We start from the raw sequence: 57,671 nt of genomic DNA, 5'->3' as shown, positions 1-57,671 counted from the left end.
AAATGTATTCGCAAAGTCAGTAACCGCATGATTATGGCCAAAAACCATTAAGGTATTTACACTATTCTCACAAGATTTTATAGTTCTTACTAGGTCTCTGCCATCAAAATCGTATAATTCATACATGTATTTTACACCTTTTTCAATCAAATTTAAATTTGAGATAAAGATTTTTGAGGTTTGCGTAGTACGGACAGAATCGCTTGAAAGTATTAAGTCTACACTCCCTGAATCTATTTTTAAATGCTTTGAAACAAGGTTAGCATCGTTAATACCACGTTGGTTTAACGGCCTTTCATGATCTATGACATTAAATTCCCATGAGGATTTTGCATGTCTGATAAGGATTATTCTTTTCATAACTTCGATAAAATGCAATTTTCATCGTTTAAATGTTGTTTTACTCGATGAAATTCACTTTATTTGTACAATTAATTAGTAATTAAAATTTAATATATAAATATAACTAAAGCTATTATCAATTCTCAACATTAACAAATTAACATAAGTAAATAATGTGAATCGCTGAAAAAACCTATAAAACCGATTAACTGTTTTTATTGTACGGTTTATCGTTTTTTTAAGGTGTTTAACATTTTTTTTTGAAAACTCAGTGTTCTGAATGTTCTTTTGTTATGTAGAATATTAAAAAATGACCCCAAATCTAATATCTCTTTTAAGTCTTAGTGTGTATTATAGCACTCCTCCCTCACTACTTTAAGAAAATTAGATTAACTAGAAATTAGTAAAATAATTTTATATACATACCTAAATACTATTCAAACTGATGTTAACCAATTATTGGCTTATGAAAACAAGTACTTTAAAAGTAAACTTGTTAAAAATATTAACTTGTTTATTATTTTTTACAAGCTTTAGTAATTTCGCACAAGATCCATTAGATTGTATCCAGTTTAATGACTGTCCTCAATCTGATATAACAATATGTGCAGATACTTACAATCCTGAAAACTCTTCTGAATGGGGAGCTATTTTGCAAACATGGACTGTTCCAACTGCGGGGCAAACATGTATCGACAATGGCTCGAATGGAAATGCATTCTTTATGGATTTTACCTTGAATGAAACTCTTTTGGGTAAAGACTGTTGGGACTTTGAGTATATTCAACGGGTTGGTACCAATGGAGGGTACGTTAAATTATTTTCTAGTAATGGAGGGCCTAATTCATATATTATTACCCCGTATTTATACTTAGACACAAGTGATACCGCTGATATTGTAGTAACCTATACAGATGGCACATATAAGCTAAATGTATATTATATTGATGATGATGGGAATCAATCTGGTATTCAAGATTCAGTTCAGATTAACAGTCTCGGAGTTGGTGATCACCCTTTATCGTTTGATTTAAACATTCCTGAAGATGGATCCTACAGAGTTAAGTATGAATTTGTATACACTGGGTCTAAACCATCAGGGACTAATTTAGCTGATAAAATTGGAATTGATGGAGTTATAGTTGATGGAGATTGTACCGCAGGTATTGAATTTACTGTATCTGGTCCGGAACCACCTCAATTCCTAACTGTAGGTGATCATACTTTAGACTATACTGCTACTTACACAGGACCTGATGGAACAGTTTATACTGAAACATGCAGTTTAACTATACATGTTATAGATAATGCTCCTGTTATAACATGTCCAGATCCTATTACGGCAACAGCAGACCCTAACTTATGTGCCGCTGCTGTTACAATTCCTACACCTACAGCTACAGATACTAACTGTTCTGGAACTGACTTAACTGCTAATTTAACTTTCACAGCCACACGAAGTGATGGTTTATCTATTTCTGATGCTTATCCATTTGGCGTAACTACCATTACGCATACCGCAACAGATGACAACGGGAATACAGACACTTGTCAACAAACCGTGACTGTTACCGATAACCAAGGTCCAGTATTCGACTGTACGTCTTTAATAGATATCATCAGAAACTCGGATTCTGCAACCGTTTGTTCTAATAGTGAGGCTGTAACTGCTCCGGTTGCAACTGATAACTGTGATGGCAGCATTACTGCCGATGGAACTAGAAGCGACAACGCTGCTATGAATGACCCTTGGCCGGTTGGTACCACTACCATTACTTGGACATTTACAGATACCAACAACAACGAAACAATATGTACTCAAGATGTCGTGGTGACCGATAACCAAGCTCCGGTATTCGACTGTACGTCTTTAAGTGATATCATCAGAAATTCTGATTCTGAAACCGTATGTTCTAATAGTGATTCAGTAACAGCACCTGTTGCAACTGATAACTGTGACGGTAGCATTACTGCCGATGGAACTAGAAGCGACAACGCTGCTATGAATGACCCTTGGCCGGTTGGTACCACTACCATTACTTGGACATTTACAGATACCAACAACAACGAAACAATATGTACTCAAGATGTCGTGGTGACCGATAACCAAGCTCCGGTATTCGACTGTACGTCTTTAAGTGATATCATCAGAAATTCTGATTCTGAAACCGTATGTTCTAATAGTGATTCAGTAACAGCACCTGTTGCAACTGATAACTGTGACGGTAGCATTACTGCCGATGGAACTAGAAGCGACAACGCTGCTATGAATGACCCTTGGCCGGTTGGTACCACTACCATTACTTGGACATTTACAGATACCAACAACAACGAAACAATATGTACTCAAGATGTCATGGTGACCGATAACCAAGCTCCGGTATTCGACTGTACGTCTTTAAGTGATATCATCAGAAATTCTGATTCTGAAACCGTATGTTCTAATAGTGATTCAGTAACAGCACCTGTTGCAACCGATAACTGTGACGGTAGCATTACTGCCGATGGAACTAGAAGCGACAACGCTGCTATGAATGACCCTTGGCCGGTTGGTACCACTACCATTACTTGGACATTTACAGATACCAACAACAACGAAACAATATGTACTCAAGATGTCATGGTGACCGATAACCAAGCTCCGGTATTCGACTGTACGTCTTTAAGTGATATCATCAGAAATTCTGATTCTGAAACCGTATGTTCTAATAGTGATTCAGTAACAGCACCTGTTGCAACCGATAACTGTGACGGTAGCATTACTGCCGATGGAACTAGAAGCGACAACGCTGCTATGAATGACCCTTGGCCGGTTGGTACCACTACCATTACTTGGACATTTACAGATACCAACAACAACGAAACAATATGTACTCAAGATGTCATGGTGACCGATAACCAAGCTCCGGTATTCGACTGTACGTCTTTAAGTGATATCATCAGAAATTCTGATTCTGAAACCGTATGTTCTAATAGTGATTCAGTAACAGCACCTGTTGCAACCGATAACTGTGACGGTAGCATTACTGCCGATGGAACTAGAAGCGACAACGCTGCTATGAATGACCCTTGGCCGGTTGGTACCACTACCATTACTTGGACATTTACAGATACCAACAACAACGAAACAATATGTACTCAAGATGTCGTGGTGACCGATAACCAAGCTCCGGTATTCGACTGTACGTCTTTAAGTGATATCATCAGAAATCTGATTCTGAAACCGTATGTTCTAATAGTGATTCAGTAACAGCACCTGTTGCAACCGATAACTGTGACGGTAGCATTACTGCCGATGGAACTAGAAGCGACAACGCTGCTATGAATGACCCTTGGCCGGTTGGTACCACTACCATTACTTGGACATTTACAGATACCAACAACAACGAAACAATATGTACTCAAGATGTCGTGGTGACCGATAACCAAGCTCCGGTATTCGACTGTACGTCTTTAAGTGATATCATCAGAAATTCTGATTCTGAAACCGTATGTTCTAATAGTGATTCAGTAACAGCACCTGTTGCAACCGATAACTGTGACGGTAGCATTACTGCCGATGGAACTAGAAGCGACAACGCTGCTATGAATGACCCTTGGCCGGTTGGTACCACTACCATTACTTGGACATTTACAGATACCAACAACAACGAAACAATATGTACTCAAGATGTCGTGGTGACCGATAACCAAGCTCCGGTATTCGACTGTACGTCTTTAAGTGATATCATCAGAAATTCTGATTCTGAAACCGTATGTTCTAATAGTGATTCAGTAACAGCACCTGTTGCAACCGATAACTGTGACGGTAGCATTACTGCCGATGGAACTAGAAGCGACAACGCTGCTATGAATGACCCTTGGCCGGTTGGTACCACTACCATTACTTGGACATTTACAGATACCAACAACAACGAAACAATATGTACTCAAGATGTCATGGTGACCGATAACCAAGCTCCGGTATTCGACTGTACGTCTTTAAGTGATATCATCAGAAATTCTGATTCTGAAACCGTATGTTCTAATAGTGATTCAGTAACAGCACCTGTTGCAACCGATAACTGTGACGGTAGCATTACTGCCGATGGAACTAGAAGCGACAACGCTGCTATGAATGACCCTTGGCCGGTTGGTACCACTACCATTACTTGGACATTTACAGATACCAACAACAACGAAACAATATGTACTCAAGATGTCATGGTGACCGATAACCAAGCTCCGGTATTCGACTGTACGTCTTTAAGTGATATCATCAGAAATGATTCTGAAACCGTATGTTCTAATAGTGACAGTAACAGATAACCATAACTGTGACTAGCCGGATGGAACTTCGACTGAATACTTGGTACCACTTTACTTGGACATTTACAGATACCAACAACAACGAAACAATATGTACTCAAGATGTCATGGTGACCGATAACCAAGCTCCGGTATTCGACTGTACGTCTTTATGATATCATCAGAAATTCTGATTCTGAAACCGTATGTTCTAATAGTGATTCAGTAACAGCACCTGTTGCAACCGATAACTGTGACGGTAGCATTACTGCCGATGGAACTAGAAGCGACAACGCTGCTATGAATGACCCTTGGCCGGTTGGTACCACTACCATTACTTGGACATTTACAGATACCAACAACAACGAAACAATATGTACTCAAGATGTCGTGGTGACCGATAACCAAGCTCCGGTATTCGACTGTACGTCTTTAAGTGATATCATCAGAAATTCTGATTCTGAAACCGTATGTTCTAATAGTGATTCAGTAACAGCACCTGTTGCAACTGATAACTGTGACGGTAGCATTACTGCCGATGGAACTAGAAGCGACAACGCTGCTATGAATGACCCTTGGCCGGTTGGTACCACTACCATTACTTGGACATTTACAGATACCAACAACAACGAAACAATATGTACTCAAGATGTCGTGGTGACCGATAACCAAGCTCCGGTATTCGACTGTACGTCTTTAAGTGATATCATCAGAAATTCTGATTCTGAAACCGTATGTTCTAATAGTGATTCAGTAACAGCACCTGTTGCAACCGATAACTGTGACGGTAGCATTACTGCCGATGGAACTAGAAGCGACAACGCTGCTATGAATGACCCTTGGCCGGTTGGTACCACTACCATTACTTGACATTTACAGATACCAACAACAACGAAACAATATGTACTCAAGATGTCGTGGTGACCGATAACCAAGCTCCGGTATTCGACTGTACGTCTTTAAGTGATATCATCAGAAATTCTGATTCTGAAACCGTATGTTCTAATAGTGATTCAGTAACAGCACCTGTTGCAACCGATAACTGTGACGGTAGCATTACTGCCGATGGAACTAGAAGCGACAACGCTGCTATGAATGACCCTTGGCCGGTTGGTACCACTACCATTACTTGGACATTTACAGATACCAACAACAACGAAACAATATGTACTCAAGATGTCGTGGTGACCGATAACCAAGCTCCGGTATTCGACTGTACGTCTTTAAGTGATATCATCAGAAATTCTGATTCTGAAACCGTATGTTCTAATAGTGATTCAGTAACAGCACCTGTTGCAACCGATAACTGTGACGGTAGCATTACTGCCGATGGAACTAGAAGCGACAACGCTGCTATGAATGACCCTTGGCCGGTTGGTACCACTACCATTACTTGGACATTTACAGATACCAACAACAACGAAACAATATGTACTCAAGATGTCATGGTGACCGATAACCAAGCTCCGGTATTCGACTGTACGTCTTTAAGTGATATCATCAGAAATTCTGATTCTGAAACCGTATGTTCTAATAGTGATTCAGTAACAGCACCTGTTGCAACCGATAACTGTGACGGTAGCATTACTGCCGATGGAACTAGAAGCGACAACGCTGCTATGAATGACCCTTGGCCGGTTGGTACCACTACCATTACTTGGACATTTACAGATACCAACAACAACGAAACAATATGTACTCAAGATGTCGTGGTGACCGATAACCAAGCTCCGGTATTCGACTGTACGTCTTTAAGTGATATCATCAGAAATTCTGATTCTGAAACCGTATGTTCTAATAGTGATTCAGTAACAGCACCTGTTGCAACTGATAACTGTGATGGCAGCATTACTGCCGATGGAACTAGAAGCGACAACGCTGCTATGAATGACCCTTGGCCGGTTGGTACCACTACCATTACTTGGACATTTACAGATACCAACAACAACGAAACAATATGTACTCAAGATGTCGTGGTGACCGATAACCAAGCTCCAAAACTTAACTGTCCGGGAGACTTAACAGCTGCATGTGATATTTCAGAACAACCAGCTTATTCTAATTTTACCGAATTTGTAAATGCAGGTGGAAATGCTAATGATAACTGTAGTGTAAACGAATCTAGTTTCACTCTATTAAATGAAATAAGTGACAATTTAAGTTGCCCTGAAACTATAACAAGAACATATCAAATTTCAGATATGACAGGTAACACAACAACATGTACACAATTAATTATTATCAATGATGAAACTCCTCCTATAATAGACAACTCTAATATTGCTGATATCAATATTGAGTGTGCAGTTGATGATCCACAAAAATTAACCGATTGGTTAAATAATAATGCTGGAGCAACGGCAAGCGATAATTGCGGTGATGTGACATGGACAAATAATTATGGACAAGATACAAGTGTTAAATGTAAAGAAGGAAAAGGTATTACAATAACTTTTACTGCTACCGACGCTTGTGGTAACTCATCAGAAACAACTGCAATTTATCACATTCAAGATAATATTGCTCCAAACTTAACAACAACAGCATCTGATTATATTGCAGAATGTGATGGTTCTGGTAATACACAAGAATTAGATTATTGGTTAGCTTCTAATGGAGGTGCCACAGCTACAGATGACTGTTCATCAATTAGCTGGTCTAATAACTTCACTTCTTTAAGTGATGATTGTGGAAATACTGGTTCGGCTACGGTAATCTTTACTGCTACTGATGCTTGTGGAAATGAATCAACTACAACCGCAACCTTCACAATCGAAGATACAACAGCTCCAACATTCGCTGAAGCTCTTCCTTCTGATACTATTGTACAATGTGATGCTGTACCAACAGCTGAAACGCTTACTGCCGATGATAACTGTGGTACTGCTACGGTAACTTTTAGTGAAGTAAGAACTGATGGAGATTGCCCTTCTAGCTACTCCTTAGCTCGTACCTGGACGGCTACTGATGAATGTGGATTAGAAACTCTACATACACAAACTATTACAGTTCAAGATACAACACCTCCAACATTCGTAGAAGCGCTTCCTGCTGATACTATTGTACAATGTGATGCTGTACCAACAGCTGAAACGCTTACTGCAACTGATAACTGTGGTACTGCTAGCGTGACTTTCAGTGAAGTAAGAACTGATGGAGATTGCCCTTCTAGCTACTCGTTAGCTCGCACTTGGACAGCTACTGATGAATGTGGATTAGAAACTGTACATACACAAACTATTACAGTTCAAGATACAACACCTCCAACATTCGTAGAAGCGCTTCCTGCTGATACTATTGTAGAATGTGATGCCGTACCAACAGCTGAAACACTTACTGCCGATGATAACTGTGGTACTGCTACGGTAACTTTCAGTGAAGTAAGAACTGATGGAGATTGCCCTTCTAGCTACTCGTTAGCTCGCACTTGGACAGCTACTGATGAATGTGGATTAGAAACTGTACATACACAAACTATTACAGTTCAAGATACAACACCTCCAACATTCGTAGAAGCGCTTCCTGCTGATACTATTGTAGAATGTGATGCCGTACCAACAGCTGAAACACTTACTGCCGATGATAACTGTGGTACTGCTACGGTAACTTTCAGTGAAGTAAGAACTGATGGAGATTGTCCTTCTAGCTACTCGTTAGCTCGCACTTGGACAGCTACTGATGAATGTGGATTAGAAACTGTACATACACAAACTATTACAGTTCAAGATACAACACCTCCAACATTCGTAGAAGCGCTTCCTGCTGATGCTATTGTAGAATGTGATGCTGTACCAACAGCTGAAACACTTACTGCAACTGATAACTGTGGTACTGCTACGGTAACTTTCAGTGAACTAAGAACTGATGGAGATTGTCCTTCTAGCTACTCGTTAGCTCGTACATGGACGGCTACTGATGAATGTGGATTAGAAACTGTGCATACGCAAACTATTACGGTTCAAGACACTACGACTCCAACATTCGTAGAAACACTTCCTGCTGATACTATTGTAGAATGTGATGCTGTACCAACAGCTGAAACACTTACTGCTACTGATAACTGTGGTGCTGCTACTGTAACTTTCAGTGAAGTAAGAACTGATGGAGATTGTCCTTCTAGCTACTCGTTAACTCGTTCCTGGACGGCTACTGATGAATGTGGATTAGAAACTGTACATACGCAAATTATTACGGTTCAAGATACAACAGCTCCGGCATTAACTGTACCTGCAGATGTAACCATCGAATGTACAGAAGATGGAACAAGTGCTAATACTGGTGTAGCTGCAGCTACTGATACATGTGGGGATGTAACCATCACAGAAAGTGATACTGAAGTTGCTACTTGTGGTAACACAAAAGTGATTACCAGAACATGGACAGCGACCGATGATTGTGGAAATGCTTCAACAGCTACACAAACTATTACTATAGTTGATACTGTTGCTCCAACAATTACAGCACCGGATAGTGTAACTATTGAATGTTCTGAAGATGTAACAAGCGTGAGTACTGGTATAGCTACTGCTACCGATACTTGTGGTAATGTAACCATCACGGAAAGTGATTCTGAAGTTGCTGCTTGTGGTAACACCAAAGTAATTACCAGAACATGGACAGCGACCGATGATTGTGGAAATGCTTCTACAGCCACACAAACTATTACGGTTATTGATACTACGGCACCAACCTTTGTTGAAACCCTACCTACAGATATAACTGTAGAATGTGATGCCGTTCCTACTATTAACGATGTCGTTTTAACAGCTACAGATAACTGTGGAAATGCAACGGTAACAGTAGAAGATGTAAGAACAGACGGTTCGTGTCCTTCTAGTTATTCAATTGCCCGTACTTGGACGGCTACTGATGATTGTGGAAACTCCGTTTCTCATACACAAAACATCACGGTTCAGGATACCAAAGCACCTGAGAATATTACTGAATATGAAGAAACCATAGCTGTTACTTCACTAGATATTCCTGATGCTCCTGAATTAGAATTTACAGACTGCTCTGAATACACTGTTGAATTTACAGAAGAGAGTACTTTCGTTGAAAACCAGTTTGTAGATTATCAGATTACAAGAACCTGGACAGCAGTTGATGCTTGTGGTAACGAATCTGTATACACACAAACCGTATTAATCGCTATTCAAACCGTAACAACAAGAACAACAGCAAGTCCTATCTGTTATGACGACGGTGCTGTAGACTTAAGAGATATCATTGAAGGGCTTATTCCAAGTGATGTAAACCTTCAAGGTGTTTGGGAATTTATTCAAGGAAATGACGTTGCCACCCTAATCGGTTCTATTTTCGACCCAACGAAATTACAACTAGGTGAAGATTTCAATCCTGGTGAAGTATTAGAATTCTTAGTTAAGTATAAGACCACGAGAGACGGTTCTATCTTTGAAACCGAACTTACACTTCAAGTTGATTCAGATTGTGTGGTATTACCATGTGGTGAGAATGATATTGAGATTTCAAAAGCGGTAACACCTAATGGAGACTCTTATAATGAATCATTTGATATTAAAGGAATCGAACTCTGTGGATTCGTCGCAGATGTTAAGATCTTCAACCGATGGGGAGCTTTAATCTACGAGTCTAGCAATTATACCCTAGGTGAAAATATGGGAGACTGGAGAGGTCGTTCGAATAAATCATCTTTCGGATCTTCTGATACAGTACCAAACGGAACTTACTATTATATAATAACATTAAAAGATAGTGGATTGGCACCATTTACAGGACCAGTTTATTTAGGAACTAAATAAAAATCTTAACCTATGAAACTTTTTAAACATTACATAATCGCTATTGCATTATTAAGTTGTACGGTTGGACTCGCGCAACAATTACCGCAGTTCACTCAGTACATGTATAATACAATATCTGTTAACCCAGCTTATGCTGGTAGTAGAGAAGCCTTGAGCATTGTAGGATTACACAGAAGCCAGTGGGTTGGTTTTAAAGGAGGCCCTATAACACAAACCCTTTCTATTCATAGTCCGTTAAGAAACGACAGAATAGGTTTAGGTTTGTCATTTATAGAAGACGATTTAGGTCCTGAAAATTTCACCTACTTATACGGTGACTTCTCCTATGCCATTCCAACCGGAGAAACAGGAAAACTGGCTTTCGGTCTTAAAGGAGGATTTACCCAATATAGTCTGGATTCTGAATTTTTAAACGACCCAAGTGTGGTTGAAGACACCTACTTTAGAGGGTTTGCTAATCGCTGGTCTCCGAATATCGGTCTTGGTGTTTACTGGAGTACGAATAAATGGTACTTAGGTTTATCAACACCAAGAATTCTAAACACCGATAGAAACAAAGAGGAAGGTTACGAAGCCTTAGAGCGTTTGAGTTACTATTTTACCGGTGGTTATGTATTCGACCTTAGTAAAACAATAAAATTCAAACCTGCATACTTAATAAAAGCAACAAACGGTGCCCCATTATCGTACGATCTTACAGCGAACTTTTTATTCAATGAAAAGTTTTGGTTAGGTGGTTCATATAGAATCAACGAACAAACAGCTGCTATTGGAGGTATCGTAGATTTTCAAATTTCACGACAACTACGTATAGGATATGCTTACGAAAAAGCCATTTCGGATATTGCTGACTATACAACAGGAACACATGAAATCCTGCTTATTTACGAATTCAAATTCTTAAGTACTAAACTAAAATCACCTAGATACTTCTAATACCCTAAGATATGAAGATTAAAAATTACATTTTAGTATTCGCTGCACTACTGCTAACCTTCACTGTGTTCGCTCAGCAAGGGAAACAAAATAAGGCAGACACACTATTCAATAAATTTTCTTTTGTAAAAGCGGCAGAAGTTTATAAGGAGCTTATTGCTAAAGATTACAATAAAGATTATGCAACAAGAAAACTGGCCGACTGTTACGCCTTGTTAAGAGATCCAAAAAATGCCTCTAAATACTATAAAAAGGTGGTAGAACAAGATAATGTTCCTGTAGAGTATTATTATAGCTACGCGCAATCTTTAAGAGGTATTAAAGATTATGACGAATCTGAAAAATGGTTAGAACGCTACAAGGATTCTGGTGGCGTTGTAAACAGCAATGATTTCTCTAAAGATTCAAATTTCATAACAAATGTATTCAACGCTAAGCAACAGTATTTCTTAGATAAATTCAATTTTAACTCAGAGTATAGTGATTTTGGAGCTTACGAGCACGATGGTAAAATATACTTCTGCTCTACCCGAGATGCCGGCGTTGCTATTAAACGTTTATACGGATGGAATGAACAACCTTTCTTAGATGTTTATGTAACCGAATTAGACTCTGAAGAAGAAGTAGACCATACTAAAAAATTGAAAGGAGATATCAATACTGTGTTTCATGATGGTCCTGTGACCATTACAAAGGACGGTAAGTATATGTATTTCTCTCGAAACAATTTTAAAGATAACGTAGAAAATAAAGACAACAAAGGTCTTACTAATATGAAGATCTATAGGGCTACTTTTAGGGATAGCATCTGGACAGATGTTGAAGACTTAGCCATTAACAGTGATAATTATTCAACCCAACACGCCGCTCTAAACAGTGATGATACTAAGCTTTACTTCGCTTCAGACCGACCAGGAGGCATGGGTGGATCTGATATTTACGTCGTAGATATTTCTGCCGATGGTGTTTTAGGAGAGCCTAAAAACTTAGGAGACGTTGTAAACACCAATGGTGCTGAAGGTTTTCCTTTTATAAATAATGAAGGTACCTTATTCTTCTCATCAGACGGTCATGTTGGTCTGGGAATGTTAGACATTTTTGCTTCAGTAAATGATGAAAATGACAATATCATTGATGTTATAAATTTAGGAACTCCGGTTAACTCTAGTAAAGATGACTTCTCATTTACCATGAGTGCGAGTGGAACTGCTGGTTATTTTGCATCAAACAGATCTGGAGGTAAAGGTGATGATGATATTTATGCTTACAACAGAATACCACCATTAAAAGTTGAAGGTGTTGTTTCAGATGCCATTAACAGCAATCCAATTCCGAATTCAACCATCAAATTATACGATGAAAAGGGTGGACAAATCGCTTATATGGAAACCGATGAAAACGGCTACTACTCCATTAATATAGATAGAAACCAGGATTACAAAATTGTTGGAAGTCATGATAAATACATAGAGGATTACAGAACGTTTACCTCTAAAAATTTGAAAACAGAATTAACAACAATAACTGCGAACTTATTATTAAACCCCGTAGAAGACGTTGTAAAACTTGCTGAGTTAAATACCATTTACTTTGACTTTGATAAGTATAACATCAGACCTGATGCTGCTGAAGAGTTAGATAAGATTGTCGATTTAATGGTTAACCAATACCCTGATATGGTAATTAGAATTGAATCGCATACCGATTCCAGAGGTTCTTTATCTTACAATGATAAATTATCGATAGACAGAGCAAATTCTACTTATGAGTATTTAATCTCACATGGTATTGCTCCTGAACGAATTACAGCTCATGAAGGATTTGGTGAACGCAGATTGACGAACGGATGTGACGGTAGTGAAGATTGTGAAGAACAAGCACACCAGTTAAACAGACGTACACAATTTATCGTTATTAAAATGGAATAACGACAAAGAAAAATCAAGCTAAATTCAATATTTTAAAAACCCATTAAGACTTGTTCTTAGTGGGTTTTTAGCTTTAAATAGAAATACCTTCATCTCACTCTTCATCTAAAATATTAATAAATAATAAAGATGTTATCTGACACTATATTCTAAACAGATTTCTTGCTTTCACAACTTCTTTTATGCTACTTCTTTCTGTTCATAATCCAATAGGTCTAGATGAACTATTATATCCTTATTCAGGAAAGTCCTAAGTCATTAACTATAACTATAGCCCCCAAATATTAATTACCTTAAAACAAAAAAAGCCTCCCCAACCAAGGGAGGCTCATACCTAAAGCTAAATTCAATAACAATTAAGTTATCAAGGTATAACCTATTAAATACATAACAGGCTATGCGGTAATTGCTATCAAACTGAGACTAGCAAATAATTATTTTTTAATGAAGATATTGGTATAATACCATTTACCTTCAGTGTTTACTTCGGCAGAAATGTCGAAGTTTGTAAAATCACCTTCAATGGTAGCGCGGTGCCCTTCGCTTTTTAGCCATGCATTAACTACCGATTCTGCAGAACTGTAACCATAAGCCACATTTTCAGAAACTTTAGATGCCCCTGCATTAGCCTTTAAGTATTCACTACGCTTGAAAAAATTAGCATGCGATACTTCATTATTATCTACCATATAATCGGTGTGTGTGTAAGCCACAGATTTTACAATGTTCATGTCCAATAAAGGATCAAGCCCTTTTGATAACCTGTGATCATTTATAAGATCTAAGATTTCGACTTCAATCGATTTGTCTTCTAAAATTATTAAACTAAATTCTTCTCCTTGTACTTCATCTTCAAGACTATCGGTGGTACAAGAAAAGCTTAGAAAAGCTAGGAGAGCCAAAAAAGGCAGTTTGGTTGATAACTTCATGGTTAGGTAAATTTAGATTTGGTTCTGTAAATTTAGAAGCCTAACTTGAAGTAACTGTTAAAGAAATGTTAAAATCGATTAACGACGTGTTTTTTATCGTTAAATAATGTATTTCATCGATTAAAAATATCGACTATAATAAAAAAAGTGTATTTCAGCGGTGAAATTATGGAGATAATCGATCAATCTGCCAATTGTAATCTGTTTGTAATGTATATCTAATGCGATCGTGTAATCTATTAGCTCTACCCTGCCAAAATTCCATTTCAACAGGCTTAACAATATAACCTCCCCAATACCCTGGTCTGGTTATTTCTTTGCCTTCGTATTCCTGTTCTAAATTGTGGAGTTTTTGCTCTAAGACCTGTCTACTCTCAATCACTTCACTCTGATCTGAAACCATAGCACCTAATTGACTGCCACGTGGCCTAGATTCAAAATAGCCATCGCTTAAATTTTCAGCTATTTTTTCAGCCTTACCTTTAATGATTACCTGACGCTCGGCAGCATGCCAAAAAAAAGACAAACAAACATTTGGGTTATTTGCAATAGCCTTGCCTTTCTCACTGTTATAATTAGTATAAAAAATAAAGCCTTCGTATGTATAACGCTTAAGCAGTACTACCCTGCTTTTCGGATATCCATCTAACCCGATGGTTGAAACGGTCATGGCATTGGTTTCATCTTCAACAAAAAAACTATCCACTTCATAAAACCATTTTTGAAACAATTCCAAAGGGTTTTCGGGAGCATCCTGCAATAATAACTCTCCTTTTTCATAAGATTTTCTATAGCTACTTAAGTCCTTTTCCATACTAATTTAAAATTATTCAAAATTAAATATTTCTTTTCATTCCTTAATAGAATAATCTTTCTAAATTAGGCCCTCCCTAACGAATTAATATGACATTTGAGAATTCCGCCTATTACGATAGCACGCAGTTCTTTAAATTACAAAAGCCATTTGGCACCTTTTATTTTGGTGAAAAATATATCTTATCTGAAATGAAAGAAGGCATTCATTTTGATTGGCCTATGGTAAAAGATTTAATGAATGATATCGAGGCTTATTATGGAACAGAGGCTAAACTGGCTTACATTTCCAATCGCATACATTCCTATTCCAGAGATCCTCATAACTGGAATAAATTATCGGAACTAAACGTTATTTTTGCTAGTGCCATCGTTATTTATAACCATATGGCTTATTTAAACGCCACCTTAGAAAAGCGTTTTTCTAAGGATAGTATAAAACGCTGTGAATCCTTAAACGAAGCTATTGAATGGGTGTTAGATTTAAGGGAGTTTAATTAAAATCGAACACCTTACCATCTTGAGATAACCTAACGTGTTTAAAGACTTCCCGTGCTTCTTCTTTAAACGGTTTTAAGCTATCGTAGCGCGTTGAATAATGCCCTAGCAACAAAACCCCTGCATTCGCTTTTTTAGCAATTGTAGCGGCTTCTTTTGCGGTTGAATGCTTTGTTGGTGGTGCCAAATGAGCGTGCTTTTCTAAAAACGTAGATTCATGATATAAAACATCGACATCTTTAATGATAGGCACAATATCTTCTTTGTACATAGTATCACTACAAAAGGCATAGCTTTTAGGTTTTTTACCAGGTTTTGTCACTTTTTCATTAGCTATTAACACCCCATCTTCATTTACAACATCAAAACCTTGTTGTAGTTTTCTATAGTAAGCCATATCTATATTAGCCTCCTCAACCAGATTAATATCTAATTTGCGATTACCTTCCTTTTCTTTAAAAAGGTATCCGTTGGTATATACACGATGATTTAAAGGAATGGTATGCACTTCAACTACTTCGTCTTCAAAAATTAATTCTGAATTGTTAGATGTTAACTCATGGAAAATAAGCTTATAATTAGTCCAGGAGTCCGAAAGTTTCATTTGAAGCGTAATAACTTCTTTTATGCCTTTTGGCCCATAAATATGTAAATCGGTTTCACGGGTTAATAAGCGAAATGTAGAAATAAGCCCAACTAAACCAAAAAAATGATCGCCGTGCAAATGCGAAATAAAAATATGCTTAATCCTGTTAAACTTAATTTTATGTTTGCGCAATTGTACCTGAGTCCCTTCGCCACAGTCTATTAAAAACATGTGGTTGTTAATTTCTAAAACTTGTGATGTGGTATTGGTTAAAGCTCTTGGCGTAGCACTGTAACATCCTAAAATTGTGAGCTTCATGTATTAAGGGGTTTTATAATTAATAGCATCGACTACCGAAAATTTACTTTTAAAGGTAAACGCATACGGCGTTTCTCCATGTGAATTTAAGTAATCTAAGCGAATTTTCGCATCTTTTAAAGTAGGTTTATAATCAATTGGCACATACCAAAATGCCATATGTTTCATTTGTACTTTAGAAAACCACTCTTTTTTTCTCTTAAAAACCTCAATATGATCGGAATGATAAATGTAATTGAAAAGTGACTGAAGATCTTCCCAAACAGAAATATTAACCAAAAGATTGTTTTCCTTAAAAACAGACAAAGCTTCATCTTTGTCTTCATCTTTAAAACGCCAAACAAAGCCGTCGCTTTTATCAGCTATAGCATTTATTCGGTCAACATTATTTATAAAATCCTGCATAATAGGATCGCTAAGTGGTGCTAAACCTTTCGCGATATTAACCTGTGCAAGATGGTAGGTCTTCATTTTTTAAAACCCTAAATCCCGTTCCATTTCTTCCATTTCAATAATATCGTAAGCCTCCTGCGTTGTAGGTACTACGACAATTTCATCTGGAGTTTCATCTAAATCAATCTTATCCGTAACAATAACAAACGAGTGCTTAGATCCACGATGCGTATTTGAAATTTCTAAAAATTCAACAATATCCTGTACACCAAGTGTTTTTAATGTCGATAGAATAACAATGATGTTACTGTTCTTAAACTTAGGATATAAGGCCTGCAGTTTTTTTACTAACTCTGGAAGGGTTGCTTTTTCCTGAGTAATAATCGATATGTTTCCGTCCTGATCTATAATCATTGTTTATTGTTTTATTTTAGACGCCAATAAATATATAACAGCCATTCTTACGGCAACACCATTTTGAACCTGATCTAAAATGATGGCTTGTTTAGAATCGGCCACATCGCTCGTTATCTCTACACCACGATTAATTGGCCCCGGGTGCATGATTGTAATTTCTTTATCTAAAGAATCTAATAACTCTTTATTTACTCCGAACTGTTGGGTGTACTCACGCGTTGACGGGAAATAACTAATATCCATACGCTCGTTTTGTACACGAAGCATATTAGCCACATCACACCAGTTTAAAGCTTTACGAAGATTAGTTTCTACTTTTACACCTAACTCATGAATATAACGCGGGATTAAAGTCTTTGGTCCGCAAACCATAACTTCTGCACCTTGTAATTGTAAAGCAAAAATATTAGAAAGCGCCACCCTACTGTGTAAAATATCTCCAACAATAACCACCTTTTTACCAGCAACATCACCTAAACGCTCTCGAATAGAATACGAATCTAATAAGGCCTGTGTTGGATGTTCGTGAGCACCATCACCAGCATTTACAATACTGGCGTTAACGTGTTTTGATAAAAATACACCAGCTCCAGGGTTTGGATGACGCATCACTACCATATCTACTTTCATAGATAAAATGTTGTTTACGGTATCGATAAGCGTTTCTCCTTTTTTTACTGAAGATTGTCCTGATGAAAAGTTTAATACGTCGGCAGATAACCTTTTTTCTGCCAATTCAAAAGACAACTTAGTTCGGGTTGAATTTTCAAAAAATAAATTGGCAATGGTAATATCTCGAAGTGAAGGCACCTTTTTAATGGGCCTGTTTATCACTTCTTTAAAATGATCGGCGGTTTCAAAAATAAGTTGAATATCTTGCTCATTAAGATATTTAATTCCTAACAAGTGATTTACACTTAATTCGCTCATTTTCTATGTTTAAAGTTAAGTGTTTAAACCTACCTGTAACAGTAGTTTAAACGGGTAAAATTATCGTTCTATAAGGTAAACTGAATCTTCATTATCTTTCTCCTTCCAGTTTACATGTACTTTCTCATTATTAATCACATCTACCTGTCTTCCTCTGTAGTTTGGTTGAATTGGTAAATGCCTGCTAAAACGTCTATCAATTAGCGTTAAAAGTTCAATTTCGTTTGGCCGACCAAACGATTGTATCGCGGTTAATGCGGCTCTTATACTCCTACCGGTATATAATACATCGTCTATAAACACGATGTTTTTATCTTCTACTAAAAAATTGATTTTGGTTTTATTGGCCTCTAATGGCTTTTCTCCTCGGCGGAAATCATCTCTAAAAAACGTAATGTCTAAATACCCTAACTGGATATTTTCAACCTTGTAATCTTCTCTTAAGATTTTAGCGATTCTATCGGCTAAATACACGCCACGTGGCTGTAAACCAATAAGTACAGTGTCTGAGAAGTCGTTATGTTTTTCAATAAGTTGACAAGCCAATCGGTGAAGAATGATGTTTACCTCTTTTTCGTTAAGTAAAACTTTCTGACTCATATACTATCCAAACGTATTTGGAGAGCAAAGTTAACTAAAAAAAACGTGTGAACCATACAGAAATGATGCTCCATTAAAAATAAAATCTTTCAAATGACATAAATCAGGTTTTACACATTGAGATATAAACACATAAAAAAAAAGACCTTCAAAAAATTGAAGGTCTTTTAGATTTATAATGGATTCCTAACTAAAGGAAGTAAAAATTATTTTTTACCGTCCATTTTATCTTTAAGAGCTTGTAAAGCATCGTTAGCATCACCTAAAGTTGGTTTTGCTTCTGCTGCTTGTGCTTCAGCTTTTCTAGCTGCTGCTTTTACGTTAGCGATTTCTTCTGCTTTAAAGATAGCAGTGTGAGATGCAACTACACGTTTAAACTCTTTGTTGAACTCAATAATTTTGAATTGAGCAGTTTCACCCTTTTTAAGTTTACTTCCGTCTTCTTTTTCTAAGTGACGAGAAGGGATGAATGCAACGATATCTTCGTTAAATTCTACTGTAGCTCCTTTGTCTACGATTTCAGCGATAGAGCCTTCATGAACAGTTTCTAAAGCAAATTCAGTTTCGTATTTATCCCAAGGGTTTGCAGTTGTTTGTTTGTGACCTAAAGATAATTTACGTCCTTCAACATCTAACTCTAATACTACAACTTCTAACTCATCTCCAGCTGAACAGAATTCACTAGGGTGCTTAATTTTCTTAGTCCAAGATAAATCAGAGATGTAAATTAATCCGTCGATACCTTCTTCTAATTCTACGAATACACCAAAGTTAGTGAAGTTACGTACAATACCTTTGTGTTTAGAACCTACAGGGTATTTAGTAGTAATGTCTGTCCATGGATCTGCAGTTAATTGCTTGATACCTAAAGACATTTTACGCTCTTCTCTATCTAAAGTTAAGATAACTGCTTCAACTTCGTCTCCTACAGATACGAAATCTTGAGCTGAACGTAAGTGCGTAGACCAAGACATTTCAGATACGTGAATTAATCCTTCAACACCATCAGCTACTTCAATAAATGCACCGTAATCTGCAATTACAACAACTTTACCTTTTACTTTATCTCCTACAGCAACTGTATCAGCTAAAGCTTCCCATGGGTGTTTGCTTAATTGTTTTAATCCTAATTGGATTCTTGATTTATCTTCATCAAAATCAAGGATTACCACGTTAAGTTTTTGATCTAATTCAACAATCTCATTTGGATGGTTGATACGAGACCAAGAAAGATCTGTAATGTGGATTAAACCATCTACACCACCTAAGTCGATGAATACACCGTAAGAAGTAATGTTTTTAACAACACCTTCTAATACTTGACCTTTTTCTAACTGACCGATGATTTCTTTCTTCTGAACTTCGATATCAGCTTCGATAAGCGCTTTGTGAGATACTACTACGTTCTTAAATTCGTGGTTGATTTTAACAACTTTGAATTCCATAGTTTTGTTTACGTACTGATCGTAATCTCTAATTGGCTTAACATCTATTTGAGAACCTGGTAAGAACGCTTCGATACCGAATACGTCTACAATCATACCACCTTTAGTTCTACACTTAACAAAACCGTTAACGATTTCTCCAGTTTCGTTTGCTTTAATTACACGATCCCATGCTTTGATTACACGAGCTTTTCTGTGAGATAATACTAATTGACCAGTTGCGTCTTCACGAACGTCGATTAATACTTCTACTTTATCTCCAACAGCTAAGTTAGGGTTGTAACGGAACTCGTTTAAAGAAATTACACCTTCAGATTTAGCGTTGATATCGATAATAGCATCTCTATCAGTAATGTGTACTACAGTACCTTCAACAACTTCATCATCTAAAGTGTCAACGAAATTCTCAGCTACTAATTTTTCAAATTCTTGTAATTGTTGAGCGTCTACTTCGTCAATACCTTCTTGGTAGTTGTGCCAGTTAAACTCTTTTAAGAATTTTTCAGGGTTTGCTTTAGCTTCAGATACTACTGGAGCTTCAACAGCTTTAGCTTCTGTTGCTTCAACTTCAGCTTGTTTTGCTTTTTCAGCCATGTGCTGATTAAAAATTTGTATTTTGTATGCTTAGGAAATATTACGCGGCAACCACACAAAAGTGTTATTAAATATTTGATATACAATCCTTTTACCTTTCCTGAACCGCTAAAAGGAGTGCAAAAATACATATTATTATGCTAATTACCTAAAAATGAGGAAATAAATTTAGTAGTGACTTCCATCCTACTTTCGGGTCTAACTATATAGGACTTAAAATCTTAACTTTTTAATAAAAGATAATAGTCTATAAATCGTTATATTGAAGGAAAAATATTAAACACTTATAATTATGACAGCAAAAGAAAAATACCAACCGGTGTTAGATTTAGGCGAAACTCTAAATGTTAAAGACGGTAAAGTTGAAGAGAAAGAAAACAAATTAAACGTATGGGGAACTACTAAAACCCAATACGAAAAAAATTTACTTTGGGATAAAATAAAAGAGATTGGAGGGAATAATCCCGAAGATATTATGGCTGACATTAAAGTAGAAGACACCAGCATTTATGCAAGACATACTGTGAAAAGCGGAGAAACTTTAGGTAAAATAGCAAAACACTACTATAAGGATGCTTCTAAATACCAAGCCATCTTTAAGGCGAATACCGATAAACTTAAAAACCCGGATTTAATTTATCCTGATCAGGAATTAGTGATTCCAAATTTATAAGAGATTAAAGTAAACAAAAGAGCGGTAAATACCGCTCTTTTTGTTTACTTATTTAATGTTTTGTTTACCAATTCAAGAATAACACTGAATTGCTCTTCTAAGGTTAAATTAGAATTATCGACTTCAATCGCGTCATCAGCTTTTACCAATGGTGAATCTTCCCGATGTGTATCAATATAATCGCGTTCCTGAACATTTTTTAAAACCTCATCATACACAACCTCATCGCCTCTATCAACAAGCTCTTTGTAACGACGTTGCGCTCTGGTTTCGGCAGAGGCTGTCATGAATAGTTTTAGTTCGGCGTTAGAAAACACGACGGTACCAATATCACGACCATCCATAACTACACCTTTATCTTTCCCCATTTGTTGCTGTTGTTCCACTAATTTGTGTCTGACTTCAGAAACAGCCGCCACAGTACTAACAAATCTCGATACTTCAAGGGTTCTGATTTTCTTTTCTACATTAACCCCATTTAAATATACTTCAGCAAAACCCAAAGCATCATTAAACTTAAAACTGATGTTAACATTTTCAAGATGCTCTATTAAACTTGCTTTATCAAAACCATTTTCATTAATAAATCCGTGACTCATGGCGTAATACGCTACTGCACGATACATTGCTCCAGTATCTACATACACATAGCCCAAATGCTTTGCTAACTGCTTCGCCACCGTACTTTTTCCTGTTGAAGAAAACCCATCTATTGCAATGGTAATTTTATTATTCATGTTATTGTAAGTCTATTTGTAAACCGAAAAAATTAGAGTTCGCCGCACTGGTATATTTGGCATGCGTATAACTAAAACGAAGTTTATTTAATTTGATGGAGAATCCAGCAGATAAACCTGAAAAATTACGCTGATCGACCAAACGTAACTCCTCTGCTCTTCTAAAATTATAGCCTAATCGAATATTGAATCCACCTTCCGGAAACACCTCTGCTCCAATAATGGTATGCCTAATGACTTGACCTAAAAATCCAATTTTCTCTTCAGTCTGATTTCCACTTAAATCACTTGTAACACGAGACGGATTTGGTCTAGCTATGGGCCACTCTTGTAAATTCTCTAAAGTGACATGCCAACGAATCGGTACATTCTCTAAAGTTTGCGACATTCCAAAATCAACTTCTAATGGTAATTTCTCCTGAAGTCCGGCATAGGTTGTAATTTGGGTTCCCAGATTTCTAACCGCTAATGCCGCGTGAAAGTCATTAACCTCATCGATATATATCAATCCTAAATCTACCGCAGCACCAAATGAATTGTACTGTTCTAATTTAGATGTTATCAATTTTAAATTTCCACCGAAATAAAAATCAGAATACCCTAATTGTAATGCATATCCCAAGGACAAAGCCGTTTCGCTACCCGTAAAGGTTCCAGTAGAATTTCCATCTTCGTCGTAACCATCAAAAGAGCCGTAGTTAATATAGGTTATACCCCCATGAAAGGTTTGTGTACGCCTGTCTACCGTATACGCATAAGATGCCGTTCCATAACTAATACCGCCTAAATAACTCGTATAGTTTAACGCCAGCTGATTATCCATTTCCATATTAATGGTTGCCGGGTTAAAAAGCCCTTGAGTTACATCATAATCAACGTTGGTTAACACCTTTCCTCCTAGAGCTGCCTGACGCGGTGATGAGACTAAGTTCAAAAACTGATACGTTGCTTCGCCTCCTAACTGCGCATAGGAGATAGCTGAAGTAAAAACAGAAAAAGCGACAATAATTTTCTTTAGCATATATAGGGCGCAAAGTAAACAAATCTATCTTAAAACGATAACATGCACTTTTTATTTTAATAAAAAAACACAGATAAATTGAATGTTAATCAATGATGACTATAAAAATGTTTTAGAAATTAATACTTTAGAACTCATTATCACAAATGGTTATTCTTTAAATGGAATTAAAATTGAAAACATGAAATTTCTATTAAGCATCTTAAGTCTATTTTTATTTCTTAACATACATTCTCAGAATACTAATCTAAATAAAGGAAAATCTTCAAAGCAATATTTTGAATCCATCCCTATTGAAATAGTTAAAAATAAGATTATTTTACCTGTAGACATTCAAGGAAAAACCTATCGCTTTTTTCTTGATACCGGAGCTCCAAATGTTATTTCAAACGAGCTAAAGGAAATTTTAAACATCTCAAAACCTAAAACTATATCAATAACAGATGCCAACGGAAAGCAAAACCAATTAGAACTAATACTACTTAATAAACTAAAAATAGGTACTGTAGAATTTACCAAAACACCAACCTTAATTTACGACATAAATAGTGATCCCGTTTTTAAATGCTTTAAAGTAGATGGGTTTATTGGCAGTAATCTTTTAAGAAATTCGATTATTCAGATCAATATGAAAAGTCAGCAGATCATTATTACTGACGATGCTAAAAATCTGAAATTAAACAAAAACAAAGCTTCAGATATTCAATTTATAGACAACCAAAGTAGCCCATACATCTGGATTAATCTGGAAGGAAAACACAAAGCCAGAGAGCGGATTTTAGTAGATACAGGCATGAGCGAATTTTACAATATCGCTTTAGAAAACTTTAAACTGTTAAACACGAAAGAAATATTTAAAATTAAAGGTAAAAGCACAGGTGCTTCTGGAATAGGCCTTTTTGGAACGCAGCCAATTAATGAACAATACAAAGTTTTAACACCTGGATTAAAACTAAACCATGTGATTTTTGAAAATGTTCCTGCGCAGACCTCTAATGACAATAACTCAAAAATAGGAACGAAATTGTTACAAAACGGAATAACCACTATAGATTATAAAAACAAAAAATTCTATTTTGAATCTGACACCAACACTATTAACGTTAACCGCCCAGAATTAGGATTTTCACTTTCCGTTAAAGATGAAAACATTATTGTTGGATTTATTTGGAACGAAAGCTTGAAAAGTAAATTACATTACGGAGATCAACTCTTAGAAATAAATAACATCCCTGTAAATTTATGCGACGTTATTACCTCTCAAATAATTTCTGATGACCTTAAGCATATAAAAATGAAAATACAACCTGTTAAAGGCGAGGTCTTCGAAATAACGGTTAACAAAGAATAGACATAAAAAAAAGAGGTTGAAACCCAACCTCTTTTTAATTTACAACTTTTAGCTTATAGCTTTTTAGCATTTGTTACCTTTTGATTCGTGATGGCTATTTTAATAACCTCACTCATATCTGTAACGTAATGGAAGGTTAAGCCTTTTAAGTATTCCTGCTTAATCTCCTCAATATCACGTTTATTTTCTTCACAAAGAATAATCTCTTTTATTCTGGCGCGTTTCGCCGCTAAAATTTTCTCTTTGATACCTCCTACCGGAAGCACTTTACCCCGAAGCGTAATCTCCCCTGTCATTGCCAGACTCTTCTTAACTTTCTTCTGAGTAAATAAGGACACAAGAGAAGTTAACATCGTAATACCTGCACTTGGCCCATCTTTAGGCGTTGCGCCTTCCGGCACGTGAATATGCACATTGTATTTGTCGAATACTTCATTGTCAATACCGAATTCATCAGCATTGGCTTTAATGTATTCCATAGCAATAGTAGCAGATTCCTTCATCACCTTACCTAAGTTACCGGTAATATTAAGCATCCCTTTCCCCTTAGAAAGAATAGACTCTATAAATAAGATATCACCACCAACACTTGTCCATGCTAACCCAGTAACAACACCTGCGACATTGTTATTTTCATATTTATCACGCTCCAGTTTTGGTCTTCCAAGGACTTCGATAATATCTCCGTTTGTTACCTTGATATTGTACTCTTCTTCCATCGCGATATTCTTAGCTGCATGACGTACCATTTTTGCTATTTGCTTTTCTAAGCCCCGAACACCTGATTCTCTGGTATAACCTTCTACTATTTTTTCTAGTTGTGGTTTTCCAATTTTTAAATGCGAATCGTTTAGTCCGTGTTCCTTTAATTGCTTTGGCAATAAATGACGCTTAGCTATTTCTACCTTTTCCTCAATAGTATATCCGGTAACGTTAATTATCTCCATACGATCACGTAACGCTGGCTGAATGCTCCCTAAGCTATTAGATGTTGCTATGAACATCACTTTAGAAAGGTCGTAACCCATCTCTAAGAAGTTATCATAGAATTCACTGTTTTGCTCAGGATCTAAAACCTCAAGCATTGCTGAAGACGGATCTCCGTTATGAGAATTCGTTAACTTATCAATTTCATCAAGAACAAATACTGGATTCGATGTTCCTGCTTTCTTCAAACTTTGAATGATACGCCCTGGCATGGCACCAATATAGGTTTTTCTATGTCCACGAATCTCTGCTTCATCACGTAAACCACCTAATGAAATGCGTACATACTCTCTACCTAAAGCCTCTGCTATAGATTTACCCAAAGAGGTTTTACCTACTCCCGGAGGTCCGTAAAGACATAAAATAGGAGACTTCATATCGTTACGTAATTTTAGCACCGCTAAATATTCAATAATACGGCGTTTAACATCTTCCAATCCGAAATGTTCACGATCTAAAATCTTTTTAGCACGCTTTAAATCGAATTTATCTTGACTGTATTCATTCCAAGGTAAATCTAAAAACAGTTCTAAATAATTACGTTGAATAGAGTACTCTGCCACCTGAGGATTCATGCGTTGCATCTTCGATAATTCCTTCTCGAAATGTTTCGCTACTTTTTCATCCCATTCTTTAGTAAGAGCACGCTCACGCATCTCTTCAATCTCTTCCTCATGATTTACACCACCCAATTCTTCCTGAATGGTTTTCATTTGCTGATGCAAGAAATACTCACGTTGCTGCTGACTCATATCCATTTGCACCTTAGACTGAATATCATTTTTAAGTTCCAGTTTTTGAAACTCAACATTCATGTATTTTAAGGTTGCAAGGGCACGTTTTTTAAGGTCATCAATTTCTAATAGCGACTGCTTTTCAGCAACCGTTAAATTCATATTAGATGACACGAAATTGATTAAAAACGAATTACTTTCGATGTTTTTAATAGCAAAAGACGCTTCGCTTGGAATATTCGGACTCTCCTTAATGATGTTTAATGCTAATTCCTTAATAGAATCAATGATTGCAGAAAACTCTTTATTCTTAACTGCTGGCTTTGCTTCAGGTAAATCTCTTACCGTAGCATTCATATAAGGTTCTTCGGTAAGAACCTCTGCTACTTTAAAACGCTTTTTACCCTGAATAATAACAGTTACGTTACCATCGGGCATTTTTAAAACACGTAAAATTTTGGCAACCGTACCTACCTCATTAATTTCTTTGGCCGTTGGGTTTTCTACCGACTCATCTTTTTGAGCAACTACACCAATAATCTTGGAGCCTTTGTTTGCGTCGTTAATTAATTTAATAGACTTATCGCGACCAGCCGTAATAGGAATGACTACTCCAGGAAACAATACGGTATTTCTTAACGAAAGTATAGGCAAAGTTTCGGGCAGCTCTTCGTTGTTTATTTCTTCTTCGTCTTCAGGTGTCATTAAAGGAATTAATTCTGCGTTTTCGTCAAAATCCTGTAATGACAAACTGTCAAGGGTTAAAAAATTTGATTTCTTCATATGTATATTTAAGCCAATCTGTCAGTTAACAGACTAGTCTTTCAGATTTAATAATTAACCTATAATATCAATTGTTTTAGATTCAGTCGTTTAAACAATTAAAATTATACATCTTTCTTATATAAAGTCAATTCCTGTGCCATAATAGTAAACACGACAAAACAATAGAGTAAAAGAAGTTTACCCAGAAAAAAGCCCATCCTAAATTTAGAATGGCCCTTACTTATATTTTATATTTTACCTGCCTTTTTCAACACATATAACAAAGCAATGGGTATCGCCAATAATACAACCATTAACAAATGTTCTTGAAACAAACTTGGAGCTAAAAACAACGTTATAATATATCCTCCAACAGCTCCTCCAAAATGCGCGTCATGACCAATATTGCCAATTCTGTTTTTCATACCGTAAATAGAATATAGTAAATATCCAACACCAAAAACATATGCAGGAATTGGAATTGGTACAAAGAATAAATACAAACTCATATTCGGTTCCAATAAAATAGCAGAATACAAAATACCTGTAACTGCGCCACTGGCTCCTACTGCACTGTAATGATATTCATTTTTATGAAAGTATAATGACAATACATTACCAAACAATAAACTTCCAATATAAATAAACAGGAAACCAACTGTGCCTAAACTCCACAACACGGTATTTGCAAAAAAATACAAGGTTAACATATTAAACAGTAAGTGCTGTGTGTCGACATGTAGAAAAGCAGAACTGAATAATCTAATTTTTTCCCCGCGTTGTACACTACCAACCTGAAACTTATACCTATCGAAAAATCCGTAATCACTAAATCCTTTATAGGATATTAGCACATTCGCTGCAATTATTACAATAGTTATTAAATTTAAATTCCCCATAAAGCTTAAAAGTTTATTTTCAAATTAGCATATATTTGTCCCTACAAATCTAAAATTAATTCATGCAATTCTTAGCATATATTCTTGTTTATCCTCTTTTATGGATTATTTCCATACTTCCCTTTCCAATCCTGTATCTTATTTCAGACGGACTGTATTTGATTATGTACCATATTGTAGCCTACCGAAAGAAAGTCGTTAAAAGCAATATTAAGCTGGTTTTTCCTGAAAAGACAGACGAGGAAGTTTTAATCATCACAAAAAAGTTCTACAAGCATTTATGCGATATGTTTTTAGAGATGGCTAAAACACTCACCATCTCTGAAAAAGAATTAAACAAGCGATTTAAAATAAAAAATCCGGAAGAATTTAAACGTCTGGAAAGTTTAAATAAAAGTATCATCCTAATGTTTGGGCATTATGCCAGCTGGGAATGGTCTGTCGTGCTTCAGAATTACATTAACTTTAATGGTCTTGCTGTTTACAAGAAATTATCTAACAAATATTTCGATAATTTAGTAAGACGTATGCGTTCAAAATTCAATACTACGCTTATTAGCACTAAAGAAACCATCAACACGATAAATGAAAACGAAAGCCAAAATATTAAAAGCATTATGGCTTTTTTAAGTGATCAATCACCACGGTTAACTAAAGAAGTCTATTGGGGGCATTTTATGGGTGTAGAGGTTCCTTGTTTTACTGGAGCAGAACGTTTAGCTAAAAAATTAGACTTAACGACGGCTTTCCTGAAAGTAACTAAGGTAAAACGCGGACATTACGAAGCTGAAATTATGACTTTAGCCGAAGACAGCACAATTTATAAAGACTACGAATTAACCGATATGTTTTTACGTGAAGTAGAAAAACAAATTCACGAAGCTCCCGAATATTACTTCTGGACACATAAACGCTGGAAATACAAAGACCAAAAGCCTGAATAAAAAACAAAAGGCAACATTTTTAATGTTGCCTTTTGTTTTTTACAAATTCTTTACTATTTAAGCTCTTTTCCTTGTGTTGTAAATGAAATACCTTGCTGTCCTGAAGTTGAAATCATAACACTTTCAAAAAACGGTGAGTTTGATGTATTCTTAATTCGCCAGTCAAATAAGAAATTTGCTCCTGTTCCTCCTTCTTCATCACGTTCATCTATAACAATTTCTACTGCTTCCATTGGGGCCACAAAAATGGTTTTATCAAAATATGTACGTATCGCATTTCCATGGGTATCGAAATAGGTGGCTTTATCGATATAAACCGTATCAGAAACATTTATATTTCTAATACTTACTGTAGCTGTTAAACTATGAATACGGTGTTCTGTTTCGCTATAAATTTGAGAATACACCGATAAATATGTTTTCCCCTGAACTAAAGAATCAGGTAAAGTTGAATGGACCATTCTTTTTTTCCAATTCACTTCGTCAACAGAACTGTATTCCTTCTCCTTATCGCACGACTGCAAAAAAAGCATTGCCAATAATACGGTAAATAAAAATTTTGTAGTCATGACTAAAATAGTTTTTAAACGTTAATACCCGCAATCGAACCAATCTCTTCTATAAACTTATCTGCCAAATCATCGGCTAAGGTTTGAGATTTAGCTTCAGTATAGATTCTAACAATAGGTTCTGTGTTACTTTTTCTTAAATGTACCCAATTTTCAGGAAAATCAATTTTCACACCGTCAATTGTAGTCAACTGTTCATTTTGATAACGTTCTTCAATAGCTTTTAAAATAGCATCGACATCAAGACTTGGTGTTAATTCAATTTTCTTTTTACTCATATAATAGTCTGGGTACGTTTTTCTAAGTTCACTAACCTTCATATCCTTTTCTGCTAACAAGCTTAAAAATAAAGCCACACCAACCAAGGCATCACGTCCGTAATGTGCTTCGGGATATATAATTCCGCCGTTACCTTCACCACCAATAACTACCTTGTTTTGCTTCATTAGCTTCACCACATTCACTTCACCAACGGCACTAGCTTCATAAGTGCCTCCGTACTTTTCGGTAACATCACGTAACGCACGTGTTGAACTCATATTACTCACGGTATTTCCCGGTGTTTTACTCAATACATAATCGGCACAAGCCACAAGGGTATATTCTTCACCGAACATCTCTCCATTTTCATCCACAAACGCCAAGCGATCAACATCCGGATCAACCACTATACCAAAATCAGCACGCTCTTCCACCACACGTTTAGATAATTCTGATAAATGTTCCTTTAAAGGTTCCGGATTGTGAGGAAAATGTCCGTTAGGCTCACAATATAACTTAACAACTTCTACACCTAATCGCTCAAGCAATAAAGGTATCGCCCAGCCTCCCGTAGAATTCACACCATCTACCACCACTTTAAAACGCGCTTCTTCAATAGGATTTACAGTTACTAGAGGTAAATCTAAAACCTCAATAATATGTAAATCGATATACGCTTTATTCTTTGTTATTTTTCCTAGACTATCAACATCGGCAAAATCGATTGTACCACTTTCAGCAATATCTAAAATTTTAGCACCTTCAACACCGTCTAAAAACTCTCCATCGGAATTCAATAACTTTAAAGCGTTCCATTGTTTAGGGTTGTGACTTGCTGTTAGAATGATACCTCCATCAGCATGCTCCATAGGAACAGCTACTTCTACCGTAGGAGTCGTTGACAAACCTATATCTACGACATGAATACCCACACCAACTAGAGTGTTCATTACCAAATCCTGAATCATTTTACCCGAAATACGAGCATCTCTACCCACAACAACTTTATAATCTTTTTTATCTCTTTGTTGCTTTATCCATGCACCATAAGCGGCTGCAAATTTAACCGCATCAATAGGCGTTAAATTCTCTCCTACTTGTCCTCCTATGGTTCCTCTAATTCCCGAAATAGATTTTATTAATGTCATTAATTTTTTTAATTAAATTTAGTTTGAAACAAATATACAATTACAAAATTGTAATTCTTAAAACCTAATTCGTAAATTTCACAAATGAATTACTTAGCCCATATTTATCTTTCCGGAGAAAACGAATTAGTTACTATTGGTAATTTTATTGCTGATGGCATAAAAGGAAAAGCCTACAAAAATTACAACACCGATATTCAAATCGGCATTCTACTGCATCGAAATATTGATACGTTTACAGATGCACATCAAGTCGTACGACAAAGTACCAAGCGACTTCACGAAAAATACGGGCATTACTCTGGGGTTATAGTTGATATTTTGTACGATCACTTTTTAGCTAAAAACTGGCATATGTACCATGATAGCCCCTTAAAAGTGTATTCGGAAGAATTTTACGACTCCTTAGAAAACCATTACGACTTACTTCCTATGCGGATTCAAAAAATGATGCCTTATATGATGACCGACAACTGGTTGTTAAGTTATTCCTCAATTGACGGCATTGCAAGAGTTCTAGACGGCATGAACCGCCGCACCAAACATCGTTCTAGTATGAATGAAGCGGTTAATGAACTAGAAGAGTTTTACAATGAATTTGAAAATGAGTTTTCTGAGTTTTTTGATGAACTTATACATTTCTCCAAACAGAAATTAAAAGAACATACTTTTATACTGAACAAAAACGCTTCGTAAACAACGTAAGGGTCGTATTTTATCGAAAACTTACTACAACTATCGGTTTTAATCTATTTTATTTTCACAAGTCGTTATATATTAATATTTTAGAGCTTAGTCAGGTTCTTACTATTTTCAATTCTTCATACATCATTTGCTTATGAAACTAAAACGCAGTTTAAAAATATTTTTCGGAGTAGTCGTGTTTTTTACACTTCCCAGTATACTGTTTTTTAGTTTCCTTTACTTTAAATATAATGAAGAGCTTCCGCAAGGTATTCAAGGCGAGGAAGCAGACTTACTCGCTAAAAATATGTTAGCTTCATTAAATGACGAAGCCTATAAAGCCACCAAACATATTGAATGGACCTTTAAGAAACGACACCATTACGAATGGAACAAAACCAATAGCTCCTGCAAGGTATACTGGAAAGAATACCGTGTTGACCTCGATTTAAACAACCCTAGTAACCACCAAGCCTTTGTTCATAGTTTTAACGTGCATGGAGAATTGGCAGATGAACTTATAGAAAAAGCTATAAAATATTTCAATAACGATTCGTTTTGGTTGGTGGCACCATATAAAGTTTTTGATAAAGGAACCGAACGCCGATTAGTTAACTTACCAGATAATAAAAAAGGCCTACTAATAACCTTTACTACAGGAGGGTCTACCCCCGGAGATTCCTACTTATGGCTTTTTGATGAATCTGGGAAACCTAAAAGCTTTAAAATGTGGACATCAATATTACCCATTGACGGGCTAGAAGCTTCATGGAGCGATTGGGTTACCACCTCGACCGAAGCACAACTACCTACATTTCATAAACTGCTATTTTTAGGAATTGAGATAGAAGACATAAAAACAAGCTTCTAACACTTTACATTTCTTAAAAATTTGTTAAATAATTAACATTAGTTAACTTTTTTTTACCCCTTAGATTTGAGGGGTATTAATTTAATTTTTCATAAACTCCAATCATCTACCCCATAAAAACCCGCGCTTAACAATAAATTAACACAAATTAAACACAAACACCCCTTAAAAATCCGAAAACAAACAACAACAACATTACATTTTTAAGACCATCAAACAAAATAACAGTTTGCATAATCGCTTAAACTCTATTACTTTAGAACCACAATTAAACTAATTACCATTGTAATTCCTCAATATTAAACCGTAGTGTTTTTTAGAGATGATTACACAAAATTTTTGTTCTGAATATATTTCAGACATTACGAAACTTTACCAACTAGTAAAATACACCACCAAAGCTGCATTTAATAATGCAGCTTTTTTTATTGATGATTAATTAAAATCAGAAGTCTTCCTCTTAATAATTTAACAACTAAAATTGTAACTTTGCGCTTTTGCGATTATATGAGTCATTTCGAAGAATTTATAGAAGTAAAAGGAGCACGAGTACATAATTTAAAAAACATTGATGTATCTATTCCCAGAGAAAAACTTGTGGTGATCACCGGTTTATCAGGTAGTGGAAAATCATCTTTGGCTTTCGATACCATTTATGCGGAAGGACAACGACGTTACATCGAAACCTTTTCGGCCTACGCCAGACAATTCCTTGGTGGACTCGAGCGGCCTGACGTTGATAAAATTGACGGACTGTCTCCTGTAATCGCTATTGAACAAAAAACCACCAGTAAATCTCCGCGATCTACAGTTGGAACCATTACCGAAATCTACGACTTTTTGCGCCTACTCTACGCTCGCGCCAGTGATGCTTACAGTTACAATACCGGAGACAAAATGGTAAGCTATAGCGACGAACAAATAAAAGAGTTAATCATAAAAGATTTTAAAGGTAAACGCATTAATGTTTTAGCTCCTGTTATTCGTTCACGTAAAGGACATTATCGTGAATTATTTGAACAAATTGCCAAGCAGGGTTTTGTAAAAGTAAGAACAGACGGCGAAATTCAAGACCTTAAAAAAGGGATGAAACTAGATCGTTACAAAACTCACGATATTGAAATAGTTATCGATCGCTTGGTTATTGACGAGTCTGCAGATAACGATAAACGCCTTACTGAAACCATTAATACAGCCATGTATCATGGTGATGATGTTTTAATGATTTTAGACCAGGATACTCAAGAGGTGCGCTATTTTAGTAGAAAACTAATGTGCCCATCGTCGGGCATTTCATATCCTAATCCGGAACCTAACAACTTTTCATTTAATTCTCCAAAAGGCGCTTGTCCGGCTTGTAATGGTATAGGCACCATGCGAAAAGTAAACGAAAAGAAAATTATTCCCGATGATACTTTATCTATAAAGAACGGCGCTTTAGCTCCACATGGTCCGGAAAAAAACAGCTGGATTTTCAAACAATTAAACACCATTGCGCAACGCTATAACTTTAGCCTATCTGATCCTTATAAAGACATCCCTGAGGAAGCAAAACACATGATTCTTTATGGCGGTAATGAAAAATTCTCTATTACAAGTAAAAGCTTAGGAGTTACAAGAGATTATAAAATAGATTTTGAAGGCGTTGCCAATTTTATAGAAAATCAATATAAAACAGCTGAAACCACATCTCTTAAACGCTGGGCAAAAGAGTATATGGATAAAGTAATATGCCCTGAATGCCAAGGCTCACGACTTAAAAAAGAATCTTTATACTTTAAAATAAACGAAAAAAATATAGCAGAACTTGCTAATACTGATATATCTGAATTAGCTGATTGGTTTAACGATTTAAACAAACATCTTTCAGAGAAACAATTAAAAATAGCCGAAGAGGTTCTTAAGGAAATCAAATCCAGACTTCAGTTTTTATTAGATGTCGGCTTAAATTATTTATCTCTTAACCGAAGCTCAAAATCGCTTTCCGGCGGAGAAGCCCAACGTATTCGATTAGCAACACAAATAGGATCACAACTTGTCGGGGTTCTTTATATTTTAGACGAACCGAGTATCGGTCTGCATCAACGCGATAATGAAAAATTGATTAACTCCTTGGTTTCACTACGTGACATTGGAAATTCAGTTATTGTTGTTGAGCATGATAAAGACATGATTGAACGCGCTGATTACGTTATAGATATCGGTCCAAAAGCCGGAAAACATGGCGGTAAAATAATCAGCATTGGCACACCACAGGAGCTTTTAACGCACGACACACTTACGGCAGAATATTTAAATGGCTCAAAAGAAATTGAAGTTCCCAAAAAGCGTCGTGAAGGCAACGGTAAATTTTTAGAACTTAAAGGGTGTACAGGTAACAACCTTAAAAACGTATCTGTTAAATTCCCTTTAGGAAAAATGATTGGTGTTACAGGTGTTTCTGGTAGTGGAAAATCTACTTTAATAAACGAAACCCTATACCCTATTTTAAATGCCCATTACTTTAATGGCGTTAAAAAACCGATGCCTTATAAAAGCATTAAAGGTTTAGAGCACATCGATAAGGTAATTGATATTAATCAGTCGCCTATTGGTAGAACACCTCGAAGCAATCCAGCTACATACACGGGTGTTTTTAGTGAAATTAGAAGTTTATTCGCTAAAATTCCTGAAGCTATGATTCGTGGTTACAAACCGGGACGTTTCAGCTTCAACGTAAAAGGCGGACGCTGTGAAACTTGTCAAGGTGGCGGATTGAAAGTTATTGAAATGAATTTCCTGCCCGATGTCTATGTAGAATGTGAAACCTGCCAAGGCAAACGCTTCAATCGTGAAACTCTCGAAATTCGATATAAAGGCAAGTCTATTAGTGATGTTTTAAATATGACTATTAATGAAGCTGTTGATTTCTTTGAGCATATTCCAAAAATCTTTAACAAACTTAAAACTATTAAAGATGTAGGTCTAGGCTATATTACATTAGGCCAACAAAGCACAACGCTATCTGGCGGTGAGGCACAGCGTATTAAACTGGCTACAGAGCTTAGTAAACGTGATACAGGGAACACCTTCTATATTTTAGATGAACCTACAACAGGGTTACACTTTGAAGACATCCGAGTTCTTATGATCGTACTTAACAAGCTAGCCAATAAAGGCAATACAGTACTTATTATAGAACACAATCTCGATGTTATTAAAGCTGTCGACCATATTATTGATATTGGTTACGAAGGTGGAAAAGGTGGTGGAAAAGTTGTTGTTGAAGGTACACCTGAAGAGGTTGCCATGCATAAAAAGAGTTATACTGCTAAATTTTTAAAGAAAGAATTGGGCCTATAAATAATAAGCGTATCGCCGTTTGCTTTTCATAAAATAGAAAACTAAATTTGAGCAGTTCACCAAGCAAAGTATACAACATGCTTAATGAACTATAAAAAATTTAATGCACTACTATGAGAAAAGAACAACACCCTAAAGGGTGGAATGCGATTAAAACAAATGATTCATGGGCAATATTTAAAATCATGGGCGAATTCGTTAATGGTTTTGAAAAAATGAGCAAAATAGGTCCTTGTGTATCTATTTTTGGTTCGGCCAGAACAAAATCAGATCAAAAATATTATCAACTTGCCGAAAACATAGCCAGACGTATTGTTGAAGCCGGATACGGTGTAATTACAGGTGGTGGACCAGGTATCATGGAAGCCGGTAACAAAGGAGCACATATAGGTGGCGGAACCTCTGTTGGCCTGAACATAGAATTACCTTTTGAACAACACGATAATCCTTATATAGATTCCGATAAAAGTTTAGATTTCGATTATTTCTTTGTGAGAAAGGTTATGTTTGTTAAATACTCTCAAGGGTTTGTTGTTATGCCAGGTGGCTTTGGAACTTTAGATGAATTATTTGAAGCAATGACACTGATACAAACGCATAAAATAGAAAAATTCCCAATCATACTTGTCGGAACAGAATTCTGGGAAGGACTTATAGAATGGGTTAAATCAACTCTTCTTAGTCACGGTAATATTAGCCCTGAAGACTTAAATCTAATTCATTTAGTCGATTCTGAAGATGAGGTTATAAACATACTTGATAGCTTCTACAAAGAATCAGGATTAAGTCCTAATTTTTAAAGCCCGTTTAAGTATTTTTTTCGTTTATAAATTATCTAACAATATTCGGTTTAATCGCTATATTGTGATAATAAACATACATTTGCAACCCTTAATCTTTAATAAAAATTGAATTTACGTCATTTTAGTTTTACCATTAGCCTTCTTGTTGGCCTTGCTTGTTTTAGCCAAAACAAAATTGACGTGCATGCCATTTTTAATATTGAAAATAAGCAGATTAAAATCTCTCAAAATATTCAATATCAAAACACTTCAAACGACACTCTTCATTCTATTTATTTAAGTAACTGGGGGAATTCGTATGCTACAAAAACAACACCTTTAGCAAGACGAATTGCCGATGAATACCGCAACGATTTTCACTTAGCTAAAAACGACGAACGTGGTTTCTCTATTTTAACTTCTGTAAAGAGTAATGATACAGATTTGGCATATCATGATTTAAAAAGCCAGATAGATATCGTTAAAGTAATATTGAATTCAGCATTATATCCGGGAGAATCATACAATATACATCTGGAATATATTGTACAGCTACCCAGCGATAAATTTACCGGGTATGGCATTACTAAAACAGGCGATTTAAATTTAAAATATTGGTATATCACACCTGCAATATATAATGGTGAATGGCAATACTTTAGCAACAAAGATTTAAACGATTTGTTCATCCCAAAATCTGATATTTCGTTAATTTTAGAAATCCCTAAAACGCATACATTAACTTCAGATTTAAATTTAGATAATGAATCACAAACAAATGATTATAAAATATTTAACCTAAAAGGAAAAAATAGAACAGTTAACAAATTATTTATTAGTAAAACACCTAATTTCAATACCGTTGAAACAAATGACTTTTCTATAGTTTCAGATATTAATGATGAAGATTTAGAAATTATAGATAAGGTTCTCATTACTGAAAAAATAATAAAGTATATCACAAAAAAGTTTGGTGATTATCCTCATGAAAAACTCTTTGCTACCCAAACCGATTACGACGACAACCCCGTTTACGGATTAAATTTTCTACCGAGCTTTATAAAAACTTACCCTAGTCATTTTAAATACGAACTTAAACTATTAAAAGTAGCGCTTCGTAATTATTTAGAAAACACCTTACTCCTAAACCCAAGAAAAGACCAATGGCTAATTGATGGTATTGAGATTTTCTATTTGATGAATTATGTTGAGGAACATTACCCAAATATGAAATTCCTCGGGTCTTTAGCTAATTTTTGGGGTGTTCGATCGTTTCATGCGGCAGACATGCGTTTTAATGACAAATACAATCTGGCCTTTATGCTTATGGCAAGAACCAATAGAGATCAACCTTTGGTTATGGCTAAGGATTCACTTCTAAAATTCAATGCTAATATCGCCAATAAATACAAAGCTGGTATTGGGTTAAAATACTTAGACGATTTTGTTAATAGCCATATTGTTGAAAGCTCCATTGAATCTTTTGTTAACAATAACAAATTAAAACCAATCCAAGCTTCAGATTTTGAACCTTACTTAAAATCTAAAACCGATAAAAATATCAATTGGTTCTTCAACGATTATTTAAAAACCCGTAGCAAATTAGACTTTAAAATAAAAGATGTACACAAAACCGAAGACTCCATAACGGTTACTATTAAAAACAAAAGACACAACACCATGCCGGTGTCGCTTTATACTTTAAACAATGATAGTGTTATTTCCAAAACATGGATTGAAAACATTAGTGAGAATAAAACCCTTACTCTTCCAAGAAATGACGCCAATAAGCTTGTTTTAAACTACAACAGTATTATTCCAGAAATTAATGAGCGTGACAACTGGAAGTCCTTAAAAGGGTTCTTTTTTAACAACAAACCGTTACAGTTCAGGCTATTTAAAGATATAGAAGACCCATATTACAATCAGGTATTTTTCATGCCGCTTTTGGAATTTAATAATATTTACGACGGTTTCACTTTAGGTGTCAAAACCTACAATAAAACCTTATTAAAAAAACGATTAAGTTACAAATTTTCACCTCAGTATGCATTTAAATCCAGATCATTTACCGGATCTGGTGTTATAGCCATGACGCATTATCTTGAAAACAAAAACCTTTATGCGATCAACTATGGTTTAGTTGGAGGCTATAGCTCTTATGCTCCTAATTTATTTGTTAGACAAATTACACCTTCTTTAACTTTTCAATTCAGACAGGACGATAATTTCCGATCTAATAAAAGACAAATGCTATCGTTTAGGTATCTTGATATTCATCGCGATAAGGATATTAATAACATCTACACTACCGACGAACCTAGTTATAATGTATTTAATGCACGATTCATTCATTCCAACGATAACTTAATTAATTATACAAAGTGGTATACTGATCTGCAAATTGGAAAAACGTTTAGCAAATTAGCCTTTAATTTCGAGTACAGACACTTATTTCACAACAACAGGCAGCTTAACGTTCGTTCATATACCGGGGCCTTTTTAAGCAACAGAAACGATATTGATTCAGATTATTTTAGCTTTGCGCTAGATCGCCCAACGGATTATTTATTTGAATTACCTTATTTAGGAAGATCTGAAAGCTCTGGAATTTTCAGTCAACAGTATATTGAAGCTGAAGGGGGGTTTAAATCTAAACTAGACACACCCTTTGCTAACCAATGGATTTCTACCGTTAACGCAAGTACAACCCTTTGGCGATACATTTTAGCGTATGGAGATATTGGTTTTGTTAAGAATAAATTCGATCACGCCAAATTTGTCTACGATTCAGGTATACGCATCAATTTGGTTACCGATTATTTTGAAGTTTACTTCCCTATTTATTCTAATTTAGGGTGGGAAATCTCTCAGCCTCAATATGAAGAACGAATAAGGATAAAATTCACTTTAGACCCACAAGTTTTATTAGGTTTATTTAGAAGGCGTTGGTTTTAACTCGTTAAACAATTCTTACTCAAACAGCATTTTTTATAAAAATTTTTCAATCAAAACTTCCTAAAACTCATTTTTTTAGAAAATTGTTAGTTTCTTTGAATCAAATATAATTGCATAACACGTAAAGATTAACTACTTTTGCACAAAGTTTAAAAGAGGTATTTAACATGCAATCAATTCCAGATTTGAAAAACAACATCTCATTCGAAGATTTTAAAACAGAAGTCTTAAACGATTATAAAACAGCAGTGAGAAGTCGGGAATGTAGCTTACTAGGTCGACGTGAAGTATTAACCGGAAAAGCAAAATTCGGAATCTTTGGAGACGGTAAAGAAGTACCTCAGTTAGCCATGGCTAAAGCGTTTCAAAAAGGAGATTGGCGTTCAGGTTACTATCGCGACCAAACTTTTATGATGGCTATTGGCGAACTAACTCCAGAACAGTTTTTTGCTGGCTTATACGCTAATACCAATATTCAGGAAGAACCTATGTCAGCAGGTCGTCAAATGGGTGGCCACTTCGTGACTCATAGTTTAAATAACGACGGTACCTGGAAAAACTTAACCAAACAATACAATTCAAGTGCAGACATCTCTCCTACTGCGGGTCAAATGCCACGTTTGTTAGGATTAGCTCAAGCCTCTAAAATATTTAGAAATGTTGAAGGTATTAACACTTCTAACTTTTCAGTAGACGGAAATGAAGTAGCCTGGGGAACTATTGGTAATGCCAGTACTAGTGAAGGGTTGTTTTTTGAAACCATAAACGCTGCCGGTGTATTACAGGTGCCTATGGTTATTAGTGTTTGGGATGATGAATATGGTATCTCTGTTCATGCAAAACATCAAACTACAAAAGAAAATATATCAGAAATTCTAAAAGGATTTCAACGTGATGAAACCAATAAAGGATACGAAATCTTACGCGTAAAAGGGTGGGATTATGCGAATCTTATCGAGACTTATCAGGAAGCAAGTGCTATTGCCCGCGAGGAGCACGTTCCTGTATTAATTCACGTTACAGAGTTAACACAGCCTCAGGGACATTCAACCTCTGGTTCTCACGAACGTTACAAATCACCTGAACGTTTAAACTGGGAAACACAACACGACTGCAATACCAGAATGCGTCAGTGGATTATTGACAGCGGCATTGCAACAAACGAAGATTTAACCGAAATTGATCGTGTTATTAAAAGAGAAGTTAAGGAAGCTAAACGCAAAGCCTGGACGACGTTCTTAAAACCCATTTCAGACGAGCAACGTGAATTAGTCACAGTTTTAAAGCAATTGGCTGAAACTAGTGTAAATGGTGTTTTCATTAATAAATTAAAAGATAGTTTAGAAGCTATTGACGAGCCTACCAGAAAAGATATCCTATCTCATGGTAGACGTGCTTTAAGATATACTTTAGGTGAAACTTCTGCAAAAAAAGACCAGTTAATTCAATGGATTGACAAGTGTCTTGAAGATAATCAACCTAGATTCAGTTCACATTTATATTCTGAAACCGAACATTCAAATGTTTTAATCAAAGAGGTGAAACCATCTTACGATGAAAAAGCGCCTCAGGTTGATGGAAGAATTATTCTTCGAGACAACTTTGATGCTATTTTCAGTAAACACCCAGAAGCCTTGATTTTTGGAGAAGATACCGGAAACATTGGTGACGTTAATCAAGGACTTGAAGGATTACAGGAGAAATACGGCGAACTTCGTATTGCTGATGCAGGTATTAGAGAAGCAACTATAGTTGGGCAAGGTATTGGAATGGCGCTAAGAGGATTAAAGCCTATCGCCGAAATTCAGTATTTAGACTACTTAATGTATGCCTTACAAATTATAAGTGATGACTTAGCAACAGTACATTATAGGACTAAAGGAAAACAAAAGGCTCCTTTAATTGTTAGAACTCGAGGGCACAGATTAGAAGGCATCTGGCACTCCGGTTCACAAATGGGCGGTATTTTAAATTTAGTAAAAGGGGTTAATGTTTTAGTTCCAAGAAACATGACTAAAGCAGCTGGTTTCTATAACACCTTATTACAAGGCGACGATCCAGCTATTGTAGTAGAATGCCTTAACGGTTATCGTTTAAAAGAGAAAATGCCTAACAACCTTGGTTATTTAAAAACACCTATTGGTGTGGTTGAAACACTTAAAGAAGGTTCAGACATCACGTTAATATCTTACGGTTCAACGCTTCGTATTGTGGAACAGGTCGCTAATGAACTATTAGCTGTTGGCATCGATGCTGAAGTTATCGATGTTCAATCATTAATGCCATTCGATTTAAATCATGATATTGTTGAAAGTATTAAGAAAACAAACCGTGTTATGATAATTGACGAAGATGTGCCTGGTGGAGCTTCAGCTTATATTTTAAATGAAATTATCAACAAACAAAACGCTTACCAGTATTTAGACAGTCAGCCAAGAACCATCACAGCTAAAGAACACAGACCAGCCTATGGTAACGATGGAGATTATTTCTCTAAACCTTCTGCTGAAGATATCTTCGAAGCTGTTTACGCGGTAATGCACGAAACAAATCCTGAAGAATTTCCGAAACTTCGCTAAATTAGTGTATATTTAATTCAAATATATACTACTTATGAAAAGGAATTTTCCTGATATCGGTTTACTAGTTCTAAGAATAGGATTCTGCGTCATGATGCTTACGCATGGTATCCCTAAATTTCAATCCCTGTTTTTAGGGCCAATTAAGTTTGCTGATCCTATTGGGCTTGGCCCAACTTTATCACTCAGTTTAGCAATTATTGGAGAAGCCGTAGCACCATTACTTGTGCTAATTGGTTTTAAAACCCGTTGGGCAACCATCCCTGTAATTATAACTATGTTGGTGGCCGGATTCATAGTTCATGTCAGCGACCCAATTGGTGTTAAAGAAAAATCGATTTTATATCTAATCGGCTTTATTGCTATATTCTTAATGGGACCAGGTAAATTTTCTATTGATGGATTCAAAAAGCAATAAGCATTGAAGGCCACTTCTATTGCGAACATAAAAAAGGAGTTAAAACACAAATCTCCAGAAGAACTTCTAGAAATCTGCCTAAGACTATCTAAATTCAAAAAAGAAAATAAGGAGCTTGTCACCTACTTGCTTTTTGAAGCTGATTATGAAAACGGTTATATAGAAAGTATCAAACAGCATATAGACACACAGTTTGAAGCCATAAACACGAAAAGTTATTTCTACATTAGAAAAAGTGTTCGTAAGATTTTAACGCAAACTAAAAAGTATATTCGATACTCTCAAAACAAAGAAACCGAGGTTGAGCTACTACTCTACTTCCTACAGGTTTTAAAAGATTTTAAACCAAGTTACAAACGAAGTGCACAGCTCCAAAACCTTTATAACCGACAATTAGCGTTAGTTAAAAAAACAGTTTCTACTCTTCATGAAGACCTACAATACGACTATAATTTGCTTATCGAAAACCTATAATTTTAAACTTAACACACTGTTGTTTAATATCCTTCTAAAAACGAGATAAATTAGGGGTTTATGTTTGAATGCTAACCGCAATATTTTATCTTTACAGCCTTAAATTAGAACTTGGTTTATGAAGATTTCTTATAATTGGTTAAAACAATTTATAAAAACAGATTGGACACCAGAGGAGACTGGTGATTTACTTACAGATTTAGGTTTAGAGGTTGAAGGTATTGATACCTACCAATCTGTAAAAGGTGGTTTACAAGGTGTTGTTGTTGGCGAGGTACTAACATGCGAACAACATTCTAATGCCGATAAATTAAAGGTTACTACCGTTAATATTGGCGGCGATGCTCTTGTTCAAATTGTATGCGGTGCACCTAATGTTGCCGCCGGACAAAAAGTTCCTGTTGCTACTATTGGAACCACATTATACACTGAAGAAGGAGAAGCCTGGACCATTAAAAAAGGAAAAATTCGTGGTGAAGAAAGTCACGGAATGATTTGTGCCGAAGACGAACTTGGTTTAGGTAAATCGCACGATGGCATCATGGTTTTAGATGCTGAAATTGAAGTAGGAACACCTTGTGCCGATTTATTTGAAATTGAAAACGACCATGTATTCGAAATCGGATTAACACCAAATCGTGCCGATGCCATGAGTCACTGGGGTACCGCTCGTGACCTAAAAGCTGGTTTAGTACAGAAAGAAATTAATTTAGAGTTAATCACGCCATCAGTTAGTGCGTTTCATGTGGATAGCAGAACGCTAAAAATAGATGTTGAAGTAAAAAATAAAGACTTAGCACCAAGATATTGCGGCGTAACCATTTCAGGCTTAAAAGTAAAAGAATCGCCTGCTTGGTTACAACATAGATTAAAAGCGATAGGTTTAGCTCCTATTAATAATATCGTTGACGCTACTAATTACGTACTACACGAATTAGGTCAGCCGCTTCACGCATTTGACGCTGCTAAAATTGAAGGTCAGAAAGTAGAAGTAAAAACACTGCCTTCAGGAACAAAATTCAAAACCTTAGATGGTGTTGAACGTGAATTGCACGAAGATGATTTAATGATTTGTGATGCCGAAAAACCAATGTGTATCGCTGGTGTTTTTGGTGGCGAGTATTCAGGTGTTTCAGAAACAACCACAAGCATCTTTTTAGAAAGTGCTTATTTCAATCCAGTAAGCGTTCGTAAAACGGCAAAACGCCATGCATTAAATACCGATGCATCATTCCGTTTTGAACGTGGTATCGATCCTAATACAACCGAATATGCATTAAAACGAGCAGCTTTATTGATTAAAGAAATTGCAGGAGGTGAAATAACTTCAGATGTTATGGACTTCTACCCTAACAAAATTGAAGATTTTCAGGTACGTTTAAGTTTTGATAGTGCTAAAAAATTAATCGGTGAAGAAATTCCGAAGGAAACTATTAAACGTATTTTATCATCTTTAGAAATTAAAGTTAATAACGTTACCGAAACTGGTTTAGGCTTAACGGTTCCTGCTTACAGAAACGATGTGCAACGTGAAGCCGATATTATTGAAGAAATACTTCGTGTTTACGGCTACAACAATATTAAAACTACCGAGAAATTAAACGCTTCTATTTCTAATTCAACACGTTTTGAAGATCATAAAATTCAAAATATTATTGGAGATCAGTTAGCTTCTTTAGGGTTCTTTGAAACACTATCCAATTCGTTAACAACGCCTAATTATGCAGCGTTAAGTGAACAGCTAAAAGAAGAGCATAACATTAGTATGCTAAATCCATTAAGTAGTGATTTATCTGTATTAAGACAATCATTATTATTCTCAGGATTGGAAGCTGTGTCTTTTAACATTAACAGAAGACGTAGTGATTTAAAATTCTTTGAATTCGGAAAAACATACCACGGATTCACTGAAGATAAAAGAGAAGAATTTAAACACTTAGGATTATTTGTAACGGGAAACCAAGCTGATGAAAATTGGAATTCACCAAGTACAAAAAGCGATTTCTTCTACTTAAAAGGCTATGTGATTAACGTTTTAGAACGCTTAGGTGTTTCAAATTACAATGAAAGTCCGGTAAGTTCTGATGTCTTTGCTGAAGGTGTTAGTTTCAGTTTAGGAAAAATGAAATTGGTAGATTTTGGATTAGTAAAAAAACCTATCTTAAAGCATTTCGATATTGCTCAGGAGGTTTTATTTGCAGATTTCGACTGGGATACTATTTTAACGATTGTAAAACGTAATAAAGTGGTCTTTCAACCAATACCTAAATATCCTGAAGTTCGTCGTGATTTCGCCTTATTACTAGACGATCAGGTTTCATTCGAATCGATTTATAAAATTGCAAGAAAAACAGAGAAGCAATTACTAAAAAGTGTAAATCTATTTGATGTATATCAAGGAAAAAATTTACCTGCCGGCAAAAAGAGTTACGCGGTAAGTTTTACACTTCAAGATGAAAACAAAACACTTAACGATAAACAAATCGATAAGATTATGAGTAAATTACAATCTAATTTTGAAAGCCAATTAGGTGCAGAATTAAGATAATTTACGATTTAGATATTTTAATAAAAGCGCATTTGATTTTTTTAATCGAATGCGCTTTTTATTATCGTTACAATACCAATAATTAATATTAATCCCAGAGAGATTTTTTTAAAATTTTCCTGCGAGATTTTATTCAAAAGCAATTTCCCCAAATACGTACCAAGAATGCCAATGCCTACCAAAAACGGAATATAAATTAAGATATCTTCTTTAATATACCCGTTGAAGAAATATACAATGGTTCGGCTCAAATCAACTCCAAAATCTATAATTGCAGAAGTTGCTATAAATACGTTTTTTTCCAGATTAAACGCTGCCATGGTAAGTCCTCTTATGGCTCCTCCTGTTCCCACGACACCAGCCACGAACCCAGACAACGTTCCCCCAATTACAGCTTCTTTTTTATGTGGTTTAATAATTAAATCTTTCTTAATGAGAAATAGTAAACTCAGGGATACTAAAAACAAACCTAAAAACAACTCTAAAAAAGTCACTTTTAAATACTTACTCACCACACCTCCTATTATGACAAACAACACAGCCGGAACGCCTATATAAAGGATTAACTTTTTATCAATTCCTTTTTTAAACAAGGCTATTTTACTCAAATTACTTACCACATGAAACACGGCAGTAATTCCTAGAACGGTTTGAAAATCAAAATAAAAATTAGCAATAGGTACGAAAAAAACTGAAGACCCAAAACCACCAATTGTCCCTATAACCTCGGCAATAAGCGCTAATAACAGGAATACGAATTGTAGATTTTTCACGGTATCGATTTATATATTAAATATAATCAATAAAGCCGAGTTTTGAAGCCATCCAGGCGATGTAAATTCCCAAAAATATCGTATATTTAGAAGACAACTATTAAAACTTAATACCATGAAAGACTCAAATTACATAAAAATATATACGGGAAGTTTAGTAACCACCCGACGCGTAATTCACGAATTAGATAAAATAGGCATTAGTGCTGTTGTTAAGGAACAATCAGAAACCGGATTAATATCAGATGTCTTTGGTGGAAACAGGGATTATCAGGAAGTTTTTGTTCATAAGGATGAGCTTGAAGCTGCTACCAAAGTTATAGATGGTTTAACCCCTGAATTAGAAGCTTAATTATGAAAACATCAGAATACACAAAAATATATACAGGCGATGCCATTATGGTGAAGCGTTTCGTTTTAGAACTTGAGGATGCCAACATCAACCCTATTGTTAAAGATCAAACCGAATCGGCTCGATTGGCTGGTTTTGGTGGTGGTATTCTTCCGGGTTTTCAAGAAGTGTTTGTGCATCAGGATGAACTAGAAAGAGCAACACAAATAATAAACGATATTACTTCCGAATTGGAAGCCTAAGAATTATTTCAGCAAAAAAAAGCGACTTCCAATGAAGCCGCTTTTTTTTTATAAATTTTTCTACTACGCTGTAACAGAATACATTTTATTACGCAATTCTTTAATTTTTGAATCTTCCATATATTCATCAAACGTTGTATAACGATCGATAACACCATTTGGAGTCAACTCCACAACACGGTTTGCAACTGTTTGAGCAAACTCATGATCATGGGTTGTGAATAATACTGTTCCTTTAAAGTTCGTTAACGAATTATTGAACGCTGTAATACTTTCCAGGTCTAAGTGGTTGGTAGGTTCGTCTAACATTAATACGTTAGCTCTCGTCATCATCATTCTACTCAACATACAACGCACTTTTTCTCCTCCAGAAAGTACATTCGATTTTTTAAGCGCTTCTTCCCCACTAAAAATCATTTTTCCAAGGAAACCACGAATATGTACTTCCTCGCGTTCTTCTTCGGTTTTAGCCCACTGGCGTAACCATTCCACTAGGGTTAAATCGTTTTCAAAATATTCACTGTTATCCAACGGTAAATACGATTGTGTGGTCGTTACACCCCAATCAAATTTACCAGCATCAGCTTCTTGTTTATTGTTTAAAATCTGATAAAAAGCCGTTGTTGCTCTTGAATCTCTTGAAAACACAACAACTTTATCTCCTTTAGCTAAATTTAAATCGATGTCTTTAAATAACACCTCGCCATCAATAGAAGCGGCTAAACCTTGAACATTTAAAATTTGATCTCCAGCCTCTCTGTCGCGTTCGAAAATGATAGCAGGGTAACGACGACTTGTTGGTCTAATGTCGTCTATATTTAATTTATCAATCATTTTCTTTCTACTTGTTGCCTGTTTACTTTTTGCAACGTTAGCAGAGAAACGACGGATAAACTCTTCAAGTTCCTTTTTCTTTTCTTCGGCTTTCTTATTCTGTTGCGCGCGTTGACGTGCTGCTAACTGCGACGACTCATACCAGAACGTATAGTTACCAGAGAAATGGTTTATTTTTCCAAAATCAATATCTGAAATATGAGTACAAACAGCATCTAAGAAGTGACGGTCGTGAGATACTACAATGACACAGTTTTCGTAATTTGCTAAGAAGTTTTCCAACCAAGAAATGGTTTCATAATCCAAATCATTGGTAGGCTCATCCATAATTAACACGTCTGGATTACCAAACAATGCCTGAGCTAAAAGCACTCTTACTTTTTGTTTACCATCTAAATCTTTCATTAAGGTATAATGAAGATCTTCCTTAATATCTAAATTAGACAACATGGCAGCCGCATCGCTATCGGCATTCCAACCGTTCATTTCTTCGAACTGCACCTGAAGCTCTCCAATCTTCTCAGCATTCTCATCGGTATAATCCGCGTATAGCGCATCGATTTCCGTTTTAATTTTATATAGAGGTTGGTTCCCCATTAATACGGTTTCTAACACCGTATGCTCATCATATAGGTTGTGGTTCTGCTCTAAAACCGACATACGTTTTCCCGGCTCTAAATGCACATGACCTGAAGTTGCGTCCTGCTTCCCTGAGATAATCTTTAAAAACGTAGATTTACCGGCGCCATTTGCGCCAATAATTCCGTAGCAATTCCCAGAAGTAAATGTTGTATTTACTTCATCGAACAACACACGTTTTCCAAATTGTACTGATAAATTTGATACTGATAACATAAGTTTATATTCGTTTAACTCAGATGTAAAATCTTGATTTCTATTTTGTTTATTAATCTAAAGCAAGCCCTTTATAATCTTTATAATACCTGACTTAGATTAAATTTGTGCAAAAGTAGAAAATTCAATCGGTAAGTGGAAACTTCAATACTGAATTTTACCACCAATGAATCAATGATTTTGTTATATTAGCTGTTTTTTCGAAGTTTCAACTTTAACAACGCCTTAACAGCACTATATCAATACAACCCATATTTTTGTATTGTAATAAAGTCGACCAAACATTCTATGAAATTACACTATTTATGCATATTTTTAGGTTTATCACTGTTTAACTGTGTGGATGATAAAAAAGCTGAAAATGATAATTATGCATATTTTGGCGGAGAAATTATCAATCCAGGTAATGACTTTGTGGTGCTCTCTAAAGCCGATAAAATTATAGATACCGTTAAGTTAGATCATCGTAATCGCTTTCTTTACAAATTAGAAAATATTGAAAGTGGCGGACTTTATACGTTTCACCATGGCGGCGAAATTCAAGTTGTATTCTTAGAACCTCAAGACAGCTTACTTTTTAGATTAAATACACTAGAGTTTGATGAATCTTTGGTTTATACAGGGCGTGGCGATAAAAAGAATAATTATTTGATTAATGAGTTTTTAGCAAACGAAATTCAGGAAAAAAATATTTTTAAATACTGCCAGTTAAAACCTAGCGTTTACATAAAACGTATTGATTCTTTGAAATTTATCAAACTTAAAAACTTAAAGCTTTTTAAAGATCGTTATGAAACTTCCGAGCTATTTGATAAAATAGCTATGGCAGACATTAATTATAACTATTATTCAAGTAGAGAGGTGTACCCTTTTGTACATTACGGAAGAGATAAAAGCTCAATTCTGGAATCTTTACCTAAAGATTTTTATGATTACAGAAAAGATATCGATTATAATGATGCCTTCTTTAAAGACAATCACTACTACGATAAGTTTTTAAGACATAGCTTTAATAATATGGCGCTTCATGAGCACTATAACCATAATGATAAAGGGCATTTTAACAGAAGTTCGCTTTGTTATACCTTAGATAAACTAGAATTGATTGATAGTTTAGTAGATAATCCTGTTATTAAAGATGAACTGCTTCATTACTATACCATAAATTATCTGGCAAAAAGCACTGACTCTGTTAGTAATAACAAACTTCTGAATTCATTCTTAAACAAAAGTAACGATGAGCAAAGCAAAGAAAACCTTAAGCGTTTTGTATCCATGCTTGATGTTACAAAAAACGGAGCTCCTTTCCCTTCGGTAAAGGTTATGGATTTTAGAAATAATGATTTAGATCTTAAAGAAACTATAGACAGACCTACGGTTATTACCTTTTGGTCGCATTTGTACTACGATCATTTTAAAGAAAGTCATTACAAGCTTAGAGAGTTAAGAATGAAGTATCCTGAGGTGAACTTTATTTCTGTTAATATAGACAACTACGACAGTGATAAAATTAAAAAATCGCTGGTAGACAAAAGGTTCCCTTTACAGTTTGAATACGTTCTAAAAAATCCAAAGGTTTCGAAAGAATTCCTTGCTGTACAACCTATGACAAAAACCTATTTGGTTGACAAACGCAAGACTATTGTTAGTAGTGGCGCCAATATCTTCTCTAGAAATTTTGAAGAGGAAATACTAGGAATGATTAACAGATAAGACTATTAGCCTTTACAGCTTATAGTGATTCATTAAAAGCTTTTCATAAACTTTATCAGGAAGAATACGTTTTAAAGCGATTGAAAACTTCTGCATAAACTCCCCTACTTTATAATGTACTTTAGGTGATTTAGTGTTAATCACCTTATATACGGCTTTAGCCATCATTAAAGGGTCGCTACCACTATCAACATGTGTATTCATCAACTCTAAAGTATTTCCGTAAGGTTCTTTATAAGGCGAATCTTCTAGCAAAGGCGCATGGTAACGTCCGGCAGCAATATTAGTAGCAAAATCTCCTGGGGCAATATTAGTCATATCAATATTAAACCCTTTTAATTCCATTCTAAACGCCTCTGTAATCAATTCTAAAGCGCCTTTACTTGCGCTATAAACACCACGATATGGTAACCCCATATAGCCTGCAATAGAAGTGATATTAATTATTAAACCTGAATTTTGCTTACGCATTTGTGGTAATACCGCTTTAATGACATTAATAGGTCCAAAAAAATTAGTATCAAAATTAGCTTTAATTTCCTCTTCCGGAATTTCTTCAATAGCTCCTGTAATTCCAGCTCCTGCATTGTTAATGGCTACATCAAGACGACCTTCGTTTTCTATAATAATAGAAACCGTTTGATTTATAGTATCGGTATTTTTTACATCTAAAGCTAAAATAGGAAACTTACTATCAGCATATTTTTCAGGATTTCTACTGGTACCATAAACAATAAATCCTCTTTCTGTAAGATATTCTCCAATAGATTTTCCTATACCAGAAGACCCTCCTGTAATTAAAATAACTTTAGACATATTTTGATGTTTTTTTGAAGACGTAAAGGTAGTATTTTGAATGGCTTTTTAGGAAACAAAAAGGCATAAAAAAAGGCAAGCTACCTACATCACACCGCTACGACCATTTACCTTTGCTGCGTTCCCGCCCTGGAGGATTCAACAGGAGCTGGTTGTGTAGGACTTGCCGGTGCAAATATACAATCTTTTAAAAGTTTCACAATGATTTTTTACTCTGATTTTAAATAAATATCTTGCTTTAAATTAAACATCTCAAATGAAAACATTCAAGTACTTAGTAATCATATTTTTAAGCGCAACACTTGTAAACTGCGGTTCTAACACAGGATCGAAAAAAAATGGATTTTCCATAAAAACTAATGCCGAAAAGGGTAATATTTCCAATAATGAGACCCTAAAACTAGATCTTGAAAACAAAAAATCGCATACTATCGATTCGATTTCTTATAATTTCGACGGAAATAAAATTGATAATACCCTAACGCTTTCAAATTACAGATTAGGAAAGCATACTGTTGAAGCCACGGTTTATTTTAACGGCGACAAACAAACGATTAATACTATCGTTACTATTTTAGGAAGTGAATTACCAAAAGTATATACTTATAATATTATCAATGAATATCCACACGATATAACATCATATACTCAGGGATTAGAATTTCATAACGGCAAGCTTTACGAAAGTGCTGGTCAATATAAAGAATCGAAACTTCGATTAGTGGATTATAAATCGGGAGATGTACTTAAAAATATAAATTTAGCCGATCAGTTTTTTGCTGAAGGACTAACGATCTTAAATGATAAAATCTATCAACTAACCTGGAGAGAAAATACGGGTTTTGTATACGACGTTAATTCATTTAAAAAAATAAGCAGTTTTAAATACGGAAAGAGTAAAGAAGGCTGGGGACTTTGTAACGACGGTAAAACCATTTACAAAAGTGATGGCAGTGAAAACATATGGTTATTAAACCCAGATACCTTAACAGAAGACGACCATATTGAGGTATATACCAATAAAGGTAAAATTGTTGGTGTAAACGAACTTGAATGGGTTAATGGTACTATTTATGCCAACCGTTACCAAAAAGACGGTGTAGCCATTATAAACCCTAAAAACGGCGCTGTTATTGGAGTGATAGACTTCTCTCCACTAAAAAAGAAAGTAACTCAGCATGAAGGTTTAGATGTATTAAACGGGATAGCTTACAATCCAGATACAAAAACACTATTTATTACAGGAAAACGTTGGGATAAATTATTTGAAGTAGAAATTATTGAAAAATAATTAATCCTGCTGCATTTGATATTTCGTCATTTTAAACGCTACAGGTATAAATAGAATTCCGATGAATACAAACAGGAAAAATGCGTTTTCTAAATTAAAGGCATGTGCGAGGTAACCAATTAACGGCGGACCTATAAGCATGCCTAAAATAGCGTAGGTAGTTATTATTGAAATTGCCATTCCCGGGGAATATTTTTTAGAAGTTCCTGCTAAAGACATGGTTACTGGAAAAATAGCTGCAGTACCAAACCCTACTAAGAAAAAACCTGCTAAGGCCATCCAGAAGGTTTTAAAAACAACGGCCATAAGTATACCAACCACAATTAACAATCCGCTTAGAATATAAGTCTTTAAAATACCTATAACGTTGACTAACTTATCAGAAAAGAAGCGTGACAATGCCATAGTTGTCATAAAAATTAAATACCCATAGGTAAAGACTTCTTCATGTAAAACTTCTTTAAAAAAGACGCCACTCCAATCGAACATACCACCTTCACAAACGGCTCCGAAAAAGATTAATATTCCCAAACTCATGATATAAGGATCTGGTTTACTAATAATTAATTTATTCCCGGAAGGAGATTTATCTTTTTTAACGGTAAACTTAAAGGTTAATAAAGCCACTAGTAAACCAAATACAGCAATACTCAACATATGCATTTGAATCGGAATTTCTAATGTCACCATAAGTGTTGAAATCCCAACGCCAACAACTCCTCCTAAACTCCAAAGCCCATGAAAAGCCCCTACTACCCTTTTCTCGTATTTTTTTTGAAGCGTTATAGATTGCGTATTAATAGATATATTTAATATTCTTAAGCAAAAAGCAAACCCAGAAATCGAGCACACTAAAGCAAAGGTTGACGTTGCAAATCCAATAGATGCCAAACTGACTGAAAAAAAAGTAAAAGCAAAAATTAATGGAATACGACTATCAAACTTTGATACTAACCAACCTGAAATTGGCAAGCCTATTAACGAACTCACTGGCATAGCAATTAATATCGTTCCTAACTGTGCATCGTTTAGGTTGAAAAATGTTTTAATAGTTGGTATGCGTGATGCCCAGGTCGCAAAACAAATACCTGATAAAAAGAAATAAATACTTAAAGCAATGCGTTGTTTAGCTCTCAATTCCATTTTAACTTACCAATTGTATTATAAAAGTAAACCTCAGTTTAAAACTGAGGTTTACTAAATATTAATATTTTGAAGTTGCAAAAATACTACAACACATTGGTTTTAAAGCATAAATATCACTTTAATTATGAACAGGACTTTGTGTACACGGACAGTTACTAATCCCTTGTAAAAATTCTAATCCTATGGTTACCACATGCGTTCCTGAGTTATAGCCTGAAAGTCCGTTTGTTGTTACCTGATACGCATAACCAAAATAGAAGATCGATTTTTTGAATCCTACCATTGGTCCAATATTTAATGGCTTTAAGAACTGATCATTTAGGAAGCGATAAGAAATTCCACCCCAAAAATAATCTTCATACCTATTATACTTTCTAAACTTAAAGTTAAGGTCGGTACTGGAACGCTTATCACTACTAAACATTTGATAAAACACCGATGGCTCAAACTCTAAACCACTTTTTTTAGGCCCTCTAAAGGTATAGCCGGAGTAAATCTGATAGTTTAAAAGTAATCGTGGTTCCATTTGCCTAATCGCTTCATTAAAGTTTTTAGGTAATAAGTTGTTCACATTAAAACTTAAATAAAAACCGTGGTTTCTATACAATGCACCTACATCAAAGTTATTATTCGATGTTCTTCTATCATCTGTAATAAACGGATCTACTACAGGGTTTTCATATCCCGTATTAAAATTATCGATGTCAATTCTGAAATTATTAATGTTATACGAAATACCTAATGATAAATATTGTTTTGAATAATAATCTAAAATAAGGTGGTGCGCAAATGAAAACTTAGCTCCAGTTTGTAGTGTGTTACCATTTTTATCATTGTAAAAAGACACTCCAACCCCCGAACGATCAGCTATTCTGAAATCGGCATACACCGATTGGTTATCGGGAGCTCCTTTAATTCCAACCCACTGGGTTAATCCGTTCGCTCTGATTTTTAAATTATCGCCAATACCGGCAAATGTTGGAGACACCACAAAATTGTTATCTGCCAAATACTGTGTAAACACTGGCAGGTTTAACTCTTGACTATAACTGGTTGTTATAGTCAAGAATAAGATATATATGATTAGTTTTCGCATCGTCGTAAATTTAATATTAACAGCCATAAACCACTAATTATCTGTAAAGGGTAAAGTGTCCAACAAAATCTCTATCGTCTTTAGGATCGTTAAGTTTCACAACAAACCAGTAATCACCTGTTGGTAATTCTTCGCCGTTATATCTACCATCCCATTTTTGTCCGGCTTTTAATTTAGCCACTACTCGACCATAACGGTCATAAATATCAAACGTTAAATCTTTGTATTGTTCTGTACATCCAGGTCCCCATTCGTCTAAAGTACCATCGCCATTAGGTGTAAAGTAATTAGGGATACACACATCGATATACTCAAAATACCCTGATGCCTCTAAAGTACAACCATTACTATCGACAACGGTTACAGTGTAGTTACCAGATTCATAATAAATAAATGTACTCTCACTACCATAAGACTCGCCGTTTAAGAAGAACTCATAATCACCAGTACCTCCGGTTGCCATGGCTTCTATGGTATTGATGGTCTCACCTTCCTGAATAGCAAACTGTAAAGGTTCGTAAGCTTCAATATCAAATAAATCTGTTTGCTTCGTACATCCGTTAGTATGTCTCACGTCTATGTAATGACCAATACCTGCTGGAACATTTACAAATATGTTACTTGTTTGGTAAGGTCCGCCATCTAATGAATATTCTAACTGTGTAGGGTCTGTCATGGTTTCATCAACATAAACCGTAACCATATTGGTAGAAATATTGTTTTCACAACCATACTCTAATACCGCTAGCGGATCAATTTTCACAGGATCTGGGAATTCAATATTCCATTCTGACTGACATCCCTCGCTATCGGTTACATAAACAACATGGTCTTCACCAGATAAGTTCGAGAATGTAAATAGTGTTTGCCCATCAGCTCCTTGAACATACTCGCCATTAATATCATCCAGAGCCACACTATATGGTTGTGTACCTCCTGTAATTTCGATACTGAATTCTCCATTCATATCACCATCACATAATACCGGAATTAATGAATTAGGTACAATAGTTACAAACTGAGGATCTGGTTGCGCAATTGTAAAATCGAATAACACATAACAACCTAACTGATCCTGAACTAAACCTTGGTAATCACCAGGCGCAAGGTTATCGAAAATTGGTTCATCAAAGAACTGATTCATTTGCGGTGAAATCGCATACTTGATGATACCACTTCCTCCAGTTGCTGTGATTTCTAAAATACCATCGTTGCTTCCGTTACAGGTTACATCGGTAACATCGAACTCAACTTCTAATGGTAAATTAGGTTCCGTAATAACAACCTGCGCTGATGTTACTAAACAATCACCACTTTCTACATGTACTTGATACGTTCCAATAGGTAATTCGGTGAATACACCAGGGGTATCCTGAACCGCTGTTAGAATGTCATTACCTGCAGCGTCTTGTAGCGTGTACACATAGTTTCCTAAACCACCTGTAGCTTCTGCTACAATAACTCCGGTAGTATCTCCTGCACAATTAATCGTTGCATTAGTTGTATCTAAATTCACTATTAATTCAGGAAGTTCTTCAACTACAATATCATTAGATACTACAGAAGTACATCCGTTAGCATCTCTAACATAATATTGATATATTCCCGGAGTCACAGAGAATGTTGTTTCCGTGGTGAATGACCCTAATACTGTTGCAAATGAAGCATCAGCACTATACTCATAAGTTCCTGTTCCACCAGTTGCACTTAATGTTAATGTGGCATCAACCGTACAGGTTTGTGCAGAAGCTTTCACTAAGCTAGCCTCCATTTGTTCTGGTTGATCAATAACGATATCTGCAAAAGTAGTTTCACAAGTAAATCCATCTGAAACTGTCACGTTATACGTTCCTGCTCCTAAACCTGTAAACACGTTAGATGTTTGTGGTCCAGATGAACTTACAACCGGTGATAAGGTATTTAAGGTATATGTATAATTGCCTCCCTGACCACCTAAGACATTTGTTACTGTAATGCTTGCCGTTCTATCACCAAAACAAGATAACATAGTTGTGCTTGGAGTAACCGTTGCATCAATTGGAAGAGGATCGATTAACTCTACTGTTTCTGAAGCAATACACCCTTGACTATCTCTTACGCTTACTGTATAAATTCCAGCTGATAACCCTTCGAAATAATAGGTGCTGCTGAACGCTGAAATGGCAGTTCCACCTAATTCTAACTGATACTCAAAATCACCTGGCCATCCACCAGAGCCACTCGCAGAAATCGTTCCATCCGCACCAATACAAGTAATATCGGTGTGAGACGTTTGAATTTCTAATGGTGCAGTCGGTGCTGTAATGGTCACATTTGTTGACACGGTACAGAAAGGTGCATTCGTTAATGTCGCATTAATAGTGTACGTTCCTGATACTAATCCGCTAATGGTTAACGGACCTGCATTAGCTGAAGCTCCCGTTTGTACTGAAACTCCTGAAGCATCTAACACATCGTAAGTAAACGGACCAGCTTCGTCGGTTGGTGTTGGCACACGATCTACTAACGTTAAAGTAATACTTCCGTCATTATCACTAAAACAGGTTACATCGGTAATACTTTCAACCTCTAATTCAAAGGTATTCGGATCAATTACATAGTGTACGGTTTGTAAACTACATCCTGTATCTAAGTTTTCTACAGTAATAATATAATTACCAACGGTTAAACCTGTAAAGCTACCTGTTGTATTGGTTTGGTTGTACGATACATTAACACCTTCAACTGTATATTGTAAATTTGCTGTTCCAGTAGTTGTTGCCGATACTGTAATATCTTCATCCTTAACACAAGTGATCGCATTATCAATTGCGATATTGATGTCCTCTAATTCTTCATAAGGCGCAATAACTGCTGTTGTTGTTCCTGAACATCCATTTTCATCGTATACATTGATGGTATAATTTCCACCAAGGAAATCAGCTTCATTATACACATTATTAGAACCTGACTGAACTAAAGCTCCATCTCTATAGAATTCATAAATCACATAACCGTTAGAACCAC

The 57,671-nt window shown here is 35.7% G+C and carries 45 protein-coding genes and 1 other RNA gene (2 of these 46 running past the window's edge); 24 read left to right on the top strand and 22 right to left on the bottom strand.

The window, feature by feature from the left end:
- Positions 1–360 carry the 5' portion of a histidine phosphatase family protein gene (locus RBH94_RS13200; protein ID WP_307881325.1) on the bottom strand. It extends 132 nt beyond the left edge of the window, so the window shows 360 of its 492 coding nt (coding positions 1–360); the start codon lies at positions 358–360; its stop codon lies beyond the left edge, outside the window.
- Positions 361–808: 448 nt separating this feature from the next.
- Here RBH94_RS13200 and RBH94_RS13195 point away from each other — a divergent pair, with 448 nt between their 5' ends.
- From RBH94_RS13195 to RBH94_RS13165, 7 genes are all read left to right on the top strand, one after another.
- Positions 809–3,592 (top strand): HYR domain-containing protein, encoded by a 2,784-nt coding sequence (locus RBH94_RS13195; RefSeq protein WP_307881324.1) that lies wholly within the window; start codon positions 809–811, stop codon positions 3,590–3,592.
- A 71-nt stretch (positions 3,593–3,663) separates the two neighbouring features.
- Positions 3,664–4,650, top strand: a complete 987-nt coding sequence (locus RBH94_RS13190) for an HYR domain-containing protein (RefSeq protein WP_307881323.1) — start codon at positions 3,664–3,666, stop codon at positions 4,648–4,650.
- Between the two features lie 20 nt (positions 4,651–4,670).
- Entirely contained in the window at positions 4,671–4,805 is a 135-nt protein-coding gene (locus RBH94_RS13185; protein WP_307881322.1) for a hypothetical protein, read from the top strand.
- A complete protein-coding gene (locus RBH94_RS13180) occupies positions 4,768–5,499 on the top strand; it encodes an HYR domain-containing protein (RefSeq protein ID WP_307883166.1) in 732 nt (243 codons plus the stop codon). Before RBH94_RS13185 ends, RBH94_RS13180 begins: the two co-directional genes overlap by 38 nt.
- Complete coding sequence (locus RBH94_RS13175; protein ID WP_307881321.1) at positions 5,496–10,412, top strand: gliding motility-associated C-terminal domain-containing protein; 4,917 nt, start codon at positions 5,496–5,498, stop codon at positions 10,410–10,412. Before RBH94_RS13180 ends, RBH94_RS13175 begins: the two co-directional genes overlap by 4 nt.
- 12 nt (positions 10,413–10,424) lie before the next feature.
- Positions 10,425–11,351: a type IX secretion system membrane protein PorP/SprF gene (locus tag RBH94_RS13170; protein WP_307881320.1), complete on the top strand. Its 927-nt coding sequence runs from the start codon at positions 10,425–10,427 to the stop codon at positions 11,349–11,351.
- A gap of 11 nt (positions 11,352–11,362) precedes the next feature.
- Complete coding sequence (locus tag RBH94_RS13165) at positions 11,363–13,279, top strand: OmpA family protein (protein ID WP_307881319.1); 1,917 nt, start codon at positions 11,363–11,365, stop codon at positions 13,277–13,279.
- Positions 13,280–13,713: 434 nt separating this feature from the next.
- On the opposite strand, the gene RBH94_RS13160 is transcribed toward RBH94_RS13165, so the two are convergent.
- Together RBH94_RS13160 and pdxH are read right to left on the bottom strand one after the other, a co-directional pair.
- Positions 13,714–14,208 carry a CAP domain-containing protein gene (locus RBH94_RS13160; RefSeq protein ID WP_307881318.1) on the bottom strand — a complete coding sequence of 165 codons (495 nt, stop codon included), beginning with the start codon at positions 14,206–14,208 and terminating at the stop codon, positions 13,714–13,716.
- Positions 14,209–14,374: 166 nt separating this feature from the next.
- Entirely contained in the window at positions 14,375–15,022 is a 648-nt protein-coding gene (gene pdxH, locus RBH94_RS13155) for a pyridoxamine 5'-phosphate oxidase (RefSeq protein ID WP_307881317.1), read from the bottom strand.
- A gap of 89 nt (positions 15,023–15,111) precedes the next feature.
- Between pdxH and RBH94_RS13150 the strand changes: the two genes are divergently transcribed.
- The gene (locus RBH94_RS13150; protein ID WP_307881316.1) at positions 15,112–15,522 is read left to right on the top strand and encodes a hypothetical protein; all 411 of its coding nucleotides are present in this window, start codon (positions 15,112–15,114) and stop codon (positions 15,520–15,522) included.
- Here the strand turns inward: RBH94_RS13150 and RBH94_RS13145 are convergent.
- The 6 genes from RBH94_RS13145 to rpsA form a co-directional block, all read right to left on the bottom strand.
- A complete protein-coding gene (locus tag RBH94_RS13145; protein WP_307881315.1) occupies positions 15,515–16,423 on the bottom strand; it encodes a ribonuclease Z in 909 nt (302 codons plus the stop codon). The two genes, RBH94_RS13150 and RBH94_RS13145, sit on opposite strands and share 8 nt — an antisense overlap.
- 3 nt (positions 16,424–16,426) lie before the next feature.
- Positions 16,427–16,894, bottom strand: coding sequence for a DUF3291 domain-containing protein (locus RBH94_RS13140; RefSeq protein ID WP_307881314.1), 468 nt, complete (start codon positions 16,892–16,894; stop codon positions 16,427–16,429).
- A 3-nt stretch (positions 16,895–16,897) separates the two neighbouring features.
- On the bottom strand, positions 16,898–17,230 hold the full coding sequence (locus tag RBH94_RS13135; protein WP_307881313.1) for a ribonuclease Z: 333 nt from the start codon (positions 17,228–17,230) through the stop codon (positions 16,898–16,900).
- A 3-nt stretch (positions 17,231–17,233) separates the two neighbouring features.
- Positions 17,234–18,163, bottom strand: coding sequence for an aspartate carbamoyltransferase catalytic subunit (locus RBH94_RS13130; protein WP_307881312.1), 930 nt, complete (start codon positions 18,161–18,163; stop codon positions 17,234–17,236).
- Positions 18,164–18,223: 60 nt separating this feature from the next.
- The gene (gene pyrR, locus RBH94_RS13125) at positions 18,224–18,763 is read right to left on the bottom strand and encodes a bifunctional pyr operon transcriptional regulator/uracil phosphoribosyltransferase PyrR (RefSeq protein ID WP_307881311.1); all 540 of its coding nucleotides are present in this window, start codon (positions 18,761–18,763) and stop codon (positions 18,224–18,226) included.
- A 206-nt stretch (positions 18,764–18,969) separates the two neighbouring features.
- On the bottom strand, positions 18,970–20,802 hold the full coding sequence (gene rpsA, locus RBH94_RS13120) for a 30S ribosomal protein S1 (RefSeq protein WP_307881310.1): 1,833 nt from the start codon (positions 20,800–20,802) through the stop codon (positions 18,970–18,972).
- A 292-nt stretch (positions 20,803–21,094) separates the two neighbouring features.
- On the opposite strand from rpsA, the gene RBH94_RS13115 reads away from it, so the two are divergent.
- Positions 21,095–21,475, top strand: a complete 381-nt coding sequence (locus RBH94_RS13115) for a LysM peptidoglycan-binding domain-containing protein (RefSeq protein ID WP_307881309.1) — start codon at positions 21,095–21,097, stop codon at positions 21,473–21,475.
- Between the two features lie 44 nt (positions 21,476–21,519).
- On the opposite strand, the gene cmk is transcribed toward RBH94_RS13115, so the two are convergent.
- The gene (gene cmk, locus RBH94_RS13110; protein ID WP_307881308.1) at positions 21,520–22,212 is read right to left on the bottom strand and encodes a (d)CMP kinase; all 693 of its coding nucleotides are present in this window, start codon (positions 22,210–22,212) and stop codon (positions 21,520–21,522) included.
- Position 22,213: 1 nt separating this feature from the next.
- Positions 22,214–23,233, bottom strand: a complete 1,020-nt coding sequence (gene porQ / locus RBH94_RS13105; RefSeq protein WP_307881307.1) for a type IX secretion system protein PorQ — start codon at positions 23,231–23,233, stop codon at positions 22,214–22,216.
- A gap of 82 nt (positions 23,234–23,315) precedes the next feature.
- Between porQ and RBH94_RS13100 the strand changes: the two genes are divergently transcribed.
- Complete coding sequence (locus RBH94_RS13100) at positions 23,316–24,584, top strand: retropepsin-like aspartic protease (RefSeq protein ID WP_307881306.1); 1,269 nt, start codon at positions 23,316–23,318, stop codon at positions 24,582–24,584.
- Positions 24,585–24,637: 53 nt separating this feature from the next.
- On the opposite strand, the gene lon is transcribed toward RBH94_RS13100, so the two are convergent.
- Both lon and RBH94_RS13090 read right to left on the bottom strand, forming a co-directional pair.
- Positions 24,638–27,088, bottom strand: coding sequence for an endopeptidase La (gene lon, locus RBH94_RS13095; protein WP_307881305.1), 2,451 nt, complete (start codon positions 27,086–27,088; stop codon positions 24,638–24,640).
- Between the two features lie 230 nt (positions 27,089–27,318).
- On the bottom strand, positions 27,319–27,969 hold the full coding sequence (locus RBH94_RS13090; RefSeq protein WP_307881304.1) for a rhomboid family intramembrane serine protease: 651 nt from the start codon (positions 27,967–27,969) through the stop codon (positions 27,319–27,321).
- Positions 27,970–28,031: 62 nt separating this feature from the next.
- Here RBH94_RS13090 and RBH94_RS13085 point away from each other — a divergent pair, with 62 nt between their 5' ends.
- Positions 28,032–28,913 carry a lysophospholipid acyltransferase family protein gene (locus tag RBH94_RS13085; RefSeq protein ID WP_307881303.1) on the top strand — a complete coding sequence of 294 codons (882 nt, stop codon included), beginning with the start codon at positions 28,032–28,034 and terminating at the stop codon, positions 28,911–28,913.
- A 53-nt stretch (positions 28,914–28,966) separates the two neighbouring features.
- On the opposite strand, the gene RBH94_RS13080 is transcribed toward RBH94_RS13085, so the two are convergent.
- Positions 28,967–29,482, bottom strand: a complete 516-nt coding sequence (locus tag RBH94_RS13080; protein ID WP_188221885.1) for a DUF3124 domain-containing protein — start codon at positions 29,480–29,482, stop codon at positions 28,967–28,969.
- Between the two features lie 14 nt (positions 29,483–29,496).
- Positions 29,497–30,891 (bottom strand): phosphoglucosamine mutase, encoded by a 1,395-nt coding sequence (gene glmM, locus RBH94_RS13075; RefSeq protein WP_307881302.1) that lies wholly within the window; start codon positions 30,889–30,891, stop codon positions 29,497–29,499.
- A gap of 84 nt (positions 30,892–30,975) precedes the next feature.
- Here glmM and RBH94_RS13070 point away from each other — a divergent pair, with 84 nt between their 5' ends.
- The 9 genes from RBH94_RS13070 to pheT all read left to right on the top strand — a co-directional run bounded on the left by RBH94_RS13070 (position 30,976) and on the right by pheT (position 45,547).
- On the top strand, positions 30,976–31,587 hold the full coding sequence (locus RBH94_RS13070; RefSeq protein WP_188221883.1) for an ACP phosphodiesterase: 612 nt from the start codon (positions 30,976–30,978) through the stop codon (positions 31,585–31,587).
- A 142-nt stretch (positions 31,588–31,729) separates the two neighbouring features.
- Entirely contained in the window at positions 31,730–32,446 is a 717-nt protein-coding gene (locus tag RBH94_RS13065) for a hypothetical protein (protein ID WP_307881301.1), read from the top strand.
- 507 nt (positions 32,447–32,953) lie between these two features.
- Positions 32,954–35,788, top strand: coding sequence for an excinuclease ABC subunit UvrA (uvrA, locus tag RBH94_RS13060; RefSeq protein ID WP_307881300.1), 2,835 nt, complete (start codon positions 32,954–32,956; stop codon positions 35,786–35,788).
- Positions 35,789–35,901: 113 nt separating this feature from the next.
- Complete coding sequence (locus RBH94_RS13055; RefSeq protein WP_307881299.1) at positions 35,902–36,588, top strand: TIGR00730 family Rossman fold protein; 687 nt, start codon at positions 35,902–35,904, stop codon at positions 36,586–36,588.
- Between the two features lie 183 nt (positions 36,589–36,771).
- Positions 36,772–39,528: a metalloprotease gene (locus RBH94_RS13050; RefSeq protein ID WP_307881298.1), complete on the top strand. Its 2,757-nt coding sequence runs from the start codon at positions 36,772–36,774 to the stop codon at positions 39,526–39,528.
- A 167-nt stretch (positions 39,529–39,695) separates the two neighbouring features.
- Positions 39,696–42,107: a thiamine pyrophosphate-dependent enzyme gene (locus RBH94_RS13045; RefSeq protein ID WP_307881297.1), complete on the top strand. Its 2,412-nt coding sequence runs from the start codon at positions 39,696–39,698 to the stop codon at positions 42,105–42,107.
- Positions 42,108–42,141: 34 nt separating this feature from the next.
- Positions 42,142–42,525, top strand: coding sequence for a DoxX family protein (locus RBH94_RS13040; RefSeq protein ID WP_307881296.1), 384 nt, complete (start codon positions 42,142–42,144; stop codon positions 42,523–42,525).
- Positions 42,526–42,528: 3 nt separating this feature from the next.
- On the top strand, positions 42,529–42,999 hold the full coding sequence (locus RBH94_RS13035) for a hypothetical protein (RefSeq protein WP_307881295.1): 471 nt from the start codon (positions 42,529–42,531) through the stop codon (positions 42,997–42,999).
- A gap of 118 nt (positions 43,000–43,117) precedes the next feature.
- Positions 43,118–45,547, top strand: a complete 2,430-nt coding sequence (pheT, locus tag RBH94_RS13030; RefSeq protein ID WP_307881294.1) for a phenylalanine--tRNA ligase subunit beta — start codon at positions 43,118–43,120, stop codon at positions 45,545–45,547.
- Positions 45,548–45,588: 41 nt separating this feature from the next.
- Here pheT and RBH94_RS13025 read toward each other — a convergent pair whose 3' ends face one another.
- On the bottom strand, positions 45,589–46,320 hold the full coding sequence (locus RBH94_RS13025) for a sulfite exporter TauE/SafE family protein (RefSeq protein WP_307881293.1): 732 nt from the start codon (positions 46,318–46,320) through the stop codon (positions 45,589–45,591).
- A gap of 115 nt (positions 46,321–46,435) precedes the next feature.
- On the opposite strand from RBH94_RS13025, the gene RBH94_RS13020 reads away from it, so the two are divergent.
- Positions 46,436–46,672 (top strand): DUF2007 domain-containing protein, encoded by a 237-nt coding sequence (locus RBH94_RS13020; RefSeq protein WP_188221873.1) that lies wholly within the window; start codon positions 46,436–46,438, stop codon positions 46,670–46,672.
- Positions 46,673–46,674: 2 nt separating this feature from the next.
- On the top strand, positions 46,675–46,914 hold the full coding sequence (locus tag RBH94_RS13015) for a putative signal transducing protein (RefSeq protein WP_307881292.1): 240 nt from the start codon (positions 46,675–46,677) through the stop codon (positions 46,912–46,914).
- A 63-nt stretch (positions 46,915–46,977) separates the two neighbouring features.
- On the opposite strand, the gene RBH94_RS13010 is transcribed toward RBH94_RS13015, so the two are convergent.
- Positions 46,978–48,603 carry an ABC-F family ATP-binding cassette domain-containing protein gene (locus tag RBH94_RS13010; protein WP_188221871.1) on the bottom strand — a complete coding sequence of 542 codons (1,626 nt, stop codon included), beginning with the start codon at positions 48,601–48,603 and terminating at the stop codon, positions 46,978–46,980.
- Between the two features lie 288 nt (positions 48,604–48,891).
- Between RBH94_RS13010 and RBH94_RS13005 the strand changes: the two genes are divergently transcribed.
- Positions 48,892–50,316, top strand: coding sequence for a hypothetical protein (locus RBH94_RS13005; protein ID WP_307881291.1), 1,425 nt, complete (start codon positions 48,892–48,894; stop codon positions 50,314–50,316).
- Positions 50,317–50,328: 12 nt separating this feature from the next.
- On the opposite strand, the gene RBH94_RS13000 is transcribed toward RBH94_RS13005, so the two are convergent.
- Together RBH94_RS13000 and ffs are read right to left on the bottom strand one after the other, a co-directional pair.
- Positions 50,329–51,132: an SDR family oxidoreductase gene (locus tag RBH94_RS13000; protein WP_307881290.1), complete on the bottom strand. Its 804-nt coding sequence runs from the start codon at positions 51,130–51,132 to the stop codon at positions 50,329–50,331.
- 70 nt (positions 51,133–51,202) lie between these two features.
- An RNA gene (gene ffs / locus RBH94_RS12995) (signal recognition particle sRNA small type) lies at positions 51,203–51,301 on the bottom strand.
- Between the two features lie 87 nt (positions 51,302–51,388).
- Here ffs and RBH94_RS12990 point away from each other — a divergent pair.
- Positions 51,389–52,423: a glutaminyl-peptide cyclotransferase gene (locus tag RBH94_RS12990; protein WP_307881289.1), complete on the top strand. Its 1,035-nt coding sequence runs from the start codon at positions 51,389–51,391 to the stop codon at positions 52,421–52,423.
- On the opposite strand, the gene RBH94_RS12985 is transcribed toward RBH94_RS12990, so the two are convergent.
- The 3 genes from RBH94_RS12985 to RBH94_RS12975 all read right to left on the bottom strand — a co-directional run.
- A complete protein-coding gene (locus RBH94_RS12985) occupies positions 52,424–53,566 on the bottom strand; it encodes an MFS transporter (protein WP_307881288.1) in 1,143 nt (380 codons plus the stop codon).
- Positions 53,567–53,687: 121 nt separating this feature from the next.
- On the bottom strand, positions 53,688–54,665 hold the full coding sequence (locus tag RBH94_RS12980; protein ID WP_188222454.1) for a type IX secretion system membrane protein PorP/SprF: 978 nt from the start codon (positions 54,663–54,665) through the stop codon (positions 53,688–53,690).
- Positions 54,666–54,702: 37 nt separating this feature from the next.
- Positions 54,703–57,671, bottom strand: partial view of a T9SS type B sorting domain-containing protein gene (locus tag RBH94_RS12975; protein WP_307881287.1) — the end only. The gene runs 10,843 nt beyond the window's last position; 2,969 of the gene's 13,812 nt are visible here — the last part of the coding sequence; its start codon lies beyond the right edge, outside the window; its stop codon occupies positions 54,703–54,705.

The sequence above is a fragment of the Aestuariibaculum sp. YM273 genome (assembly GCF_030908365.1).
In the GTDB taxonomy this organism is placed as follows: Bacteria; Bacteroidota; Bacteroidia; order Flavobacteriales; family Flavobacteriaceae; genus Aestuariibaculum; species Aestuariibaculum marinum.
Note: the sequence above shows the minus strand (reverse complement) of the source record. Positions and strands in the feature narration are given on the sequence as shown.

Coding starts and splice junctions, on each gene's coding strand:
- RBH94_RS13195 (WP_307881324.1), top strand. CDS start 809: ATGAAAACAAGTACTTTAAAAGTAAACTTGTTAAAAATATTAACTTGT.
- RBH94_RS13190 (WP_307881323.1), top strand. CDS start 3,664: ATGAATGACCCTTGGCCGGTTGGTACCACTACCATTACTTGGACATTT.
- RBH94_RS13185 (WP_307881322.1), top strand. CDS start 4,671: ATGGAACTTCGACTGAATACTTGGTACCACTTTACTTGGACATTTACA.
- RBH94_RS13170 (WP_307881320.1), top strand. CDS start 10,425: ATGAAACTTTTTAAACATTACATAATCGCTATTGCATTATTAAGTTGT.
- RBH94_RS13165 (WP_307881319.1), top strand. CDS start 11,363: ATGAAGATTAAAAATTACATTTTAGTATTCGCTGCACTACTGCTAACC.
- RBH94_RS13160 (WP_307881318.1), bottom strand. CDS start 14,208: ATGAAGTTATCAACCAAACTGCCTTTTTTGGCTCTCCTAGCTTTTCTA.
- pdxH (WP_307881317.1), bottom strand. CDS start 15,022: ATGGAAAAGGACTTAAGTAGCTATAGAAAATCTTATGAAAAAGGAGAG.
- RBH94_RS13150 (WP_307881316.1), top strand. CDS start 15,112: ATGACATTTGAGAATTCCGCCTATTACGATAGCACGCAGTTCTTTAAA.
- RBH94_RS13145 (WP_307881315.1), bottom strand. CDS start 16,423: ATGAAGCTCACAATTTTAGGATGTTACAGTGCTACGCCAAGAGCTTTA.
- RBH94_RS13140 (WP_307881314.1), bottom strand. CDS start 16,894: ATGAAGACCTACCATCTTGCACAGGTTAATATCGCGAAAGGTTTAGCA.
- RBH94_RS13135 (WP_307881313.1), bottom strand. CDS start 17,230: ATGATTATAGATCAGGACGGAAACATATCGATTATTACTCAGGAAAAA.
- RBH94_RS13130 (WP_307881312.1), bottom strand. CDS start 18,163: ATGAGCGAATTAAGTGTAAATCACTTGTTAGGAATTAAATATCTTAAT.
- pyrR (WP_307881311.1), bottom strand. CDS start 18,763: ATGAGTCAGAAAGTTTTACTTAACGAAAAAGAGGTAAACATCATTCTT.
- rpsA (WP_307881310.1), bottom strand. CDS start 20,802: ATGGCTGAAAAAGCAAAACAAGCTGAAGTTGAAGCAACAGAAGCTAAA.
- RBH94_RS13115 (WP_307881309.1), top strand. CDS start 21,095: ATGACAGCAAAAGAAAAATACCAACCGGTGTTAGATTTAGGCGAAACT.
- cmk (WP_307881308.1), bottom strand. CDS start 22,212: ATGAATAATAAAATTACCATTGCAATAGATGGGTTTTCTTCAACAGGA.
- porQ (WP_307881307.1), bottom strand. CDS start 23,233: ATGCTAAAGAAAATTATTGTCGCTTTTTCTGTTTTTACTTCAGCTATC.
- RBH94_RS13100 (WP_307881306.1), top strand. CDS start 23,316: ATGTTAATCAATGATGACTATAAAAATGTTTTAGAAATTAATACTTTA.
- lon (WP_307881305.1), bottom strand. CDS start 27,088: ATGAAGAAATCAAATTTTTTAACCCTTGACAGTTTGTCATTACAGGAT.
- RBH94_RS13090 (WP_307881304.1), bottom strand. CDS start 27,969: ATGGGGAATTTAAATTTAATAACTATTGTAATAATTGCAGCGAATGTG.
- RBH94_RS13085 (WP_307881303.1), top strand. CDS start 28,032: ATGCAATTCTTAGCATATATTCTTGTTTATCCTCTTTTATGGATTATT.
- RBH94_RS13080 (WP_188221885.1), bottom strand. CDS start 29,482: ATGACTACAAAATTTTTATTTACCGTATTATTGGCAATGCTTTTTTTG.
- glmM (WP_307881302.1), bottom strand. CDS start 30,891: ATGACATTAATAAAATCTATTTCGGGAATTAGAGGAACCATAGGAGGA.
- RBH94_RS13070 (WP_188221883.1), top strand. CDS start 30,976: ATGAATTACTTAGCCCATATTTATCTTTCCGGAGAAAACGAATTAGTT.
- RBH94_RS13065 (WP_307881301.1), top strand. CDS start 31,730: ATGAAACTAAAACGCAGTTTAAAAATATTTTTCGGAGTAGTCGTGTTT.
- uvrA (WP_307881300.1), top strand. CDS start 32,954: ATGAGTCATTTCGAAGAATTTATAGAAGTAAAAGGAGCACGAGTACAT.
- RBH94_RS13055 (WP_307881299.1), top strand. CDS start 35,902: ATGAGAAAAGAACAACACCCTAAAGGGTGGAATGCGATTAAAACAAAT.
- RBH94_RS13045 (WP_307881297.1), top strand. CDS start 39,696: ATGCAATCAATTCCAGATTTGAAAAACAACATCTCATTCGAAGATTTT.
- RBH94_RS13040 (WP_307881296.1), top strand. CDS start 42,142: ATGAAAAGGAATTTTCCTGATATCGGTTTACTAGTTCTAAGAATAGGA.
- pheT (WP_307881294.1), top strand. CDS start 43,118: ATGAAGATTTCTTATAATTGGTTAAAACAATTTATAAAAACAGATTGG.
- RBH94_RS13020 (WP_188221873.1), top strand. CDS start 46,436: ATGAAAGACTCAAATTACATAAAAATATATACGGGAAGTTTAGTAACC.
- RBH94_RS13015 (WP_307881292.1), top strand. CDS start 46,675: ATGAAAACATCAGAATACACAAAAATATATACAGGCGATGCCATTATG.
- RBH94_RS13010 (WP_188221871.1), bottom strand. CDS start 48,603: ATGTTATCAGTATCAAATTTATCAGTACAATTTGGAAAACGTGTGTTG.
- RBH94_RS13005 (WP_307881291.1), top strand. CDS start 48,892: ATGAAATTACACTATTTATGCATATTTTTAGGTTTATCACTGTTTAAC.
- RBH94_RS13000 (WP_307881290.1), bottom strand. CDS start 51,132: ATGTCTAAAGTTATTTTAATTACAGGAGGGTCTTCTGGTATAGGAAAA.
- RBH94_RS12990 (WP_307881289.1), top strand. CDS start 51,389: ATGAAAACATTCAAGTACTTAGTAATCATATTTTTAAGCGCAACACTT.
- RBH94_RS12985 (WP_307881288.1), bottom strand. CDS start 53,566: ATGGAATTGAGAGCTAAACAACGCATTGCTTTAAGTATTTATTTCTTT.
- RBH94_RS12980 (WP_188222454.1), bottom strand. CDS start 54,665: ATGCGAAAACTAATCATATATATCTTATTCTTGACTATAACAACCAGT.